Raw genomic sequence first — 41,722 nt, forward strand, 5'->3', positions numbered from 1 at the left:
AAAACTGCTCGGCTTTCCCGAGGTCTGGCCGATCGAATATCAGGTAGGTCAATGCCGATGCTTTCGTCGTGGGAGTGGGATGACGGGCCGGCTGTGCAGTGGTCAGTTTCATGGCAGGACGGAAATCAAACGGTTCGAATGGCGTATTCGGCTTCGATAGCCGGCGTGCGCCGATGAGATTCGACGTGACGAGCGTCGGACCGCCATTCAGGCTGCCGAGCGAATTCACGCTGCCGAACAGGCCCGGCACGGTCGACCTCATGCGCGGACGGCTCAACCGGGTTGTGCCGGCCCGACGGTCCGGTGGTGTTTATTGCTCCTGTCTCCACTGTCACTCCATCTGTCCATCTGTCCATTTGTCCATTTGTCCATTTGTTTATCGGGCGCCAGCATTCACCTTTATGACATTAAAGTCATTGCTGATAGTTTTGTCAATAGAGACATTCCAATCTATACTTCGATACGAGCAAAGACTGGAACTCGTCATGGCGAACTCTTTAAACCGGCCTGCGCCTAAGCGCGCTGGCCGTGCGGCCCCCGTTTCCGCGGCCTCCGATTCCCCGGCCCCCGTTCCCGAGGAGCGCGAGCCGCGCGGAGCGCGCCGCAAGCGCGAGACGCGCGCCCGCCTGCTCGACGCAGCGCTCAGGCTCATGGCGGAAAAGGGCATGGAGGGCGTGGCAATCAACGAAATCACCGAGGCCGCCGACGTGGGCTTCGGGTCGTTCTACAACCACTTCGAGTCGAAAGAAGCCATCTACGCGACGCTCGTCGACAACGTGTTCGAGGAGTTCGGCGACATGCTCGATCGCCTCACCGGCGGTCTGTCGGACCCGGCGGAAGTGATCTCCGTCTCCGTGCGCCACACCCTGATGCGGGCGCGGCGCGATCCCGTCTGGGGACGCTTCCTGATACGCGAAGGTTTTTCGGTGCACATCCTGAGCCGTGGGTTGGGTCAGCGGCTATTGCGGGACATCGGAAATGGCATCGCCGCGAAGCGCTTTGTGGTCGCTGACCCCTTCATCGGCTTTCTTTCGGTGGGCGGCACGGTGCTTGCGTCAATCGCAGCCGAGCTGAATTTCGTCGCGCCTGGCGCGCCGGCGACAGCGTTGCTCGACGAACTCGGCTTCAGCGGGGAACACTTTGCGGAGCGCACGGCAGCAACGCTTTTGCAAACACTCGGGCTCAAGCGCGCGGAGGCCGAGAAGATTTCGACGCGAGCATTGCCGCTCATCGAGGCAGAAGTCGAGACGGAATAAGGCGGACGCGAAAAGGACCGTCAGGGGCGTCGGGTCACCCCGGTCCCCGCTTCAGCGTAGGCCATCAACGGGCAGGATGCCGGACGCGTCATCGCTTGCCGGCTCCCGTGCAATGCTGACGTCCTGGCAAGCTCGCGGAGGCTTCGCGCAATCTGCGTGGCGATTCGTTGCAAGGCCTGCCGGTGACCATCCGCGATTGCATCATAGTCAGCCGTGACCGGCTGGCTGGCTATGCTGTGGCAGGTCATCGTTTCCTGACTATTTGGCGACTGTATGCTCCATACGGCTTCAATCAGCACGTGCGACCCAGGCCACGTCTCAAATCGTTGCACTTGTACCGAAATGCGGTACAGCGGAACCTCGTCCGTGCGCGCCATCCCGTGCACATCGACCGCGCCAGATTGCCGGGTCACCGTTGCCAGCACTGCGGTGCGGATTTCATCCGCCAGCGGCGACGCCCAGCGATCGTCCTCCAGCACCTTGACCTGAGTGGCGTTCACCTGAACGACGAGCTGGGTCCTCGCCAGCGCGGAAGGCACGGTAACGGGCCGCATATCGATCAAAACGGCGGGGCTTACCGTGCGATCCGCCGTGGCCGAACCGCCGCCGGAGGCAAGCGTGTAGAACCGGCTCGGCGGAGAACCGCACGCCGCCAGAACGGCGAGACTGATTCCTGCGGCCACGCGAGCGAAAGCGCGCAACGAAAAAGACCGAAGAAAAATCAAGGCCGGTCTCCTTTCTTGCCGAACAGAAGCGCCTGGGGATGGCGTTCCAGATAGTCCGCGAGCGCATTGAGAGACTGCAGCGTACGGGTCAGTTCCTGCATCGCGTCCTGGACGTCCGATTGCAACGGCGCCGCCTGCTGAAGCGTCACCTCAGCGGTGCCGAAGGTCCGCTGCGCTGCCGCCAGCGTGTCCCGAGCCTGTGGAACGACCTCCGTATCCAGATGACCGAACAGCTTGTTGGCGTTTTCCAGCGCGCCATTCAGGTTGACGCCAATCTTGTCGAACGGTACCTGATTCAGTTTCCTGGCAATGTCCGCAATCTGCACCTGCAGTTCGTCGAGCGTGTTCGGCACGGTCGGCAGCTCGATCGGATTCTGATGCACATCCACGGTCGCCCGCGGGGCTTTCGGGAACATGTCCAGCGCGACGTACAACTGACCGGTCAGGAGGTTGCCGGTTCGCAACTGGCCACGCAACCCTTCCATCACGAGGTGCTGAAGCAGTTCATGCCCGCCTGGCGTGTTGGGGGCCGGTAGCGCCTCGCTGCTGCGCCGGCTGAGCCGGTCGGGATAAAGTGCCATCGAAACCTTCATACTGAAACTCTTATCCATTTCGCTATACTCAATACCGATCTCCGTCACCTGCCCCAACGCGATTCCGCGCAGGTCCACAGGTGCGCCAACGGACAATCCGCGCAGCGACTGGTTGAATCGCATCACCACATTGAGGGGTTGTCCGTCCGGCTCGCGCATCGCGTCCGACTCGTCCGCCGCGAGTCGAAACACCGCCTTGTCAGCGGCCTGTTGTCCAGCGTCCTGACCCGGCGGTGACTGAAACGCGAGCCCCCCCACAACCACTGTCGCCAGCGACTGCGTGTTGATCTTGAGCCCGCTCGAGTCGAGCCGAAGATCGACGCCGCTCGCGTGCCACCACCGGGTGTTCGTTCCGACATACTGATCGAACGGTGCATTGACAAAGACGTTCACGACTACGCCCGAGCCGTGCGTGTCGAGCGAAAAGCCGACCACCTGGCCCACCTGCACACGACGGTAAAAGACAGGTGCACCGATATCGACCGACCCCAGCGAGTCCCCTCGCAACGTGTACTGGTGCCCCGGTTGGCCACTGGTGACGATGGGAGGATTCTCGAGTCCGACAAACTCCATCCGTTTTTCTGACGATTGCCCGATGTCCACGCCGATGTACGCGCCGGAAAGCAAAGTACCGAGGCCCGAAATGCCGTTGGCCCCCACGCGCGGTCGAACTACCCAGAAACGCGTGCCTTGCGTCGCGAATTTTTCTGCCTCCCTGGTGAGTTGAATTTTCACCATCACGTGCTGAAGATTTTTTGTCAGCGTAATGGCCTGCACGGAGCCGATTTCGACGTCCTTGTACTTGACCTTCGTTTTGCCTGCCTCCATTCCGTCTGCGTTATTGAACGAAACCGTGACTGTCGGCCCTTTTTCCGAAATGGATCGGGCCACTAGCGCAACGCCGATCAACGCCGAGATCAGGGGAACTAACCAGATCAAGGAAGGAAGCCAGCGTTTGCGCGCTTTGATGTCGGGAAGGGGTAGATCAGGAAGATGCATCGCTAGAGGATAGTGTTTGCTGATTTCAGTTTATGGATGCGACAGAGCTACGAACCCGTGCGGACTCGACGTCGTCAGGATGCGGCTGTGCGCAACGGACGTTGTCCCAGGTGAGCCGCGGGTCGAACTGATGCGATGCCAGCATGGTGAGGATCACGACCGCCCCGAAAGCGAGTGCGCCTGGACCCGCGGTAATGAAGGCAAAAGAGCCGAAATGCACCAGGGCAACCGTGAGTGCGACAACGAAGACATCAAGCATCGACCACCGGCCAACGCGCTCGACGATACGAAACAGCGTCGCGCGTTCGAGCGGCCGCCAGTCCAAACCTTGGCGAGCAGTCAAGGTCAGCAGTGCGAGAACCGTGAGTTTGAGCATCGGCACCATGACGCTCGCCACGAAGATAACGACCGCGAGCGGCCAGTCTCCCGAGCTCCAGAAGTAGCCGACACCGCCGAGAATCGTGTCGTCCTCCGAGCGGCCGAGCGACGAGGCATGCATGATCGGCAAAAGATTCGCCGGAATATAGACGAGCGCTGCGGCGATAAGAAGACTCAGCGAACGCGTCACACTGTCCGGGCGGCGCTCGTGCAGCAGCGAGTCACATCGCGAACAGTGCTGGTGCGGCTGATGCGCGATTGCCGTCTGAACCAGGCCGCAGGTATGACACGCGAGAAGTCCTGCATGTCTTGCCGTGACATAATCCGTGACTCCTGTTTCCGGCGAGCCGGAGGAGTCACCCGGCACAACGCGGCTGTCACTCACGCTCGACCGGGAAACGTCGGCACGCCGACGAATCTTCATTTCGTCGCAAACCTCCCACAACACGGCTGGGTCGAACGCGGCAACGATCGCCAACATCACGGTCAATGCGCCGAATGCAAACAGGCCGGGCCCCGGAATCACCTGCGCGATGCTCACCATTTTCACAATCGTGATGAGCACCCCGAGCATGAAGACCTCGATCATTCCCCATGGCCGAGCGAACTGAATGAGACGAACGACGCGGTTGAAGCCAGATGGCCGTTTGCCCATCAGAACGGGAACCAGCACATAAAGAAAGGCGAGCAACTCCGTCAGCGGAAACAGCATCGACGAACAGAACACCATGCATGCGACAACACGCATGTTTTCGCCCCAAAGCGATTGCACTGCACCAAACAGCGTGGTCTGCGAGCTGATCCCGTTTGTCTCCAGCCTTAGTACCGGGAACGCCTGGGCAATAACAAAAGTAATCAACGCCGCGACGGTCAACGCGCAAATCGCCTCGAGCGACAGACCACTGCAATGCAGGCCTTTGAAACCCGCACCGCACCGTTGACAGCGTGCAACCAGCCCACCCAGGCGCGGCGGCTTGCGGAAAAGCAGATCACACTCGTGGCAGGCAATCAGGCTCCGATGTTCCATGCTGGGAGACGTCACTCTTTTGACGTCACGTGCTGCTGAGCGGACGGCAATTCGCCCATCGCCTGGAACAGTGCAACGGTATCCGTCATGCGCTGGCTTCCGGCGCGCACGGCGTCCAGCTGCGCAGTGAGAAATCGCTGCTCGCTGGCATGCTGCGCCGTGGACGGCAACGAACCGAGGCGGGCGCGCGACGCGGTTTCGTCGAAGGCCGCGCGGGCCGACTGCGCCGCTCGTTCGGTAGACGTCAGCGACTGCGCGTCGTTATCCAGCGCGGCAAGTGAATCGGCGACATCCTGGAATGCCGATAGAACCGTGGACTTGTAGTACAGAACCGCGGCATCGTATGTATCGATCGAGGCCCTGCGTTGCGCGAATAACGCCCCACCATGGAAGATCGGTTGCGACAAGCCCGCCCCGATCGCCCACAGTCCGCCCGCGCCTGAGAGCAACATCGGCCAGCTAAAGCCGCCGCGGCCCATCGCGGCTGTCAACGACACGCTCGGAAAGAGTTGCGCAGTCGCGGCGCCGACGTCGGCTGCGGCTGCCTTCACTGCGGCGTCGGCCGCCTGAATGTCGGGACGCGAACGCAAAAGGTCCGACGGCACGGCGACCGGCACATGGTCGGGCAGCGACAGGCTGTCGAGGTCGGGAACGGCCGGTGCGTCATCCGGCGTACGACCCATCAATACCGCCAGCGCGTGGACGGCTGTGGTGCGCTGCTGGCGCAGGGCCGGAAGACGAGCCGCAATCAAATCTGCATCCTGCGTCGAGTTGAGCGCCTGCACATGCGAGATGGAACCGAGCGTGTACCGTTGCCGGTCCTCGTTTGCCGTTTCCCTCGCCACGGCGACGAGCCGTTCGGTCAGCGCGATCGAGCGATCAAGCGCCGCCACATTGATCGCCGTGCCGACGATGTTGGCGGCGAGCGCACGCCGGGCCGCTTCCAGCTCATACCCCTGCACATTCACGCGAGCGGCAGCCGCCGTGTTGGCGTAGCGCGTCTGGCCAAAGAAGTCGAATGTGTAGTGCGCCTGAAGCTGCCCGGCGAAAAAGTTGTACTGCACCTGCTCAGGGCCGAGCCCCGGCACGACGGGTGAACGCGCGCGTTCAACCTGGGCGACACCGTCGACTGACGGTAGTGTGGATGAGCCGACCTGCGCGCGCAGTCCCTCCTGCGCGGCCGAAAGCGTGCGCTGCGTCGCCGCCAGCGTCGGGCTGTTGCGCAGACCTTCCTCGACCAGCGCATCGAGCGCGTCGGACCGGTAAAGCCGCCACCATTGCGGCACCGCCGTCGAGCCGATATCGAACTGCTGGGCGACGCCATTTGCGACCACCGTCCTGGACGGCTGCGCCTGCGCGCCGTAATGGATCGGCGAAGGCATCACCGGGGGTTCGCCGCTGGGACCGAACGAGCAAGCCGTTAGCGCGAGCGCCATAGCGACGGCGAGAACGGATGTCTTATAGGCAAACTTCATCTTCAAATCTCCGTATGCTCGACGACGACCGGCTGCATCCCGCGCTCGTCGCGCCGGACCCTGAAGCACGTCGCGTAGAGAGCCGGCAGGAAGAACACTGTCAGCAAAGTAGCGATCGTGATCCCGCCCATCAACGCGGTCGCCATGGGTCCGAAGAACGCTGAGCGCAGAAGCGGAATCAGGGCGAGCACGGCCGCGGCGGCCGTCAACATGATTGGCCGGAAACGCCGCACGGTCGCACCGATAATCGCGTCGAAGCGCCCATGCCCCGCCGCGATGTCCTGGTCGATCTGGTCGACCAGAATCACGGAGTTGCGCATGATGATGCCGAACATGGCAATCACACCGAGCAACGCGACAAAGCCGAAGGGCTTGCCGAACAGCAGCAGCGCAGCCACGACGCCGATCAGCCCGAGCGGTGCGGTCAACACGACGATAAAGGTCCGCGAGAAGCTCTTTAGCTGGATCATGAGCAGTGTCAGTACAGCGATGATCATGAGCGGCATCTCGGCGTTGATCGAGGTCTGGCCTTTCACGCTTTCTTCGACCGCGCCACCTACTTCGATGCGATAACCCACCGGCAATCTGGCTTGCTCGCCGGCAAGTGCGTGCTCGATATCACGGGTCACGTCGATACCCTGAGCGTCGCCCCGAATGTCGGCCTGTACCGTGATCGTCGGCTGCCGGTCGCGCTGCCAGATCACGCCGTATTCGAGCGTGTCCTTGACGTGTCCGAGGGAACCCAGCGGAACCGGGCCGTTCGGAGTCGGAACCGCGAGGCTGGTGAGCTTCGAGGGATCGACGCGCTCGCCCTTCGGCGCACGCAGATCGACGTTGATCAGCTTGTCCCGCTCACGGAACTGCGTGACCGTGTAGCCCGAGAGCGTCATGGCCAGGAAGTTCGAGACGTCCTCCGACGTGACACCGAGCTGGCGCGCCCGGTTCTGATCGACCTCGAACGAGATCGACCGTTCTGCCGGCTCGTCCCAGTCGAACTGGACGTTGCGCGTGCGGGAATCGGCACGGACCTTGTCGGCGACCGTTTCAGCAATGGAGCGCACCGTCGTGATATCGCTGCCGCTCACCCGGAACTTGATCGGGAACCCCACCGGCGGACCATTCTCGAGCCGCGCCACGCGCGCACGCACGCCGGAGAAATCCTTCTCGAGTTTGGCATCGAGCCAGTGCATCAACTCGTCGCGATCTTCGACGCTCTTCGCGGTGACTACGAACTGCGCGAAGTTGGGCTGCTGAAGCTGCTGATCGAGCGGCAAATAAAAGCGCGGCGCGCCGGTGCCCACGAAGTCGACGAAGTGGTCGATTTCGCGCTTGCCGTTGAGCGCCGTTTCGAGGCGCTTCGTTTCACGCAGCGTCGCCTCGAACGAAGCGCCTTCCGGCAGCCGCAGGTCGACGAGCAGCTCCGGCCGCTCCGAGTTAGGGAAGAACTGTTGTGGCACGCGCGTGAAGGCCGCCATCGCGATCGCAAAGAGCACGGCAGTGACGCCAAGCACGGCCCAGCGGCGCTCGATACACCATGTGACCCAATCCGACAGACGCCGGTAGAAGCCGGTGTTATAGACGTCATGTTCGTCATGGGCGCCGTCGCGCCAGTGGGCCTTGCGCTCCGGCAGCATGTGGAAGCCGAGTAACGGGACCAGCACGACAGCCGCGAACCAGGACACGATCAGCGCAATGGCCGACACTTCGAAAATCGACCGCGTGTATTCTCCCGTGCTCGATTTCGCGAGTGCGATCGGCAGGAAGCCCGATACCGTCACGAGCGTGCCGGTCAGCATAGGGAATGCCGTGCTCGTGTAGGCAAAGGCCGCCGCGCGCGTGCGAGTCCACCCCTGCTCGAGCTTCACGGCCATCGTTTCGACGGCAATGATCGCGTCGTCGACGAGCAGCCCCAGCGCGAGCACGAGCGTGCCAAGCGATACCTGGTCCAGCCCGATATTGAACACATGCATGCACAGCGCCGTCACGGCGAGCACGATCGGAATCGAGATCACGACGACCATGCCGGTGCGCAGGCCGAGCGAAACGAGGCTCACGACCAGCACGATTGCTACCGCTTCGGCGACCGACCTGACGAACTCGTCCACTGAATGCTTGACCGCGTGAGGCATGCTCGAGACGGGAGCCAGCTTGAGTCCCGCCGGCATGGCGGCCTGCAGTTCGGTGGTTTTCGCGTCAAGCGCCTTGCCGAGGCTGATCACGTCGCCGCCCTTTTGCATTGTGACGCCGATCCCGAGGACCGCCTGTCCGCCGACCCGCATCTGGGTGACGGGCGGATCGTCGTAGCCGCGCGTGATTTTTGCGATGTCACCGAGCCGGAAGGTACGTTTGTTCACGGTGATGAGCGTGTCGGCGAGCGCCTGCACGTCCTTGAACGCGCCGCTCGGGCGCACGAACACCCGGTCGTCCGCCGTTGTGATGGTGCCGACCGGCGTCACTGTGTTCTGTGCGTCGATGGCCTGCGCGAGCTGCTGCGGCGTGATGGACAGCCGGGTTAGTTGCGCATTCGATATTTCGACGAAGATGTGCCGGTCAGGATCGCCAAAGTAGTCGACCTTGGCGACGCCGGGCACGCGCAGCAGGATCGTGCGCAACTGATCCGCGTAGTCGTGCAGTTGTGCAGGCGTAAAGCCGTCGCCCTCAAGCGCATAGATGTTTGTGTAGACGTCACCAAACTCATCGTTGAAAAACGGTCCAGCCGTACCCTTGGGCAGCGTCGCCGCGATGTCGCCCACTTTCTTGCGCACCTGATACCAGGTCTCTGGGACCTCCTTGACCGGGGCCGAGTCCTTCATGGCGAAGAAGATCATCGACTCGCCGGGCCGCGAGTAGCTCTTGATGTTGTCGACGTACGGCGCGGCCTGCAACTGACGGCCGATCCGGTCCGTGATCTGTTCCTGTACCTCGCGGGCAGTCGCGCCCGGCCAGTAGGTTTTGACCACCATGGTGCGGAACGTGAACGGCGGGTCTTCCGACTGTGCAAGCTTCGTATAGCCGATCACGCCGAACAGCGTCGCAAGCCCGATCAGAAATATCACTAGCTGCTGATGGCGCAACGCCCACGCGGACAGATTGAAGCCGCCTTCGCTGTGTGCCTCGGCGTTAGGCGGGATGACGGGCGCGCTGTCGTGCGCGGCTTCACGGTCGCGGGCGTTCATGACGAAAAGTCCTCGGGATGGAGCGGAGCCGCGACCTGCACGTGCTGGTTCGCGCTCACCGCGTGAACGCCTTGCATCACGACGCGGTCGCCGTCGTGAAGTCCGCCACTGATGGAGACGGTCCGCTCGTCGTAGCGCACGATGCTGACAGTGCGCAGCTCGAGGGTGTCGCTACCGGCGCGCACTACCCATACAGCAGGGTTCTCGCCTTTGTGGAAAAGCGCCGTCACAGGCAGTGCGAACGGCGCCGCCTCCGGCACGTCGCTGGCGGCATCGAACGAGACATTGGCCGTCATGCCGACGCGGACTTCCGCACTCGGCGCGGCTAGCGTGAGTTTCACGCGCCAGGTACGGCTTTGCGGATCGGCGGTGGGCGATACCTCGCGCACGCTCGCCTCGAAGCTTTTTCCGGGCAGCGCGGACAGGCTCACGCGCGCCTTGCTGCCGACGGCCAACGCGCCAAGCGCTCGCTCCGGTGCGTCGCAGACGATGTCCACGCTGCCGGTCCAGTTGATGTGATAAACCGCCTGATCCGCCTGGACGTTCTGGCCGGTGTCCGCATCCTCCGACTTGATGACTCCGTCGTGATCCGCCGTGAGCGTGGCGTATCGCAGGTGATTGGTGGCGAGCGCCATTTGCGCGAGGGCCGAATCGCGCTGCGCAAGCGCCGTAGCGTAAGCGTCTTCCGTCTGTTCCATCTGCGCCGGCGCAATCAGGTGTGCCTGGATCTGAGCCTGATCGCGATCGAGCTGCTGCCTGGCGTACACGAGACGATGTTCGGCGGCGTCCAGTTGCGCGCGCGCGTTAACGAGGTTATTGCGCAGATCGGTAGGGTCGAGCAGTGCAACGATTTGCCCCGCCGTGACGGTATCGCCAAGATGAACCTTTCGCTCAATAACCTTGCCCCCCACTCGGAACGACAGTGGCGTGGAGTAGCGCGCCTCTACCTGCGCCGGCAATGAGGCAGTCGGGGTGCGTCCGTCAGGATGAACCGCGAGCGCGACAACCGGTTTGGGCTGCGGCGGCGCTACTTCACCGCGATGGCAGGCCGAGAGCAGAATTGCACCACAAGCCGCAACGAGCAGACGCCCTCTGAACGGTGGCCGGGCGATGGAAGACAGGAAGGGACGCGCGAATGTCCGCGCGTTAAGACCGGAAAGTTTCACGATGTTTTCAAGGCAGGTGTTGGTCCAGCAATAAAAAATAGGCGAGACATAGGAAGACACGGTGCGTCCAGCGGCATGCTTTTGCTCTATGCGCTAGGAACGATTCCGCACGCCTTTAACTTAGCATTCCTACTTGCCCATTCTGATACGAACCGCTTGCAACTCTTCATACTTCGTCATCGCACGCGGATGGGATACCGTCGCTTCTCATTTCGTCTACGCGGCCGCCGACTTCCCGGCGAAAGTGACATTAGACCCATACCTGATTATGTTGTCAACCATGACGCATAGATCTAAAATATGACGATACGAAGACCTGGAGCCGAGATGCCTGATATCCCGAACCCCCGTGCAACCCGGCAGGGCGCGCAGAAGTTGCCCGGCCCGGCCCAAGCGGCTGAAGCGCGCCAACCGCGCGGCGCCCGCCGCAAGCGCGAGACCCGCGCCCGCCTGCTCGACGCCGCGCTGAGGCTGATGGCGGAAAGAGGAATGGATTCGGTGGCTATCAACGACATTACCGAGGCCGCCGACGTCGGTTTCGGCTCGTTCTACAACCACTTCGGGTCGAAGGAAGGAATCTTCACTGCGCTCGTCGAATTGGTGTTCGAGGAATTCGCCGATACGCTCGATCAGCTCGCCCGCGAACTGTCCGACCCGGCCGAAATAGTCGCCGTCTCAGTGCGCCACACGCTGATGCGCGCACGTCGTGAACCGGTATGGGGACGGCTTCTGATCCGCGAGGGATTTTCGGTGCATGCGCTGGGCTGGGGGCTCGGCCAACGATTGCTGCGCGATAGCCAAAGAGGCATTTCTGCAAAGCGCTTCGTCGTCCCGGATCACTTGATGTGTGTTGTGTCGGTCACGGGAATCATCTTCGCGGCGATCGCCGCTGAGTTGCACTTTGCCGTATCGGTTGCGCCGGCGGTTCGGCGGCAAAAAGCGTCAGGAGTCGGCGAGCAGAACTTCGCGGAACGGGTGGCGGCGGTCGTGCTGCAGGTGCTTGGACTCAAGCACGCGGAGGCCGAAAGAATTGCGCACCTGCCGTTACCCACGGGCAGGCCGGACACCAAGGTTTGCAGCGCAAAATCGCGCGCCCGCTGATCGAACGCCTGCTATCCCCCGTAAAGCGCGCTCGCCAGATAACGGCCGCGGAGTTCGCGCAGGCCTGCGGCCAGAATTGCGCTGGCTGGAAGCGCGAGCAGGACCCCAAAGAAACCGAAAAGCTGGTCGAATGCGAGCAAGGCGAAAATCACCGCGAGCGGATGCAGGCCAATGCGCTCGCCGACGAGGCGTGGCGTGAGAATGAAACTTTCGAGAATCTGGCCAATGCCGTACACGACCACCACCGCGCCAACGCCATACCAGCTGCCGAATTGCAGCAGCGCGGCGAGAAGCGCGAGCGCCAGTCCGGTCGCGAATCCGATGTACGGAATGAACACGGCGAGCCCGGTAAAGAGACCGATGGGCAGCGCGATTTCGAAGCCCGCGACCGTCAACGCGACTGGATAGAACGTAGCGAGCACCCCCATCACGAGCAGTTGGCCGCGCAGGTATTGCGACAGCATCTGGTCTATGTCTGTCAGGAACTTTCGCGTTTTGCCCAGCCAGGGTCGCGGCACGAAGCTTTCCAGGCGAGCGAATGCCTCGTGCCTGTCATAGAGCAGATAGAACAACACGAGCGGCACCAAGACGATGTTGCCCACGACGGTAATCATCATGTTGCCGCTCGTGCGCAGGGACAGCCACGCAGCCAGTGCGATGGTCTGTTCGCTCGCCTTGAGGTCCATCGTCAACATCTCACGGACATGGCTCAAGTCGAACGAATAGCTCAGGCCCAGCAAGTCCAGTTTGGGTTGTAACCATGCGTTGAGTGTGGCTGCCAGAGAAGGGATCCGCACGATCAGTTCAGGCCCCTCTTTATGAATCACGGCAAACACAAGCAGAACAAGCAGCGTGGCCATCACACCGAACAGAAGCATCATTACGAGCGCGGCGAGTCCGCGTGGCGTGCGATGGCGCACCAGCCACTCTACTCCCGGTTGAAGGATATATGCGATGAGCCCGCCAAGCAGGAACGGCGTAAGGACCGGGCGCAAGATCCAAAGCAGGACGCCAGCCGTCAAGGCGACCGCGCCCCATAGCAAGGCGTGGCGATGGTGCAAAGTCATAAGTGCAACGTATGGTAAATAAATCGGGGGTGCCCGAATCGGGATGTCGCCTGGGGCGGGCGGACAGGCCTGCCCCATTAGTGATAATATTATCATATTTGTGTATTTAGTCAACCATGACATTTCAAACGTATTACGCTGAATCTCGAGGGTCGGCTTCTCCCGTCTGGCGCGCACCGGATGCTTGGCATGCTTCAATTGACTTTTTTATCAGTTATGCGTTTAATGTCATAAATGCTTGACATCGACCGCCGGCGGCAGCCAAACCGTTCGTAGGACGCAAGTTAAATTTTTTGCAGGATTTCCTAGGCTGTGCCGCAACAAGGCTCTGCGGTAAAATTCGTGGTTCGATACTGACGGCGAATCCGATGGCCAGGGAGAAGAAAACGGCGCGCAAGACACTTCCCGCAGACATTGGTAAGGTGCTCAAACGCCTGCACTATCCGCTGGATGTGATCATGCTGTGTGTGCGGTGGTACGTGGCGTATTCGCTGAGCCTGCGCAAGCTCGAGGAAATGATGACCGAGCGGGGTATCGCGGTTGACCATTCCACGGTGCATCGCTGGGTGATCAAGCTCGTGCCGCTGTTTGAAAAGGCATTTCGCCGTCGCAAGCGCGCGGTGGGATCGCTTACTTAATGCCGCGAGGCGATGGCCGGGTGAACCGGAGCTCGCCAGGCGAGGCCGATGATGACGCCGAGCACGCAGAGTGCGGCGATGTACCAGGCGGGCGCCATGATGATGCCCTGACGGCCGACCAGGTAGGAGGCCACAGCCGGCGCGGTCCCGCCAAAGATGGCGTAGGCGGTGTTGTACGACAGCGCGAAGCCCGTGAAGCGGACTTCAGGCGGGAAGCTTTTCACGATGATGTACGGCCCGAGTGTGATGGTCCCAATCAGGAAGCCGCCAGCAATGTAGAGCGGCCATACTGCGGTGCTGCCTGAGGTCAGTGCGAAATAGAAGGCGGCCGTCACAGCGAGCATCGCGATGCTGCCCAGCGCGTAAGCCTTGCCACCGCCAATCCTGTCGGCGGCACAGCCAGCGGCGGTGCTGCCGATGATGAGCCCGAAGATCGACCACGAGTTGTTGGTGAAGACCGCTTTCGCCTCATAGTGGAACTGCGATTGCAGGAAGGTCGGGGTGTACAGGAAGTACAGCACGAAGATCCCGGAGAAGACCCAGGTGGCCAGCAACGATACGACGATGGCGCCACGGTGCTCCTTGAGCACGACCGACAGCGGCATCCGCGAGTCGGCGGCACGCTTGGCGCGCAGCGCTTCGAAGACGGGGGTTTCATGCAGGTAGCGACGCAGGTAGACGGAGATCAGGCCGAAGACGCCGCCGGCGATGAACGGCATGCGCCAGCCCCAGGTCTTCAGGCTCTCAGCATCGAGGTTGCCCATCAGGTACTTGGCACTCAATGCACCGAGCAGGATGCCCGTGCACAGGCCCGACATCAGCAGGCCGCAGGCGAGGCCCACGCGGTCACGCCTGACGTGCTCCGAGCAGAAGATCCAAGCGCCAGGGACCTCACCGCCGACGGAAAGGCCCTGCAGGATGCGGCACAGGAGGAACAGCAGCGGCGCGGCCATGCCGAGCATTCCATAGCTGGGTAGCAGGCCGATGAGCAGCGTGGGAAAGGCCATGAGGAACAGGCTGAGCGCGAACATCTTCTTGCGTCCGATGCGGTCGCCGAAGTGGGCGAAGAAGATGCCCCCGATCGGACGAACAAGGTAGCCAGCGGCGAATATGCAAAACACTTCGAGCTGGGCGAGCCACTCGGGTGTGTGCGGCGGAAAGAACACGGTGGCAAGCAGTTTGGTGAAAAATACGGCGACGATGAAGTCGTAGTATTCAAGCGCACCGCCCAGCGAGGCCAGGCCAAGCGTCTTGACGTCGCTCCAGGACATTGACTGCCCCCCCAGGGCAGCCTCATTCGATCGCGCAGGGGTTGTACTCATTTTTTGCTCCAAACATGTGAAAGGTTGACGTCCGGCCAAACCACTGCATCACTTTGTTAGCATACTGAGCATATGATCAGCATACTGACAAATAGATGACACTAAATCCTTGTGCGACGTTTCTTAAGTTAACTTTTAAAATCAGGAAAATGTCTGCCGAGCGCCGGCGCCAAAAACTTACTGTAAAATCATCAGCGCACTGACGGATAAGTTTTATCCCGAAAAAAAACAGAATGCAACAGTGGTTCCCCCAGGGTGACCGTGGCGCAAACTCGAACGGAATTTCACGTGCCCTTCTTCGCGCCAGGCTACGTGCTCTGAAGCAAGCACAGCGGCTACGGCCGTTCGACAAACAGTTACACTTGCCCCGCTTCAAAGGACATTTTTGAAAGGATGAATATGGGCACAGTTACGGAGAAAAAAGCTGCCGTCTCAGATCCGGCGATCGAGACTGGGCATCTGTGGCAACGCCCGGGGTTTCTGATCCGGCGCCTCAACCAGATTCACATCGCACTTTTCTTTGAGAGCTGCAAGGACTTTTCGATCACTCCGGTTCAGTATGGCTTGCTCACCACGCTAAGCGAGCAGCCTGGGCTCGACCAGACCTCCCTCTGCGCTGAGGTTGGCGTCGACCGCACAACGATGGCAGACGTTCTCCGACGCCTCGAAGAGCGCGGGCTAGTCAAGCGTGAACCCAGCCCTTCCGATGGGCGTCAGAAAATCGCCAATATCAGCAGCAAGGGGCGACGCGTAATGAACGACATGTACGAGGCAATGCGAGAAGCCCAAGTACGATTTTTGGCCCCGCTGGAACCCAAAGAGCGCATTGAGTTCATCAGAATGATGATGCAACTGGTCGAAGGCAACAACCAGTACGGCCGCACACTGCTGAAACACTTCGACTGAGAAGCTGGCGTCCGGAGACGCCAGCTTTTTCGGTTAGAACCGATGCAAAATTCCGACTCGTGTCAGCAGTTGCTTGTCGTTACTCGACGCACTCGAAACGGCCATAATCCAAGCCTGTGGGTTGTTATCGCCGCTCACCTTCTGATACACGGCCTCTGTGTAAAGTACCGTGCGTTTGGACAACGCATAGCGTACGCCTAGCGAGAACTGGTTCGCCTTGTCGCTGGCGAGCACAGCGTTGCCCTTCATGAGCTCGTAGTCGCCACCGACTGACAGTGCCGGAGTGACCTGGTATCGCGTTCCAATCTGGTAGACGTTGATGGTTGCGTTATTGGCCGTGTTTTTTGTGTTGGTATAGAGCACACTGAGCGCGGCCAGGCCGAACTTGTACTCTGCTCCAGCGCCAAAATTGCGTATGCCGGCCATTCCATTGGCGAGTTGCGCATACCGCTGATAGGTGTACGCGACGCCAGCCGAGAAGGGTCCGTTGACATAGTTGGCGCCAAAACTCTTGCCGTCGTTCTGTGCAATTGCGCCTGGCACACCCCCGAAACTATACAGGGCGCCGGCAGAAAACCCATAGTAGGTTGGCGTCGTGTACTTCACCGAGTTTGAAATAGCCGTGCCCGACATGCGGTCAAAATTCGCATTTCCGGAGGGGTTACCGGGAATCCCCAGACCAGAAAACGGGCCTTGGCGAAAACCATACAACCCCCCGATGTAGATCGAATTATCGAAGCGTAGTAACGAATCAATCATGAAGTCGTACTGTTGGCCGAATGTCAGTTTCCCGTACCGGTCGTTTGAAAGACCCACGTATGCGTTACGGCCGAAAAGGCCGCCGCCATTCGTCGGGAAGATAGCTCCGGTACCGAGGTTGAACTGGTCAATCAGTTCAAATATCGCCTTGTAGCCACCGCCAAGATCTTCCGTGCCGCGCAGACCCCATAGGTTCGGCATCGCGATACCGTTATCCATCGTATAGTTGTGGCCGCCCTTCTGATTGGTGACCATCGTGACTCCGGCATCAATCGCGCCCCAGAGTTGCACAGAAGACTGAGCGTGCGCCGGAATCGCGGTCACAAAAGCGCATGCTGCCGCGGCAGCGGTCAATGGTGTTTTCATCTCCAAACCTTATATTTGTGCACAAAGCCCTCCCCGTGCCAGTCCGCACAGGGAGACGCTTCGCGATATGTAGAATTGTCTTTACAGCGAGATGTCCCTACGGAACGTTTCGGGAACGAAGAGCACACCGACAATCAGTGACACGCCCGCAATAACAATCGGATACCACAGGCCGAAGTACACATTCCCGTTTGCAACTGCCATCGCCGAGACAACGAAAGGCAGCATTCCGCCGAACCAGCCAGATCCAAGATGAAACGGAAGCGAGAGAGATGTGTAGCGGATTCGCGCCGGGAATAGCTCAACCATAAATGCCGCCATCGGACCGTACACCATGGCGAGATATACGATCAGTAACCACATCAGGAAGATGACAACAGGCGCGTTGATTTGTGATGGGTCCGCGTGTTGTACCCAGCCGGCAGAAAGTAGAGCGCTCTCCAGATCGTGCCGGTCGCTGCTGCGCACCGTTACATTGCCTATGACTGTTGCAGTTGACTCTCCAGGCAGCAACGACACCTGCTGGTAGGAAACCCCCGAGGCGCTCAGAAATGAGCGGATGCGGTCGCAATCGGTCTTTGGTGCTGCGAATAGCGAAAAGTGACAGTCATCCGCGTGAACGACTACCGGCGAACTCTTCTGGAATGCCTCCAACTTAGGGTTTGCGTAGTGAGTCAGCGCATGAAAAATCGGTTGCGTGGTCAGGGCCAGCATGAGGCAGGCAGCCATCATGATCCACTTACGTCCGATACGGTCTGAAAGCCAGCCGAAGAGCAGATAGAACGGAAACACGCAAATTAACGCGATTGCCAGATAGAGATTCACCGTGTTTGGCGCGACCTTCAAGGTATTCTGCAGGAAGTACATTGAATAGAAGTGGCCCGTTCCAAATACGACGCCAACCCCTGACGCCGTGCTGAACAGCATGATGAGTACATATTTGAGATTTTCCCAGTTGCCGAAGCTCTCGCTAATGGGCGATTTCGACAGTTTCCCGGCGTGCTTCATGCCCTGAAAGGTCGGGGACTCCGCCAGCTTCGTCCGCAGGTACACAGAGATCACCAGCAAGACCAGTGAGACGAGGAACGGAACACGCCATCCCCAATCCTGAAACGAAGCACTGTCCATCGCAGACCGGCTCGCACTGACTACAGCGATGGAGGCCAGCAAGCCAAGTGTGGCAGTCGTTTGTAGTGAACTGGTGTAGAAGCCCCGACGATCTGCGGGAGAATGTTCAGCCAGATAGGTCGCTGCCCCGCCCGTCTCACCACCTAGGGCAAAACCCTGCAGAAGACGCAAAAGCACGAGCAGGACCGGCGCCAGCATCCCGATTTTTTCGAACGAAGGAAGCAGTCCTACACCAACTGTGGCGACGCCCATCAAAACAATGGTCGCCATGAAGGTGTACTTCCGTCCTATCCGGTCCCCCAGTCGGCCAAAGAAGAGTGCGCCGAGCGGCCGAACCAGAAACCCCGCACCGAACGTAGCGAGACTCGCCAGGAATGCGGTGGTCTCGTTGCCACTTGGGAAGAAAAGCGTACTGAATGTACCTGCCAAGGCGGCATAAATATAGAAATCGTACCATTCGAGCAACGCTCCAAATGATGAAGCGATGATCAGTGTAAATTCGCGACGCGTTACAGCGCTCCGCGATGGCTCTGACGTCGAGATGTCCATTCTCACTCCTGACTGCACGGATCGTGCCGTGCTTCAATTAGTTATACTTAGTTTCAGAAACTATTCAGCTTCTGCCGGACGTACGTATATGCATAGCGTTTCGAGAGGCGAGGCGCTATTACACACCAAAGGGCGCGTCGCACATTACGCGCCCTATTCCTTCATTTACTGCAGATCTCCAAGTATTTTGAGTGCTTCGTCGCGAGTCATGACGGCGGCGTACTTCTGGGCCATGTCGAAGAGGTTGGCGTCGTGCGGGGCGATGGCGCGGTCACCCACGCAGTCGGAGAGCACAAACGGACGGAAGCCATACTGCATCGCATCCACCACGCTCGAGCGCACGCAGCCGCTGGTTACGGCGCCGGCGACCACCAGCGTCTGCACGCCGCGCTGCGCAAGCCACGCGGCCAGTGAGGTGCCGAAGAATGCCGAGGGCACCGTCTTGCGCACCACCAGTTCACCCGCACGCGGCGTGAGCAGCGGCACGATGGCACTGTTATGCGTGTGCTCCTTGAGCGTGAGCAGACCCGGCACCTTCAGCGTAAAGATGTTTTCGTCCGCATCGTCGTCCGCAAACACGATGCGTGTGTGGGCTACAGGCCAGCCGCGCTCGCGCGCATGCGCCAGCAGGGGCACGGTGCGCTCGATGGCCGGCGCGATGTTGCCTCCGCCAAACACCTCGGGGTCCGCAAAGCCGTTGACGAAGTCAATGATGAGTAGCCCCACCGGTGCCTTCGGTTCGAGCGTCGAGCCGAAGCTCTGGCGCTGGTATGTGTCAAGTTCATTGGGCATGCTGATTCCTCACTTATCCAGCACCTGGCCGTTGCGCACCACCGCCTCGCCATCGAGGAACACGTCGCAGTGACGCAGCGGGATGTCGATGTGGCAGGCCGTCGTGCGTTTGCCACCGGCTTCGTTGTTCGGTCCGAGCGAGAACAGGAAGTTGCCCTCGAATGCGCGTGCGTCCATGCCGATGGTCGCCTCGCGGTCATACAGTCCCAGCGTCGACCAGTGCGCCCGCGGCTGGAGGCCCCAGCCGATGTGCGAGATGGCGTACGCCTCAGTGTCCTTGAAGGTGCCCATGTACTCCTTGAGCAGGTCCGCGTCCATGCCACCCTCGATGCGGGTGGCAAAGCCGTTCTCCACCGTCAGCTCGATACGGTCCTGCACGTAGCACTTCTGCGGCAGCAGGATGTCGCCCCGGTCGATCACGATGCGCCCGTAGGCACGGCCTTCGTCCGGGAACGTCAGCGCAAAGCCGCTTGGCCAGTGATCCCACCGGCCCGGCTTGTCAACGAAACCGTATTCCGCAATCGCCTCGAATTCACCGATCGGGCAGTGGAAGTCCGTCCCGGCAGCCGAGACGATGTGCATCTCGCGGGAGCGGTTGATGCGGGCCTGGGCGGCCAGCACCCGCTCGCGGTCGCCCAGGTTGGGCACGAGCCGCGTGAGCACTTCGGGTGGCTCGACCGCGAGCAGGATCTTCGTGCCGCTCTTCAGGATGTCGAGCTGCTCGGGCGAGAACAGCAGCGTCATCAGGTCCAGGACCAGGTCACTTTCCTTGAGCGCGGCAATCGCCGCACGGTTACCCGTGAGGGGCGTTGTGCCGAGGTAGGCGAGCGGGTCGCGGCTGAGCGCCTTCTCGCCGTTCACCGGCGGCAGGTCCAGCCGGTTGACGATCGCGCCCATCGACTGCGTGGCGATCAGCGCGGTCGAAAGCGTTTGCGGATGGGTAGCCGTACTCGTGAGAATCGTGACGGTCTGGCCTGCCTCGAGGCGCGAGAGCGTCAACACCTGCTTCCACGCGCCAACCATCTGGAAGTCGCTGACTGGCATAGTGTTCTCCTTAAAAGGTCCGTCAGAGCTGCCGGGCAGCCAGCGCTGGCAGCGGCGCGCCCAGGAAGTCACCGAACGCATGGTAGAAGCCGTCTTCGTCGTCCCACGGAATCATGTGGCCGGCGTCGGACACGTGCGAATGCACGAGCTGCGGCACCAGCGTGCGGATCTCCTCGATGTCTTCCGGGCGGACCACGTCGCCGCGACCAGCCGTCATCAGCAGAACAGGCACGGCGACGTGCGGTAGGTCCACATGCACATCATCGGTATGGAAGCCCTCGAAACTCGCGCGGATCGCTCGCTCATCGCAGGTGTGCAGCCACTCGGCGCGCAGCTGGCGCTGTTCATCGGTCCAGGTCGGACAGAACGCGAGCATGCCCTTCGCGTCAGTGCCTTCGCGCGCAAGAGCCATTGAGTCGATATACCAGGGCAGCTGCGACGGATACGGACGACGCCCCGGGCCGGAGACGGGCGGATCGACCATGACGAGGCGTACCAGACCGGCCGGCTGCGTGCGTGCAGCACGTGCGCCAATGCGTCCGCCCATCGAGTGGCCCACTACGCTGTAGCGGGCGAGTCCTAGCGCCCGGGCGAACGCGACCAGGTCAGCCGCCTGCGCATCCAGGCTGTAGTCGAGCGTGTCCGACGCCGAGGACAGGCCCCGGCCACGGACATCGAGCACGTAGGTGTCGAAGGTCGTGCCGAAGCGTTCACCGACGAAACCCCATGTCGCGGCCGGGCTGGTGATGCCCGGCACGATGATGACGGGCTCGCGTGAGGTGCGCGCGCCAGATGTGCCACCGTAGCGCAGGTAATGCTGGCGGATACCGTTCGCGTGAACGTTACCGCCATAAAGGAACGTGGATGTACGGCTCATGCTGTGCTCCCGGTCGGCTTGCGCATCAGTAGGCGCCCGAGAGCAGCGCGCCGGCACCCGGCACCACCGCTTCCAGACCGAGCTGCTTGAGCATCGCGTAGGTCGTCGCAATCGAGGCGGTGATGACCGGCTTGCCCGTCAGCGCTTCGACCTTGGCAACGGCCGGCAGCGAAGGCATCTGCACGCACGCCGAGAGCACGATGGCATCGGCATGCACCGTGTCCATCTGCGAAACGATGCCCGGCAGCAGGCTCGGGTCGTGACGGCCCACATCGAGGTTGTCCGGAATCTCGAGTGCGCGGTAATCGAGCACCTCGTAGCCTTCATTGCGGATGTAGTCGACTACCAGCTCCGTGAGTGGCTTCATGTACGGGGCGACCACCACGATGCGTCGGGCGCCGATGACCTTCAGCGCATCGACCAGCGCGCCGGCGCTGGTGATGACCGGTGCCGTGCCGCCATTCTCAACGGTACGCTCGTGCAGGCGCTTCTGGGACACGCGGTGATACCCATGGCCCATCGCCATGATGGCGACCAGACACGCGTAGCCGAGCACGTCCACCCGGGCATCGCTGAGCTCCAGCGCGCAGCGGTCGGACTCCGCATCCATCGCGGCCAGTTCTTCCTTAACCACCTTCTTCATGCGCATGCGGCTCGAGTGGAACGTGAAACGCTCCGCACGGATCGACTGGCGCGCAAGCAGCATCGCCGGAATCTCCGTCTCCATCGTCGTGTTCGAACTCGGCACTATCTGACCAATTCGGTATTGCTTCGTCATTGCTATCTCCAGAAAGATTTAACGTGCTGTTCCTGCTGTTCGCGGTTCACTCAGTCCAGCGTCACAGCTTGAAAATGCGTTCGGCGTTGCCATGGCAAACGAGGCTTCGGACGCTCTCATCAAGCGGCGCCTGCTCGATAAAATCAGCAGCGATAGCGGTCGACTCATACGGATAGTCCACAGAAAACATCACCGCATCCGGGCCCATTTCCCCAATAGCACCAAGCAGCGCTGGCGCCGAGCAAACGCCCGAAGTAGTGATCAGGATGTTCGTTCCGATGTACTCAGAAGGTGCCCGCTCAAGCCGAATGCCATGCGAATACACAGCAAACCGGCTATCAAACCGCCAGCGCAGGTACGGCAGGCCCTCACCCATGTGGCCAAGAATGACCTTCAGCTTGGGGAACCGATCGAAGACACCGCCGAACAGCAGCCGTAAGGCGTGGCTACCGGTTTCAACGCCCCACCCCCAGGCGGCACCCGTCAACTCCGGGTGGTTGTCGAATACCCGCGGTGTCACGTACGCGTCTGTCGGGTGCAGATACAACGGCACGTCAAGGTCCTGCATCCGCTCCCAGAAAGCGTCATACGCCGGGTCGTCGTAGTAGGTTCCAAGCGTGTGACCATTGACCAGTGCCCCCTTGAAACCGAACTCCTGAACGGTGCGGGTCAGCTCGTCGGCTGCCCCGTCAGGTGTGTGCATCGGCAGCGTCGCAAAACCACCAAAACGCGTTGGGTGACGCGCGATCTGTTTCGCCAGAAAGTCGTTGCTTTCTGTAGCACGAGCAATCGCCACAGCAGGGTCAGTCTCGCCCTGCACGCTCGGCCCCGTCTGGGACAGAATCGTGTAATCGATCCCCGCGTTGTCCATCTCGACGATGCGCTGCTCGTCGAAGTCGGCAAGTCGGGCAGCAAGATCAGCCAGCACGTCGGGAACGATGTGCTGCGTGAAGCTCTTTGAGTAGCCCTGGAAGCCAGGCGTTGAAAAGTGCTCTTCCAGGGCGATCTTCCGAATCCGTTTACTCACGACAAACTCCAATTTTTAATCAGCATACTGACAATAAGAACACGAAATTGTCGCAAGAGAACTCAAGTCAGTCATCCTGCGACATCGTCGCGAACGCATTTATTCGCCTCGGTCAAAGAGCCGCTTGATACGGCCCCACAGCACGCTCCACACCAGACTGCCCACGTTGAATTTGGCCGGCAGCGCTGCTGGGTCAGGTACTTCAGAACCTCCTAATTGCGATGTGATCCTCGCACCAAAGTCGGCAATCATCCGACGAACGAAGTCCTTGATGAGCCCTGACCGGGAAAATTGAGCCAACGGTCCCTGCAGCATGTATTCAAGCGTCACTGCTACCCGTGTCTGCGTTCCATTCGCTTCATCACTCAACGCATAGGCCACGTCCCCATTTGCCTTTGAGCGGCTGATATTGTCCTGTCCCGCCCCGCGCATAACGGCGCGATGTGCCGCGTCGTCACGTTCAAGGCGTGCAGCACCAGCGAAATTCGCCGACATCGGACCAAATTTGATAGCGATTTTGCCTTTTACCTTCTCCGAATCATGCTCGATCAATTCCGCGCCGGGCAAACAGGCGGTAACGGAAGGGAGGTCTCCCATAAACCCCCAGACCCGTTCAAGCGGAAACGGCACAACAAAGCTGTCCTCAATAGCTGTCCACCCTTTTCGGTCGACGGCAGGTATAACGTTCGGCACTGCCAGCGCCGAGGCAAGCGCAGGCGATGATTGCTCAGACGAGCTAGTTGCCACTCCCGACGCAACCTGAGAATCCTGCGCCGGGGAAGCGGAAACAGACTTTGCAGGTGCAGCAACCCGGTCTGCATGTGCTTTCGCATTGGAGGCATCACTCTCTGTCGATCCCCCCTTTCGGCTGAAAAGTCCCTTGATCCGCTCCCAGAGGACGCCCCAAACCATGCTGCCGACGTTAAATTCAGTCGACAAAGCCGCGGATTCGGGCGCCTCGCCGCCGCCCAGTTGCGCAGTAATCCGAGCCCCGAAATCAGCAATCATGCGTCGAACAAAGTCTTTGACGAGCCCGGACCGTGAAAATTGTGCGAGAGGCCCCTGCAACATGTATTCAAGCGTTACTGCCACGCGCGTTTGCGTACCGCCTGCTTCGCCGCTGAGCGCATAGGTCACGTCACCATTTGCTTTTGAACGACTGATGTTGTCCTGGCCGGCGCCACGCATCACGGCACGATGTGCCGCATCATCGCGCTCGAGGCGCGCCTCACCGCCAAAATTTGCAGACATCGGCCCGAACTTGATTGCGATCTTGCCTTTTACCCGCTCTGAGTTGTGCTCGATCAGTTCGGCGCCAGGAAGACACGCGGTCACTGAAGGGAGGTCGCCCATGAACGCCCACACCTTTTCCAGCGAAAACGGCACAACAAAGGTGTCTTCAATAGCGGTCCACCCTTTGCGCTCACCCGTCGCCTGAACGTTGGCGGCCGGCGACGCAGCGCTGGCGCCTTGCGCTGAACGCTCTGGCGTGGCCGAAGGAGCGGCGGCCACAGTCGCGAACGTCTGGAACTCCCCTGTGTCCTGCGCCAGCGCTCTTTGTGCTGCGACTTGCCGAGCCGGAGCGACGGATCCGTCTGCAATAGGATTGTCCTTAAGGTCGCTCAGCACAGCCTTGATGGCATTGACAATGCCCATGTATCCCGTGCACCGGCAGAGATTTCCAGACAGCTCGAGCCGAATGCGAGCCTCGTCGGCATCCGGGAAACGACGAACAATGTCCCGCGCAGTAATGAGCATGCCAGGCGTGCAGAATCCACACTGCAATCCGTGATGAACGGAGAAAGACCGGCGGATGCGCTTCATCAGCTCATCGTCATCGAACCCCTCGATCGTACGAACTTTCTGATGGTCGCAAGCAACGGCAAACGTAATGCAGGAACGCACGGGCTCACCGTCGATAAGGACTGTACAGGCGCCACAGACCCCGTGCTCGCAACCGAGGTGAGTCCCGGTGAGGTTATGGCTATCGCGAAGAAAATCGCCCAGATGGGTTCGTGGCGCGACCTCGCCACGTATCGCCCGGTCGTTGATGGTTAGTTCGATGACAGACATGAAAAAATTCCTGTTAGCGCGCGGAAGAACCGAGCGCTTGTGCCAGACAGCGTTCAACCACAGCTTCGTGCATGGACCGGTCAATAGCATCCGCATTCGGCATCGCGTCCGCTACACTCGCTGCAATCGCTTCCGCAGTCGCCGCGCTCGGTCCCTGCTTTGCAATGGACTGGGCGAGCACGTCCAAAGCCATCGGCGGCCCATCGAGAGCCCCAAGGACGACACGAGCCAGGCCGGTTTGCGCGTCAAATGCAGCAGAGGCGCTCGCGTGAGCAAATTCGCCGGTCTTACGGCAAAGCTTGTAGTAGCCCCAACGCAAGGAGACTCCGATTTTTGGCACCAGGACCGCCGAGATAATCTCGCCTTCCTCAAGCAGCGTCGTGAACGCGCCCAGCATGAATTCACTCGCACGAACCTGCCGTTTGCCACCCGTCTTCGCGAGCTCAATCCGCGCATCAAGAGTGGATAATGCAAGGGGCCAGTCCGCTGCAGGGTCAGCGTGCGCGAGGCTGCCGCCTATGGTGCCCCTGTTGCGAATCGCACGGTATGCGATACCTGAAGCGACATATTGCATAAAATCATTACGCAAAAGCTCGTAATTACCATCCTCGATTTCCGCATGAGTAATGGCTGCGCCGACGCGAACCAGATCACCGACCGCTGTGACACTGCGCAGCTCGTCGACGCGCGAAATGTCGACCACGCGCGCGGGTCGCGCAAGTCGAAGATTCAGCATTGGGCCCATCGACTGACTGCCCGCGATAGGCTTTGCACCATTCGACGAATCACCGAATTCACGCAGCGCCTCAGGTAGCGAGGCAGCTCGTACGTATTCAAAAGCGGCAGCCTTCATCAAATCACCTCTTGAGCATGCTCTGCTTCTACCTTGTTGCGCGAAGCAGCCTTTGCAGCCTCGATAGCGGCGAGCAGCCTTCGCGGCGTTAAAGGCGTCTCAGAAACAAGTGCTCCAATAGGACCGAGCGCATCGTTCACGGCGTTGAACAGAGTCGCAGGGGGAGCGATAGCACCGCCTTCTCCCACACCTTTTGCACCGAACTCAGTGTAAGGAGACGGCGTCTCCATGTGGATGATCGTCAGTGGCGGCAACTCCGTCGGCCCGGGCAACATGTAGTCCGCTAGCGTAGAAGTAAGCGGCTGGGCGTTGTCGTCGTACAGCGTTTCTTCATAAAACGCAGTACCGATTCCCTGTGCCGTGCCGCCGATTGTTTGGCCTTCGACGACCATCGGATTAATCATCCGCCCACAGTCTTCGACGATCACATAGTCCAGGATGTCGACGTGCCCCGTCTTCGTGTCAACCGCAACGGCTGCCGCATGCGTCGCGTAGCTAAACGCGCCCGTGTCGACTTTAGGCTTGAAACCTTGAGTTGCCTCAAGTCCAGTGAGATCCACGCCGGGAGGCAGCCGCTCGGGGCGCACGTACCACGCATGACCGATTTCGGCCATGGAAACCCGGCCCGTTGCACCCACTACCTCTCCCCCCTCGAACCGGACAGCCTCCTGCGTCTCACCGAGCATGTGCGCACCGATCTTGATCAGTCTCGGTACCAGTTCCCGGCATGTCGCCGCGACAGCGCCGCCAGCCATGACGATGCTGCGCGATGCATATGTGCCCGTTGAATAAGGTGTGAGGGCCGTGTCGCCATGCACAACCTTGATCTTCTGTATGGGAACGCCCAATACTTCGTTCGCGATCTGAGCCAGAGTGGTTTCCATACCCTGCCCATGCGAATGAATGCCAGCCCGAACTTCAAGGCCACCGTCTGCCGTGATCCGCACAGTCGCCAAATCGTAACCAGGGACCACCGGTAGACCCCACGAAGCAAACACGGCCGTGCCGTGAGCCGACTGCTCGGTGAAAGTCGCGAATCCGATACCGATCAGCCTGCCATCCGGCTCTCCCTCTTTCTGGCGGCGACGCCATTTTGCGACGTCGAGTTGCTCCACAGCGCGCTTCAGGCTCTCCTGAAAATCACCACTGTCATAATGTTTCTTGACAACATTCGTGAATGGCATGTCTGCTCCACGAATGAGATTGTCGTAACGGACTTCCCATGCTTCGCGACCGACAGCGCGCGCAATGGCATCCATTGTCAGCTCAATTGCGAAACAGACACCGGTACGTGCCACTCCACGATAAGGAAGAAAGCCAGGCTTGTTGGTTGCCGCACACTGCGTACGACAACGGTATCCGCTGAAATCATAAGGGCCCGGCAGATTACCCAACGCCTGCCCCGTTTCAAGTCCAATCGTAAAAGGCCAGGCTGAATACGCCCCGCCGTCGATTAGCAGATCGCAATCCAACGCGAGAAGACGTCCGGTTTTGTCTGCGTACGCCGTGAGTTCATAGTGGTGCTGTCGAGTATTGGCACCGGCAATCAGGTGTTCGCGACGGTCCTCAATGAAGCGAAAGGGCTTCCTGTAAGTGAAGGCTAGCCAAGCGATGCAAAGCTCCTCCTGTTGCAGCACGCATTTATAGCCGAAAGCGCCACCTACGTCAGGAGAGATGACCCGAACCTGCGCATGATCTATTCCAAGACATTGGGAAAGGACCGTACGGATCATGTGCGGGACCTGGGTTGACGTAATAACGACCAGTTGTGCCTGCGTGTGGTCCCAGTAGGCCAACACAGCCTTGCCCTCCATTGGGACCATGCACTGGCGAGCCAGGTCAACCTTCTGCTTGACGACAACAGCAGCGTCCTTCGAGCGCTCGTCAAAATTGACGTCCGCCTTCAAATCCAGAAAAAGGTTGTCGGTCCAGTGGTCATGCACACGCACGTCCGCGCGCTCACGCGCCGCAAATGCACTCGCGAAAGCCGGAAGCTCCTCCATATCCAGCTCAACTTCTTCGGCGATATCCTCCGCCTCCGCGCGCGAATTCGCGAAACACATGGCAACAGGTTCGCCAACAAACCGAACCTTCCCGAAAGCAAGCGGCGGATGCACAGAAGGCTTATAGGTGGGCAAAGTGGAATCGGCGATGATGTCCGTCGCCGTCTGCATATCCTCGCGCACAATTACCCGGTCGGCGAAGCGTTCAGGCTTGCCGATGCGCTCAATACGCGCATGCGCAAGCGGGCTGCGTAAGAATGCGACTTCCTGCAAATCAGGAAACGTAAAGTCGGCGACAAATTTGCCTTTACCATGCAAATGTCGCTCATCCTCACGACGCCTCACGCGGGCGCCGACGCCGCCACTTTCAATGGGCGCTTCCGTCGGTTCAGTGTGGCTCATAAGCATCTCCCAGTTTCGTAGCCCGCAGTTATCATTCGGCGATTACTATTGCTCAGACTGGATATGCCAGATCGTTCGCAATCATTGCAGTGTCATAAATTGCCTGCCGCTCCTTGAGCAGCAGCTCATTGCCCTTGCGAGCGAAACGGTCGTAAAGGCGACCGGCCTGATGTAACGATGTGGCACCCTCGACCAAAGTCTGCATCAGCATGTAATTGCTTTGAGCAATGATCTCTTCATCTGTGACGTCGAGGATACGGACGTTGGTGACGAAATGCAGAATCTGTCTCGGGGCAAACATCTGCGTCCTGGAAATCGCGACGGCGCGGTCACGCAGCATGTCTCGACCTTCGGCGTAGATCAGCCCAACCGGAAATCCATGAACTGCATTTTCAAACTCAGTCACGCGATAAAGACAATTTTCCGTGAAAAAGTCGGGCCATTGCTCGATGCTCCCGCCGTCCAGTACCGCACAATATTCCGCGTGAAAGTCTTCCACGGCCGCTCGCGCGGCGAGCGCCTTATCGTGCGCGATCAATTTCTTCTCGAATCCTGGCAGCATTTAGAACCCCATCACTTCACGATAGTGTTTGTACATCGAGCGAATAGCTGCTTCCGAGATCAGGTTGTCCGCGGTGCCGATTTTCTCGCTGTCGAGTTTGAGCACGCTACGGTCGGTCACCGAGCGACGCACGCCTTCCTGCACAAACTTCATGGCCTCGTTGTCCTCGAGACCCAGGAACCCGGCCGGGCCCATCAGATTACCTTGACGTAGCCGATGGCGCGTAGTCTCCTCAGTGTCGTCCTCGTACCCAAACATTGTCCACAGCATGATCATGCTGTTCGGACCGTTCGGCACGATGTGCCGCACCCCCAGGGTGTTCATCTCACGCTGGACGATCAGATTTGGCCAGATGGTCTGCATGGTCACAGACCACTCGGAATCAAATTCCTTGACATACTCAAGGAATCGTTCGTCCTTCAGGACCATTCCCTCATGAAACGAGCGCATTTCCTTTTTCTTATCGGCGTCGACCTCCGCGTAGAGCGAATCACTTTTGGCCGACGCCATCGTCCCGTGAATACCGTACTTGCTGTCCGCCACCATCGCCGACCGGTTGCCTGCAACCAGCAAGCCAAATACCACTAGGAAGGAGTGCAACAACGTTGCGTGGTACGGATCCTTCAGATTCTCGTGGTACATCTTCCAGTTGCACGGCAATTCGTTTTTGTAGAAACCAAGGATGCGCAGCTTCTTGCCATTAAATACCGCATCAAAATCTTTCAGGATCTCGGGTGTAAGGTAATCCTCAACCGACTCCATGTCGTGTGCAAACGATGCGAACACAACCCCGTTACGCGTCGTGACCGCGAGCTTCTTGAGGCCATGATCTTCATTACGGAAATCGCGTGGCATGCCGCCAAGTCTGTTTACACCGCGTTTGAACGGGATCCCCTGCAGATTTCCTTTCAGGTCATATGACCACTGGTGATAGGGGCAGACAAATTCGGTGTTGTTACCACGTGTGTGTCGGCAGAACTCGGCACCACGGTGTGCACAACGGTTCTCGAATACGTGGATGGACCCATCTTCCGCTCGGGAGACGACCACCGGAGTGGGGCCTACATACGAGCGCTTATAGTCTCCACTATTGGGAACCTCTGCTTCAAGCGCAACGAAATTCCACGTGCGACCATGAAAAATTCGTTCAACCTCGCGCGCGTACACATCGTCGCTCGTGTACACCCAGTCGGGGATTGAATGAAGACCTTCCTCCGGCCAAACGAGCTGTTCGATCGGCTTGTTTTTGATGCTCGGAGTACCGAGCCCAATTACTGTCTCTGACGAATACAAAGTCCGCTCCTGAATATGTTATGAATGAGCGTTCCGCTCAAGCTGTCGCAACTTGACGTTCAAGTCAGCGAGGGCTTCTGGATCAACCGGCGTAGCCTGCTCAACAAGACGACGAATTGCCCGAAGTTCACCGCCGTTGTTCACAGCGAGCGCGTAGACAATGACGTTGTCGCGCAAACCCATGAGCAAAGTCTTGTCGCTGGACGCTTGACGCTCGATCCATTCGTCAACTGGACCGTCGAGCATTCCGAGCATCTGGACGTTCCAGTCGTACTGGTCTGTCCAGAACCACGGACTTGGCCGATATTCAATGGCCTCTCCAAGCATGTTCCGCGCTGCGACGATCGCCTGGTCCTGCGCGTTCTGCCACGACTCGAGACGCAGACGCCGCCCAGTTGAGCCAAAAGGAAAATTCGCACAGTCGCCAGCTGCATACACCCCGGCAACTGAGCTTTCGCAATGCGCGTCAACATGGATACCGTTACCCGTTTCCAGACCTGACTCCGTGGCAAGCTCCTCATTCGGTTCCTGGCCAACCGCAACCACGACGAAGTCAAAGTGCTGCGACGCATGGTCGGCAAAAGCCAGGGTCACTCCGCGTGCATCCTCCTCCGAGCAGAGCAGCTTGGCGCCGAGCATGAACTTCACCTCATTCTGTTCGTGTTTGGCGCGCAGACGCTCGGAGAATTCGCCCGGCAACGCTCGCCCGAGCAATCGCTCACCGGATTCAACGACCGTGACATCGAGTCCTCGAGCTCGCGCGCTGGCTGCGAACTCTAATCCGAGGAACCCTCCACCGATGACCGCGACGCAACGCGCATCACCCATGCGCGCCCGCACTCTCATCGCATCTAATAGCGTACGCAGCGTAAACACATGGCCGCTATCGGGCGTGCTGGGCAAATGGCGGGCACGACCACCAGTAGTGATCAGGCATTTGTCGAATCTGACACTTAGTCCACTTTCAAGCGTCGCAACACGGCGATTCACGTCAAGTTTTTCGACGCTGTCGGCAATCCAGTCGATCCTGTTCGCCTTGTAGAAATCACTTGAATGTAGCCACGCACTAAAGCAGTCGTTATCGTCAGCCGCCGTCAACACCGTCTTCGAAAGTGCGGGACGCTCGTAAGGCCTATGCTGCTCATCACCGACGAGGACTACCGAGCCATCGAAGCCCTGCGCTCGGAGCGTCTCCGCTGCCCTTCCGCCAGCTTGCCCTGCGCCGATGATCAAAATCGTTTCCACTTTTAAATTCCTGGCGTTGTCGATAATTCAGACCTTCAGAGCTCGACCATCACTGCGCCGCCTTCGACCTGGACCTTGTAGGTCCTGACCGGAGTGGTGGCTGGCGCGCAGAGGGCCGCCCCTGTCTTCACGTCGAACTTCCCTTGATGCAACGGACACTCAATGCACCCATCCTCCAGATACCCGTCGCTGAGCAGCGCGAACTGGTGAGTGCAACCGTTGTGGGTCGCGTACACCTCACCATCGACCAGGTATAGGGCTATCTGCTCACTTTCGATCGTGGCGGCGTAGGGTTCATCGGGATTCAGATCGTCTAGATTTGCTGCGAATTTGAATGTCATCGCTTTGCCTTGGAATTTGTTCAGTATGCTGATGAATTAATGGTAGCAGCAATCTGCCCCGAGTCAATATGGCCAAAACTATCGTTTACCCTTTGAGGATGCGTTCAGGCACACATTCTGTGTGACTGATCGGCGCCGTCTACCGATGCAAACGCAATGATGCGAGAGCGGGGGCACGGCCTTCGTAGAGCGAAGCAAACTTGTCACCGCGGGCGAAGTAAAATTCTCACCCATTGAAAGGCCGGAGTGAAGGGATATATCTCTCTCCTCAAGATTCAGGCCTTGCAGCGTCGTAGAGCGAAGTAAAGTCGTCACCCATCGGAAGGCCGGAGTAAAGAGATAAGTTGTTCCCCTCAGGGACAACGCCCTGCACCTGGGAAGCCGAGTTGGCCATCCTGAAGCATTACGAAGCGTGGTAGCGCACCCGGTTTCTCGTCGTCTGGTCGCGGAACTGATCCGCACCAGTCACCCATCGGGATCAAGATGAACACCAGCGTTGCGGCATTCACCCCTGGCTCGGTTGAGTCCCAGAGAGTCGTCGGTACCAGGCCAGTGTCCAGAGATACATGCCAATTCCATGGTTACCCTTTGCGGGTACCAGACAGCTATCGGCCCACGGCCTGGGCGTATCAGGGTTCGCAGCAGGAGGATGGCCGGGGACCGGGCACGATCAACTCGATGGATTCGGACCAACAACTTTACCGGGCTCCCGGTCCCCCGCCAAACTTGGCTAAAACATCGCTGAACCTCAAAAGATTTGCCGTCGCGCATCATGTAGTAAGCCGCACGCGCTAGCTTGTGTGCGAGCGCCTTCATGGCGACTACTGGAAGACGCCTGGCCTTTTTGCGTTCATAAAAGGTTCTCGCCTGGGGGCAATAGCGAAGCGCCCCGGCGTCGCTTCGATAAACGCCCATGCGAGATATCTGTTGCCATTCTTGGTGTTGCCTTCACCTTTTTTCCTGCCATTTGAAATTCGCCTGCTGTCGACGCACCGGCGGTAGGAGCTGAACTGGCCGACGCTGGCGAAGCGCGAAATGGCGCCCGTCTCGAGCATGATCGTGGCCGCGAGTACATCGCCGATACCCGGTGTTGTTTTCAGCATTACGAATTCCGGACGGAGTCGCACCTCGTGATGCAGGATCGTTTCGAACGCGACTATCTCACCGCGCAGTGTGCGCAGAACCGCCATGTTGGCCATCATCGCGCGCTCCACATGCAGCGGTAACCCGAATGCGTGTATCGCACCATCATCCAGTCGCTGGATGCGTTCGCCGTTCATCCGGACGTTGATCTGACGTGCCAGCAAACTCTCGATGCTTAGGATGTGAAGCGTACGCTGCTGCACAAGCTGTAGCCGCTTGCGGGCGAGATCGCGCAACGAACGCTCCGCTTGTGGATAGATGTAGCCTTCAGGCAGCAGTCCAAGACGGAAAATATGAGCGAGGAACACGGCATCACGCTCGTCGCCCGCATACTTCAGTCCCTCGTACTGCCTGGTTGCCGCAGTGTTGGCGAGATGCACAGCGAAGCCGGCGGCGATCAGTCCGTCGACCAGCCAATACCAGTTGAACGTGGCCTCCACGACTACTCCCAGCAGCTCATTCATGTGCGGAGCGAGCGCAGCCCGGATCAGCTGTAGATCGTTGGTGAGCCGCTTGCAGTAAAGCACCCGGTCCTGGTCGTCGATCACGGCGACCACGGCATTGTTCGAGTGCAGATCGATGCCGCAGTACCTCATATGCGCCTCCTGACAGGTCGGTTGGTGGATCGCACCACCACTGTAGACTTGGCCGCCCTTTTTTGTGGGCGACCAAGGAGGCCTTCCGCATGATTATCAACACCCGGTTTTGCATATCGCACACGACAGTTTTGGCGCATCGATCATTGGAAGCTTCTCAAGCACCGGCCCTGCCACCTGAGCCGGCGAGCTACAGGTCGCGATCGTCAATGCCAAGGCGAAAGCGGCCCGCCATGCGATTATGGAAATGCCGCGCGATGGCAATACGATGCTCTTTGCGCATCGCTGGCTTCGTTGCAAAAAGCTGGAGGCGATCACGTTGCGTAAAGCGCGCCGCAGCGCGCACAACGATACGGTGAGCCCACAAGATTCGCGTTGAGGATGTAGGGTGTCTCCTGCCCGCAATGCTGGCATTTCGTCTCAAGCTTCTGTCGGTGAACGGGACACCGGTTTTCACTGAACAACACGGATGGCGGCAGACTGCGACTGCCAACACCGACTGCGAAATTTGGGTGCGGACATGGACACAATGCCATCGCCCCGCTCCTCTACAGACTTCGCTTTTTGACCTTTTTGCGGGTAGCGGTTTTGCACATGACAGTTAGTTGCATTCGTGAATTTGGGAAAGACGGGGAACGGTGAGCTGTCCCGGGAGGCCCTCGCTGGCTGATGCCCATTTGCATGACTCGATGAAAGTGGCGAATGAGGACGGAAAGACACCGTCGCGCAGTGGCAGAATTCCTCCACCGTGCGGCACCCGCAGTGAGTTCCGTCCGGATTCGCCGCAATAAACGTGCTACCGCCGATGCGAGACAACGGTCGATGCAACAAGTGCTCTGTGTCCAGCCGTAGCGGCTACCCGGTCACCATCCAAACTTCGCTTCGATGCCCACATAATCCGCATTGCGCGCGCGCCGAGCGCACGGATCGAGTCACCGACTTCGAAATGCACCGCTTCCAGCGCGAGCGCAACGTTCCGGCTGACGGGCCAGTCGGCGCGAATCTGCGCATACATCCCCGTCCAGCGCGTTCCCTTCCCCGCCGTGCCGGGCACCACGGCCATCCCTTGACCTTAGATCGCATCAGCTGCCGGCGCGCGCCACTGGAAACCGAGCGCCGTCACTAACGTGACCTTTGGCGATCCCTTGAACGTGATCGACGGCTTCACGTGAATCACGTTGCTATAGCCCGTGTATCCCGCCAGCGTGAAGTAGTAGCCGTTCGGAAACAGCGGATTGAAGGTCTCGACGCGTCCATCACCCGGATGCCGGTCGCTCGCGGCCTCCCCTTCAGATACGACGCTCACGGCTTCTGGATCGTCGCACTAATTGCGATGCTTCTGACAAGTCTTGCCGCATGGCTCATCTTCCATCCACGGCGCGATTAAAAAGTGCCGATAATACTGGACCCGCCGGGGCGCGTAACGCCACACGCCCCGGCGCGACGGCAATCAATTGATCTGCAGGCGCTTGCTCTCCGAGGTCGCTTTTTTGGGAAGCGTCAACGAGAGTATGCCGTCCTTGTACTCGGCCGCAGCGGTCGCTTCGTTGATCTCCGTCGCGAGCGAGAACGAGCGGCTGACGGAGCCCGAGTAACGCTCACGTCGAACGACGCGTTCTCCTTCTTTCAGTTCCTGCTTGCGCTCGACCTTGGCGCTTATCGAGACGAGATTGCCGTCGATCTTCACGTCGATATCGTTCTTCTCAACGCCTGGTAGTTCGGCTTTCACCGTGTACGCTGTGTCGCTTTCCGTCACATCCACCTTGATGTCGGCGAGCGGCGCATCGCCGCCCGGCGCGCCGCGTAGCGGGCGGAATAGCCCCTGGAACAGTTCCGACATGGGTTCGAGTGGAAACGGGTCAAATCGAGTCAAGTTGCTCATCGTGTTACTCCTGGAATCGTCCATGAACGTCATGGATACTGGGTTTCGTAAAATGCCTAAGACACCTCGATAATGACTTTGAGCGCGTGCGTTTCAACCGCACGGCCAAAGGTGTCATAGGCATTAGCCACGTCCTCGAGCTGGAAGTGGTGAGTAATGAGTTGCGCTGGATCGATGCGCTTCGCGCGAACAGTCTTGAGCAACATCGGCGTGCTGACGGTGTCGACCAGACCCGTCGTGATCGAGATGTTGCGGTCCCAAAGTTTTTCCAGGTGCAGATCGGCCTTGACGCCATGCACGCCGATATTCGCGATGACGCCGCCGGGCGCGATGAGCGCCTCGCACAATTCGAACGTCGCGGGTACCCCTACGGCCTCGATCGCGCAATCGACGCCCGTCTGGTCCGTCAGTTGCATCACGGCGGCCACCGGATCGGCACTGCCGATGTCGATACAGGCCGTGGCGCCGAAGCGGCTAGCGACTTCGAGACGGTTGCGGTCGCGGTCGATCATGACGATCTGCGCTGGCGAATAGAACTGTGCGGTCAGGAGCGCGGCGAGACCAATCGGGCCAGCACCGACAATCGCCACTGTGCTGCCCGGCTGCACCTTGCCGTTCAGCACGCCGCATTCGAAGCCGGTGGGCAGGATGTCCGAGAGCATGACGAGCGCTTCCTCATCAGCACCGGCCGGAATCGGGTACAGACTGGTCTCGGCGTGCGGAATGCGCACGTACTCGGCCTGCGTTCCGTCGATCTTGTTACCCAGAATCCAGCCGCCTGTCGTGCAGTGCGAGTAGATCCCGCGCCGGCAGTAGTCGCATTTGCCGCACGAAGAAATGCACGAAATCAGCACCCTATCGCCTTGCTTGAACGCGGAGACGGCCGCGCCGACCTCCTGGACTATGCCAACGCCCTCATGTCCGAGAATGCGCCCAGGCTCGCAAGTTGGCACGTCTCCTTTCAGAATGTGCAGATCGGTGCCGCAAATCGTGGTGCGCGTCATCTTGACGATCGCATCGCCGGGTGCGGCGAGCTTGGGAATCGGCCGTTCATCGAGCGATTTCTTGCCGGGACCGTGATACACGAGCGCTTTCATGGAATGCCTCCGTTGGACGAAACAGAACTGCTGTACGACTGACTGTAGGCCGGCTGACGTAGTCTCGCTTGACATGTATCAAGCGGAAGTCAGCGTCGGCAGCACGCCTGGAAAAATGGCCTCGTCAGTGCCCACGGATCGCGCCAGCGCTTACGCTGATGGGAACCTTCCCTGCTTCCCGCTCAGGCGTCGACGGCAGGCTCCCGAACAAGCAGCACGGGGCACGGCGAATGGCGCACGAAACGCTCGGCGACGCTGCCGAGCACCATGCGCCGCATGCCACGCCGGCCGTGCGTGCCCATCACGACGAGATCCACGCCGTGCGCGTCGACATAACGCGCGATACAACTGGCGATGTCCTCGGCGATGCCCAGCGTCTCGATAATCTCGGAATGCCCGGACACGTTGAACTCGTTCATCCTGGCGACAGCGTCGTTAAGCAGGCTTCGCCCAACCTGGCGCTCCGCGTCAGTCAGCAGATGGGGGTCGCAGGCGCCCGCGTACGTGAACGCGCCAGACTGGTCGATAACGTAGACGGCGGTCAGTTTGGCGCGCGCCAGTTTGGCCATGCGGATCGCCTCGGTGAGCGCACGGTTGGACGCTTCGCTGCCGTCCACGGCTATTAGAATGTTTGCGTACATGTTTCCTCCTCAGTGTGCATTGCGAAAGACAAGGCGGGCTGCCCGACTTCGGTATCGAGCGGGTCAGGGCCGCGTACGAGCCGGAGTCCCATTGAGCTTCTGTTCGGCGAAATCGAATGCAGCCTTGATCGCCGCATTGGCGCTGGTGTTGAGGCAATGTCTGACCGGGACCAGTTCGCCATCGCGCATGATCAGGTCGAGCCGGGCGTCGAACAGCGGTGTGGGCGCTTCACCGGCATAGGCGCCGTTCCGGTAGCCATCCGCCGTCACGTGGATGGATTCAACCGCGAGGTGGCAGCCCGCAATGGACTTGCCGAAACGTTCCAGACGAATCAATTGCGACGCCGCCTCGGCTTCGATCTGCGACGTGCCCGCGAAACCGAGATAGACGATTTGCATGCCAACTCCCATTTGCCTTCTCCCTGGCGTAACACCTTGTCGCGCAACTTGCTGCGAAATCGTCTGCCGCGGCCGCATCGCTGGCATCGCGATATGAAAACACTGCCCGGACGTTTAGATCATCGGCGCGAACAGCTTGAGCTAATTGACTTGCGTCAAGACATCAACTACGCGTCCGCTCAAACGGCAGTCTCGGCACTCGCCGCTAATTCCACGATGTCAGCCGTGATTTCGTCCTGGCGGACCTGCCGGTACCGTTGCGTCAGTTCATCGAGCGTGTCCCTCACGTTGGCGCGCGCAGCCATCATCGCGCGCACGCGCGCTTCGTTTTCGGCGGCGAACGAGAGCATCAGCGCCTCGCACAGCTCCACATAGACATAGGCTTCGACCAACCCGGCGAGCAGCCGCTCGGCCGGCAACGTGAGCAACGGCGGCTGGCTGCGCCGCACCGCCTGGAAACGCGAAAAATCAAACGGAATCAGGCGATGCTCGACGATCTCGCCATGCGCCGCGATGCCGGGCACCGCGTGAATGACCGACACCTTCGTAGCCGTCTGAGGCTCGAGACGTTGATAGAGCGCATCGGTGATACGGTTGGCCAGTGTGGCCACGTCGTCGGCATGGGACGCGGCCGGCGAACTCCATGCAAACGTGAGGTGACGTTCATTGGCGGCGATCTGGCCACGCGTTCCCACGAGCAGAACTTCGCTGTGCGCCGACGCAAGTCGGAACAGCGTGTGGTCGAGGATCTCTTCATTGAACGCGCCGACGAACCCCTGCTCCGCGCAGAGCACGATGAAGATCTGCGCGCCGTGATCCGGTGCACGCTCAGGCACTCCGCCGCCGTGAGCGAGTACGGCGCCAATCGCGGCGCCCACTGTCGACGCCGAAGAACGGATGCCGGGCAGCCGCTTCTGGGCTTCCCGCGAGCGAGCCGCGGCAATCCCACGCATAGCGCCGATGACGGCGTCGAGCTGGCGGGCGGTGACGCTGCGTGATTCGATTTCGGAGAGTTGGCCGCTCATGTCGGATTCCCGGTTCCGGAGGGCCCACCGGCGACCGGTGGCGTCATCTGTTGAACGAGCTCGCGAACCGTGACGACCAGTACAGCCTGGAGTGCTGCGTCAAACGGTGCGGACGATGAACGCGCGCGAGCCTGCGCCAGTTCCGATTGCACGCGCGGGCCCTGCAGTCGCGCGGCTAGTTGCGTTCGCACTTCAGCGATGATCGTGGCAGGCGCGGCGTCGAACACGCCTGCCGCGAGTGCCGTAAGCAGCGCGATCTCGTCGAGCGTGCGCAAGGCGCTGAAACGCGGCTGGGCAATCAGTGCGCGGATACGTTCGCCACGAGCGATCTTGCCGGCGACACGCGCGTCGGTCAGACCGCCAAAGCGGCTGAACATCTCGAGCTCGAGAAACTGCGCGTAATCGAGCCGCAGACGCCCCGATACGTCCCGCAGCGCCGGGTGCTGCGCCTTGCCGCCGACCCGGCTCACACTCAAGCCCACGTCGACGGCCGGGCGCTGGTTCGCCGCGAATAGCGCGGCATTCAGCACGATCTGCCCATCGGTAATGGAAATCAGGTTGGTCGGGATATAAGCGGACAGGTTGCCCATATCCGTTTCCGCGATCGGCAGCGCCGTCAGGGAGCCGCCGCCGAGTTTGGCCGACAGCCTGGCCGCCCGTTCGAGCAGGCGGGCGTGTACGTAAAAGATGTCGCCGGGATAGGCCTCGCGTCCCGGCGGTTCGCGCGTCAGCAGCGCCAGTTCGCGGTGGGTGGCGGCATGTTTGGTGAGGTCGTCGATAACGACCAGCGCGTGTTGTCCGCGGTCGCGAAAGTACTCGGCTATGGTGAAGCCCGCGAACGGCGCGATCCACTGCAACCCGGGCGCGGACGATGCGCCGGCGACCACGAAGATGCAGCGTTCGGGCGCGCCGTATTGGCGCACGGATTCGATCACTCGCTGCACGGCGGTCGTACGCTGGCCGATGGCGATGTACACGCAGATCATGTCCGACTGCTTCTGATTGACGATGGTATCGATGGCCAGCGCGGTTTTCCCGGTGGCGCGATCGCCGATAATCAGTTCCCGCTGGCCGCGGCCGATCGCGAACAACGCGTCGACGAGCAGCACGCCGGTTTCGACTGGCTCGCTGACCAGGTCGCGTTCGATGATCGCAGGCGCGGGCCGCTCAGCCGGCATGCGTCGCGCGGCCACGACCGGCTCGTCACGGTCGAGCGGCCGTCCGAGCGGGTCGATCACGCGGCCCAGCAGCCCCTCGCCAACCGGCACTTCAAGCACAGCGCCGGTACGGGTCACGCGAGTCCCTGCTTCGACTGCGCTGCCGTCGTCCAGCAGCACGACGCTGATTAGGTCCGTGTCCAACGTGTGCGCGAAGCCCGTCGCGCCGCTTTCGAAATGCAGCAGTTCGTTGAGGGCCGCATCAGGCAGCCCGGAGACAAAGGCGATGCCGTCCCCGAACCGTTCGACGCGCCCGAGCGTCTGCGCATGGGGCGCCACCGCCGTGCGGGTCAGCGTAGTGCGCTGTTCCGTCAGCCAGGGATCGTCGGCCATGTCAGCCGGGCGCATGGTCGCCATCCAGCAACGCCGTTCTGATTCGCGCGAGATCGGCCCCGAGACTGTTGCACACCACCGCATGGTCGGCCCGCAGTTCCAGCCCGGCAATGAGGAGAGGATCGACCTCGATCTGTAGCGACACAGGTCGCTCCAGGCTGGCCGCGAGCACCTCGCGGCAACGCTCCTGCTCCGGCTGCGTCAGTGCGCGCGGCGCGAAGACCTTGAGCGCGGTGCCGTTCGCACCGAGCTGTGCGCGAACCGCTTCGGGCAGCTGCGCAATGCCCTCGGCGAGACCCTCGATGAATCCGCTCACGCGCGCACTTTCGGGCAGCCTGGCGAGCAACTTCGCCGCGATATCGACGGCCAGCTGCGTAGCCCGCCGCGCCACCAGTTTGTCCTGCTCGACGCGCGCCGCCCCGGCCTGGGCGATGCTTGTCGAGCGCACCTTGTCCGCCTCGCTTTGCGCGGCGCACAGTAGTGCCGCTTTCTGCGCCTCCGCCTCCACCGCGATTGCCTTCAAGGCGTCGCCGCGCGCGGCGGTGAGCTGCTGCGTTTCGCGAGCCGCGGTGTCGCGTTCCAGAACCGCCGCCCGCTTTGCCGCTTCGGCATCCGCTATCAGTGACTGAGCCGCCTTCTGACGCTCGGCGATGATCCTCGCTACCGGACGGAACAGGAAACGCGCCAGCAGCCAGATGAGGACCAGGGCATTGATCGTCTGCAGCGCGAGCGTCGACCAGTCGATTCGCATGACCGGCGCCTACTTGACGAACGGATTGGCGAACAGCAGCAACAAGGCGATGACGAGGCAATAGATCGCCATCGTCTCGATCATGGCCAGCCCGACGAACAGGGTGCGCGAAACGGTGCCAGCCGAATCCGGCTGCCGCGCGATCGCGTCCATTGCGGCCGCGACGGCGCGGCCTTCGGCCAGTGCCGGCCCGATCGCGCCGAACGACACAGCAAGCGCGGCGGCGGCGATGCTGACGACTTCAATGAGGTTATTCATGAGGTGTTGCCCTGTTCGACGCCGACGGGATCATGGGTATCGCTGATCGCTGCACCGATGAACACCATCGACAGCACCGCGAAAATGTAGGCTTGTACGGCGCCGGTGAGCAGATCCAGCGCCATCAAAGGAATCGGGACGAGCAGGCCCGCGAGGGAAAGGATGATGCCGATCACGAACACGCCGCTCATCACATTCCCGAACAGGCGCACTACGAGGGAAAACGTTCGCGTGATCTGCTCGACGACGTTCAACGGAATCATCACCCAACTCGGCTCGGCGAAGGCCGCAAAATAGCCCGCGGTGCCGCGCGTGCGTATGCCGTAGAAGATTGTGGCGCCCAGTACGATCAGCGCGAGCGCGGCGTCCGTTTCGAGGTGCGCGGTGGGTGGCGTCACGCCCGGCACCAGTGCGGACCAGTTGGCGATCAGCACGAACAGGAACAGCGTGCCGATCAAC

34 protein-coding genes and 5 pseudogenes are annotated in these 41,722 nt (G+C 60.3%); 4 read left to right on the plus strand and 35 right to left on the minus strand.

Features of this window, described 5'->3' with window-relative positions; all coding sequences use genetic code 11:
• Positions 1-262 (minus strand): annotated as a pseudogene (locus P0D80_RS41590) (hypothetical protein); the annotation flags it as partial.
• A gap of 223 nt (positions 263-485) precedes the next feature.
• Between P0D80_RS41590 and P0D80_RS41595 the strand changes: the two are divergent.
• Positions 486-1,256, plus strand: a complete 771-nt coding sequence (locus P0D80_RS41595; protein ID WP_408292440.1) for a TetR/AcrR family transcriptional regulator — start codon at positions 486-488, stop codon at positions 1,254-1,256.
• A gap of 20 nt (positions 1,257-1,276) precedes the next feature.
• On the opposite strand, the gene P0D80_RS41600 is transcribed toward P0D80_RS41595, so the two are convergent.
• The 6 genes from P0D80_RS41600 to P0D80_RS41625 are packed head-to-tail and all read right to left on the minus strand — an operon-like array spanning position 1,277 to position 10,795.
• Complete coding sequence (locus P0D80_RS41600) at positions 1,277-1,981, minus strand: PqiC family protein (RefSeq protein WP_408292442.1); 705 nt, start codon at positions 1,979-1,981, stop codon at positions 1,277-1,279.
• The gene (locus P0D80_RS41605) at positions 1,978-3,573 is read right to left on the minus strand and encodes a PqiB family protein (RefSeq protein WP_408292444.1); all 1,596 of its coding nucleotides are present in this window, start codon (positions 3,571-3,573) and stop codon (positions 1,978-1,980) included. The genes P0D80_RS41600 and P0D80_RS41605 overlap by 4 nt, the downstream gene beginning before the upstream one ends.
• 25 nt (positions 3,574-3,598) lie before the next feature.
• The gene (locus P0D80_RS41610; RefSeq protein WP_408292446.1) at positions 3,599-4,978 is read right to left on the minus strand and encodes a paraquat-inducible protein A; all 1,380 of its coding nucleotides are present in this window, start codon (positions 4,976-4,978) and stop codon (positions 3,599-3,601) included.
• A gap of 11 nt (positions 4,979-4,989) precedes the next feature.
• Entirely contained in the window at positions 4,990-6,453 is a 1,464-nt protein-coding gene (locus tag P0D80_RS41615; RefSeq protein WP_408292448.1) for an efflux transporter outer membrane subunit, read from the minus strand.
• Positions 6,454-6,455: 2 nt separating this feature from the next.
• Positions 6,456-9,629: an efflux RND transporter permease subunit gene (locus P0D80_RS41620; protein WP_408292450.1), complete on the minus strand. Its 3,174-nt coding sequence runs from the start codon at positions 9,627-9,629 to the stop codon at positions 6,456-6,458.
• Positions 9,626-10,795, minus strand: coding sequence for an efflux RND transporter periplasmic adaptor subunit (locus tag P0D80_RS41625; protein ID WP_408292452.1), 1,170 nt, complete (start codon positions 10,793-10,795; stop codon positions 9,626-9,628). The genes P0D80_RS41620 and P0D80_RS41625 overlap by 4 nt, the downstream gene beginning before the upstream one ends.
• Positions 10,796-11,122: 327 nt before the next feature.
• Between P0D80_RS41625 and P0D80_RS41630 the strand changes: the two genes are divergently transcribed.
• Entirely contained in the window at positions 11,123-11,896 is a 774-nt protein-coding gene (locus P0D80_RS41630) for a TetR/AcrR family transcriptional regulator (protein ID WP_408292454.1), read from the plus strand.
• Between the two features lie 11 nt (positions 11,897-11,907).
• Here the strand turns inward: P0D80_RS41630 and P0D80_RS41635 are convergent, their stop codons facing one another.
• Positions 11,908-12,963 carry an AI-2E family transporter gene (locus P0D80_RS41635; RefSeq protein ID WP_408292502.1) on the minus strand — a complete coding sequence of 352 codons (1,056 nt, stop codon included), beginning with the start codon at positions 12,961-12,963 and terminating at the stop codon, positions 11,908-11,910.
• Positions 12,964-13,331: 368 nt separating this feature from the next.
• On the opposite strand from P0D80_RS41635, the pseudogene P0D80_RS41640 reads away from it, so the two are divergent.
• Positions 13,332-13,589: pseudogene (locus P0D80_RS41640) on the plus strand (IS6 family transposase); the annotation flags it as partial.
• An 8-nt stretch (positions 13,590-13,597) separates the two neighbouring features.
• On the opposite strand, the gene P0D80_RS41645 reads toward P0D80_RS41640, so the two are convergent.
• Positions 13,598-14,872: an MFS transporter gene (locus P0D80_RS41645; RefSeq protein WP_408292456.1), complete on the minus strand. Its 1,275-nt coding sequence runs from the start codon at positions 14,870-14,872 to the stop codon at positions 13,598-13,600.
• Between the two features lie 450 nt (positions 14,873-15,322).
• On the opposite strand from P0D80_RS41645, the gene P0D80_RS41650 reads away from it, so the two are divergent.
• A complete protein-coding gene (locus P0D80_RS41650) occupies positions 15,323-15,829 on the plus strand; it encodes a MarR family winged helix-turn-helix transcriptional regulator (protein WP_408292504.1) in 507 nt (168 codons plus the stop codon).
• Between the two features lie 33 nt (positions 15,830-15,862).
• Here P0D80_RS41650 and P0D80_RS41655 read toward each other — a convergent pair whose 3' ends face one another.
• From P0D80_RS41655 to P0D80_RS41780, 26 genes and pseudogenes are all read right to left on the minus strand, one after another.
• The gene (locus P0D80_RS41655) at positions 15,863-16,954 is read right to left on the minus strand and encodes a porin (RefSeq protein ID WP_408292458.1); all 1,092 of its coding nucleotides are present in this window, start codon (positions 16,952-16,954) and stop codon (positions 15,863-15,865) included.
• Between the two features lie 81 nt (positions 16,955-17,035).
• Complete coding sequence (locus P0D80_RS41660) at positions 17,036-18,631, minus strand: MFS transporter (RefSeq protein WP_408292460.1); 1,596 nt, start codon at positions 18,629-18,631, stop codon at positions 17,036-17,038.
• Positions 18,632-18,796: 165 nt separating this feature from the next.
• The gene (locus P0D80_RS41665) at positions 18,797-19,423 is read right to left on the minus strand and encodes an N-carbamoylsarcosine amidohydrolase (protein WP_408292462.1); all 627 of its coding nucleotides are present in this window, start codon (positions 19,421-19,423) and stop codon (positions 18,797-18,799) included.
• A gap of 9 nt (positions 19,424-19,432) precedes the next feature.
• A complete protein-coding gene (locus P0D80_RS41670) occupies positions 19,433-20,467 on the minus strand; it encodes a 2,5-dihydroxypyridine 5,6-dioxygenase NicX family protein (RefSeq protein ID WP_408292464.1) in 1,035 nt (344 codons plus the stop codon).
• 22 nt (positions 20,468-20,489) lie between these two features.
• Positions 20,490-21,344 (minus strand): alpha/beta fold hydrolase, encoded by an 855-nt coding sequence (locus P0D80_RS41675; RefSeq protein ID WP_408292466.1) that lies wholly within the window; start codon positions 21,342-21,344, stop codon positions 20,490-20,492.
• Positions 21,345-21,369: 25 nt separating this feature from the next.
• On the minus strand, positions 21,370-22,122 hold the full coding sequence (locus P0D80_RS41680; RefSeq protein WP_408292468.1) for a maleate cis-trans isomerase family protein: 753 nt from the start codon (positions 22,120-22,122) through the stop codon (positions 21,370-21,372).
• A 61-nt stretch (positions 22,123-22,183) separates the two neighbouring features.
• Positions 22,184-23,149 carry an amidohydrolase family protein gene (locus tag P0D80_RS41685; RefSeq protein ID WP_408292470.1) on the minus strand — a complete coding sequence of 322 codons (966 nt, stop codon included), beginning with the start codon at positions 23,147-23,149 and terminating at the stop codon, positions 22,184-22,186.
• A 99-nt stretch (positions 23,150-23,248) separates the two neighbouring features.
• A complete protein-coding gene (locus P0D80_RS41690) occupies positions 23,249-23,896 on the minus strand; it encodes an SRPBCC family protein (protein ID WP_408292506.1) in 648 nt (215 codons plus the stop codon).
• Positions 23,897-24,007: 111 nt separating this feature from the next.
• Positions 24,008-25,222 (minus strand): annotated as a pseudogene (locus tag P0D80_RS41695) (xanthine dehydrogenase family Fe-S subunit); the annotation flags it as partial.
• Positions 25,223-25,235: 13 nt separating this feature from the next.
• Positions 25,236-26,075 carry an FAD binding domain-containing protein gene (locus P0D80_RS41700; protein ID WP_408292472.1) on the minus strand — a complete coding sequence of 280 codons (840 nt, stop codon included), beginning with the start codon at positions 26,073-26,075 and terminating at the stop codon, positions 25,236-25,238.
• Positions 26,075-28,480 (minus strand): xanthine dehydrogenase family protein molybdopterin-binding subunit, encoded by a 2,406-nt coding sequence (locus tag P0D80_RS41705; protein ID WP_408292474.1) that lies wholly within the window; start codon positions 28,478-28,480, stop codon positions 26,075-26,077. Before P0D80_RS41705 ends, P0D80_RS41700 begins: the two co-directional genes overlap by 1 nt.
• A 52-nt stretch (positions 28,481-28,532) precedes the next feature.
• Positions 28,533-29,042 carry an aromatic-ring-hydroxylating dioxygenase subunit beta gene (locus P0D80_RS41710; RefSeq protein ID WP_408292476.1) on the minus strand — a complete coding sequence of 170 codons (510 nt, stop codon included), beginning with the start codon at positions 29,040-29,042 and terminating at the stop codon, positions 28,533-28,535.
• Positions 29,043-30,335: an aromatic ring-hydroxylating dioxygenase subunit alpha gene (locus P0D80_RS41715; protein WP_408292478.1), complete on the minus strand. Its 1,293-nt coding sequence runs from the start codon at positions 30,333-30,335 to the stop codon at positions 29,043-29,045. It lies immediately after the preceding gene.
• 18 nt (positions 30,336-30,353) lie between these two features.
• Positions 30,354-31,580 (minus strand): NAD(P)/FAD-dependent oxidoreductase, encoded by a 1,227-nt coding sequence (locus tag P0D80_RS41720; protein WP_408292480.1) that lies wholly within the window; start codon positions 31,578-31,580, stop codon positions 30,354-30,356.
• Positions 31,581-31,615: 35 nt separating this feature from the next.
• The gene (locus P0D80_RS41725; RefSeq protein ID WP_408292482.1) at positions 31,616-31,921 is read right to left on the minus strand and encodes a non-heme iron oxygenase ferredoxin subunit; all 306 of its coding nucleotides are present in this window, start codon (positions 31,919-31,921) and stop codon (positions 31,616-31,618) included.
• Between the two features lie 732 nt (positions 31,922-32,653).
• Positions 32,654-33,660, minus strand: a pseudogene (locus P0D80_RS41730) (IS110 family RNA-guided transposase); the annotation flags it as partial.
• 863 nt (positions 33,661-34,523) lie between these two features.
• Positions 34,524-34,942, minus strand: a pseudogene (locus P0D80_RS41735) (alginate export family protein); the annotation flags it as partial.
• 168 nt (positions 34,943-35,110) lie between these two features.
• A complete protein-coding gene (locus tag P0D80_RS41740; protein ID WP_408292486.1) occupies positions 35,111-35,542 on the minus strand; it encodes an Hsp20/alpha crystallin family protein in 432 nt (143 codons plus the stop codon).
• A 56-nt stretch (positions 35,543-35,598) separates the two neighbouring features.
• Positions 35,599-36,639, minus strand: coding sequence for a zinc-dependent alcohol dehydrogenase family protein (locus P0D80_RS41745; protein ID WP_408292488.1), 1,041 nt, complete (start codon positions 36,637-36,639; stop codon positions 35,599-35,601).
• 182 nt (positions 36,640-36,821) lie between these two features.
• Positions 36,822-37,280, minus strand: coding sequence for a universal stress protein (locus P0D80_RS41750; RefSeq protein ID WP_408292490.1), 459 nt, complete (start codon positions 37,278-37,280; stop codon positions 36,822-36,824).
• 63 nt (positions 37,281-37,343) lie between these two features.
• Entirely contained in the window at positions 37,344-37,679 is a 336-nt protein-coding gene (locus P0D80_RS41755) for a hypothetical protein (protein WP_408292492.1), read from the minus strand.
• Between the two features lie 179 nt (positions 37,680-37,858).
• Positions 37,859-38,704 (minus strand): F0F1 ATP synthase subunit gamma, encoded by an 846-nt coding sequence (locus P0D80_RS41760; RefSeq protein ID WP_408292494.1) that lies wholly within the window; start codon positions 38,702-38,704, stop codon positions 37,859-37,861.
• Entirely contained in the window at positions 38,701-40,278 is a 1,578-nt protein-coding gene (locus tag P0D80_RS41765; RefSeq protein WP_408292496.1) for a F0F1 ATP synthase subunit alpha, read from the minus strand. The genes P0D80_RS41760 and P0D80_RS41765 overlap by 4 nt, the downstream gene beginning before the upstream one ends.
• On the minus strand, positions 40,256-41,005 hold the full coding sequence (locus tag P0D80_RS41770) for a F0F1 ATP synthase subunit delta (protein ID WP_408292498.1): 750 nt from the start codon (positions 41,003-41,005) through the stop codon (positions 40,256-40,258). The genes P0D80_RS41765 and P0D80_RS41770 overlap by 23 nt, the downstream gene beginning before the upstream one ends.
• Before the next feature lie 9 nt (positions 41,006-41,014).
• Positions 41,015-41,263, minus strand: a complete 249-nt coding sequence (locus tag P0D80_RS41775) for a F0F1 ATP synthase subunit C (RefSeq protein WP_054037454.1) — start codon at positions 41,261-41,263, stop codon at positions 41,015-41,017.
• On the minus strand, positions 41,260-41,722 hold a 463-nt coding region (locus P0D80_RS41780; RefSeq protein ID WP_408292500.1), incomplete at its 5' end, for a F0F1 ATP synthase subunit A. The genes P0D80_RS41780 and P0D80_RS41775, both read right to left, overlap by 4 nt.

The sequence above is a fragment of the Paraburkholderia sp. RL17-373-BIF-A genome (assembly GCF_046030175.1).
In the GTDB taxonomy this organism is placed as follows: domain Bacteria; phylum Pseudomonadota; class Gammaproteobacteria; order Burkholderiales; family Burkholderiaceae; genus Paraburkholderia.

Bases quoted from the DNA above. Each gene is read 5' to 3' on its own strand.
- P0D80_RS41775 (WP_054037454.1), bottom strand. From the start codon at position 41,263: ATGAATAACCTCATTGAAGTCGTCAGCATCGCCGCCGCCGCGCTTGCT.
- P0D80_RS41620 (WP_408292450.1), bottom strand. From the start codon at position 9,629: ATGAACGCCCGCGACCGTGAAGCCGCGCACGACAGCGCGCCCGTCATC.
- P0D80_RS41705 (WP_408292474.1), bottom strand. From the start codon at position 28,480: ATGAGCCACACTGAACCGACGGAAGCGCCCATTGAAAGTGGCGGCGTC.
- P0D80_RS41665 (WP_408292462.1), bottom strand. From the start codon at position 19,423: ATGCCCAATGAACTTGACACATACCAGCGCCAGAGCTTCGGCTCGACG.
- P0D80_RS41610 (WP_408292446.1), bottom strand. From the start codon at position 4,978: ATGGAACATCGGAGCCTGATTGCCTGCCACGAGTGTGATCTGCTTTTC.
- P0D80_RS41750 (WP_408292490.1), bottom strand. From the start codon at position 37,280: ATGTACGCAAACATTCTAATAGCCGTGGACGGCAGCGAAGCGTCCAAC.
- P0D80_RS41630 (WP_408292454.1), top strand. From the start codon at position 11,123: ATGCCTGATATCCCGAACCCCCGTGCAACCCGGCAGGGCGCGCAGAAG.
- P0D80_RS41770 (WP_408292498.1), bottom strand. From the start codon at position 41,005: ATGCGAATCGACTGGTCGACGCTCGCGCTGCAGACGATCAATGCCCTG.
- P0D80_RS41655 (WP_408292458.1), bottom strand. From the start codon at position 16,954: ATGAAAACACCATTGACCGCTGCCGCGGCAGCATGCGCTTTTGTGACC.
- P0D80_RS41645 (WP_408292456.1), bottom strand. From the start codon at position 14,872: ATGTCCTGGAGCGACGTCAAGACGCTTGGCCTGGCCTCGCTGGGCGGT.
- P0D80_RS41700 (WP_408292472.1), bottom strand. From the start codon at position 26,075: ATGAAGGCTGCCGCTTTTGAATACGTACGAGCTGCCTCGCTACCTGAG.
- P0D80_RS41595 (WP_408292440.1), top strand. From the start codon at position 486: ATGGCGAACTCTTTAAACCGGCCTGCGCCTAAGCGCGCTGGCCGTGCG.
- P0D80_RS41615 (WP_408292448.1), bottom strand. From the start codon at position 6,453: ATGAAGTTTGCCTATAAGACATCCGTTCTCGCCGTCGCTATGGCGCTC.
- P0D80_RS41745 (WP_408292488.1), bottom strand. From the start codon at position 36,639: ATGAAAGCGCTCGTGTATCACGGTCCCGGCAAGAAATCGCTCGATGAA.
- P0D80_RS41635 (WP_408292502.1), bottom strand. From the start codon at position 12,963: ATGACTTTGCACCATCGCCACGCCTTGCTATGGGGCGCGGTCGCCTTG.
- P0D80_RS41755 (WP_408292492.1), bottom strand. From the start codon at position 37,679: ATGCAAATCGTCTATCTCGGTTTCGCGGGCACGTCGCAGATCGAAGCC.
- P0D80_RS41650 (WP_408292504.1), top strand. From the start codon at position 15,323: ATGGGCACAGTTACGGAGAAAAAAGCTGCCGTCTCAGATCCGGCGATC.
- P0D80_RS41740 (WP_408292486.1), bottom strand. From the start codon at position 35,542: ATGAGCAACTTGACTCGATTTGACCCGTTTCCACTCGAACCCATGTCG.
- P0D80_RS41760 (WP_408292494.1), bottom strand. From the start codon at position 38,704: ATGAGCGGCCAACTCTCCGAAATCGAATCACGCAGCGTCACCGCCCGC.
- P0D80_RS41660 (WP_408292460.1), bottom strand. From the start codon at position 18,631: ATGGACATCTCGACGTCAGAGCCATCGCGGAGCGCTGTAACGCGTCGC.
- P0D80_RS41670 (WP_408292464.1), bottom strand. From the start codon at position 20,467: ATGCCAGTCAGCGACTTCCAGATGGTTGGCGCGTGGAAGCAGGTGTTG.
- P0D80_RS41725 (WP_408292482.1), bottom strand. From the start codon at position 31,921: ATGACATTCAAATTCGCAGCAAATCTAGACGATCTGAATCCCGATGAA.
- P0D80_RS41765 (WP_408292496.1), bottom strand. From the start codon at position 40,278: ATGGCGACCATGCGCCCGGCTGACATGGCCGACGATCCCTGGCTGACG.
- P0D80_RS41605 (WP_408292444.1), bottom strand. From the start codon at position 3,573: ATGCATCTTCCTGATCTACCCCTTCCCGACATCAAAGCGCGCAAACGC.
- P0D80_RS41680 (WP_408292468.1), bottom strand. From the start codon at position 22,122: ATGACGAAGCAATACCGAATTGGTCAGATAGTGCCGAGTTCGAACACG.
- P0D80_RS41710 (WP_408292476.1), bottom strand. From the start codon at position 29,042: ATGCTGCCAGGATTCGAGAAGAAATTGATCGCGCACGATAAGGCGCTC.
- P0D80_RS41675 (WP_408292466.1), bottom strand. From the start codon at position 21,344: ATGAGCCGTACATCCACGTTCCTTTATGGCGGTAACGTTCACGCGAAC.